The organism is Pseudomonas sp. GD04058 (assembly GCF_029836855.1).
GTDB classification, from domain to species: domain Bacteria; phylum Pseudomonadota; class Gammaproteobacteria; order Pseudomonadales; family Pseudomonadaceae; genus Aquipseudomonas; species Aquipseudomonas bharatica.
In genome coordinates, this window is sequence record NZ_JAOECN010000003.1 from 226212 (window position 1) to 283882 (window position 57671).

The 57671-nt window shown below is 63.9% G+C and carries 49 protein-coding genes and 1 pseudogene (2 of these 50 cut by a window edge); 27 read left to right on the forward strand and 23 right to left on the reverse strand.

What is annotated here, in order from left to right; genetic code table 11:
- From arcC to arcD (N7650_RS04525), 4 genes are all read right to left on the reverse strand, one after another.
- Nucleotides 1-44, reverse strand: the start of a protein-coding gene (arcC, locus tag N7650_RS04510; RefSeq protein ID WP_009398276.1) for a carbamate kinase. 886 nt of this gene lie to the left of the window's left edge; 44 of the gene's 930 nt are visible here — the first part of the coding sequence; the start codon lies at nt 42-44; its stop codon lies off the left edge, out of view.
- 176 nt (nt 45-220) lie between these two features.
- The gene (locus N7650_RS04515) at nt 221-1231 is read right to left on the reverse strand and encodes an ornithine carbamoyltransferase (protein WP_009398277.1); all 1011 of its coding nucleotides are present in this window, start codon (nt 1229-1231) and stop codon (nt 221-223) included.
- 67 nt (nt 1232-1298) lie between these two features.
- A complete protein-coding gene (gene arcA / locus N7650_RS04520) occupies nt 1299-2555 on the reverse strand; it encodes an arginine deiminase (protein ID WP_009398279.1) in 1257 nt (418 codons plus the stop codon).
- Between the two features lie 33 nt (nt 2556-2588).
- Nucleotides 2589-4016 (reverse strand): arginine-ornithine antiporter, encoded by a 1428-nt coding sequence (arcD, locus tag N7650_RS04525; RefSeq protein ID WP_009398281.1) that lies wholly within the window; start codon nt 4014-4016, stop codon nt 2589-2591.
- A gap of 414 nt (nt 4017-4430) precedes the next feature.
- Between arcD (N7650_RS04525) and arcD (N7650_RS04530) the strand changes: the two genes are divergently transcribed.
- Complete coding sequence (arcD, locus tag N7650_RS04530; protein WP_009398283.1) at nt 4431-5858, forward strand: arginine-ornithine antiporter; 1428 nt, start codon at nt 4431-4433, stop codon at nt 5856-5858.
- A gap of 106 nt (nt 5859-5964) precedes the next feature.
- Here arcD (N7650_RS04530) and N7650_RS04535 read toward each other — a convergent pair whose 3' ends face one another.
- From N7650_RS04535 to gap, 4 genes are all read right to left on the reverse strand, one after another.
- The gene (locus tag N7650_RS04535) at nt 5965-8460 is read right to left on the reverse strand and encodes a TonB-dependent receptor (RefSeq protein WP_279897241.1); all 2496 of its coding nucleotides are present in this window, start codon (nt 8458-8460) and stop codon (nt 5965-5967) included.
- 204 nt (nt 8461-8664) lie between these two features.
- Nucleotides 8665-9567 carry a FecR domain-containing protein gene (locus tag N7650_RS04540; RefSeq protein WP_279897242.1) on the reverse strand — a complete coding sequence of 301 codons (903 nt, stop codon included), beginning with the start codon at nt 9565-9567 and terminating at the stop codon, nt 8665-8667.
- A 135-nt stretch (nt 9568-9702) separates the two neighbouring features.
- Entirely contained in the window at nt 9703-10221 is a 519-nt protein-coding gene (locus tag N7650_RS04545; protein ID WP_009398286.1) for a sigma-70 family RNA polymerase sigma factor, read from the reverse strand.
- Nucleotides 10222-10347: 126 nt separating this feature from the next.
- Nucleotides 10348-11349, reverse strand: a complete 1002-nt coding sequence (gene gap, locus N7650_RS04550; RefSeq protein WP_279897215.1) for a type I glyceraldehyde-3-phosphate dehydrogenase — start codon at nt 11347-11349, stop codon at nt 10348-10350.
- A 221-nt stretch (nt 11350-11570) separates the two neighbouring features.
- Between gap and edd the strand changes: the two genes are divergently transcribed.
- The 9 genes from edd (at nt 11571) to N7650_RS04595 (ending at nt 22366) form a co-directional block, all read left to right on the forward strand.
- Nucleotides 11571-13397: a phosphogluconate dehydratase gene (edd, locus tag N7650_RS04555; RefSeq protein WP_279897216.1), complete on the forward strand. Its 1827-nt coding sequence runs from the start codon at nt 11571-11573 to the stop codon at nt 13395-13397.
- Entirely contained in the window at nt 13394-14365 is a 972-nt protein-coding gene (locus tag N7650_RS04560; RefSeq protein ID WP_009398289.1) for a glucokinase, read from the forward strand. Before edd ends, N7650_RS04560 begins: the two co-directional genes overlap by 4 nt.
- Nucleotides 14366-14393: 28 nt before the next feature.
- Nucleotides 14394-15104 carry a response regulator gene (locus N7650_RS04565; protein ID WP_009398290.1) on the forward strand — a complete coding sequence of 237 codons (711 nt, stop codon included), beginning with the start codon at nt 14394-14396 and terminating at the stop codon, nt 15102-15104.
- A 19-nt stretch (nt 15105-15123) separates the two neighbouring features.
- On the forward strand, nt 15124-16539 hold the full coding sequence (locus N7650_RS04570; protein ID WP_279897243.1) for an ATP-binding protein: 1416 nt from the start codon (nt 15124-15126) through the stop codon (nt 16537-16539).
- Between the two features lie 203 nt (nt 16540-16742).
- Complete coding sequence (locus tag N7650_RS04575; protein WP_009398295.1) at nt 16743-18008, forward strand: ABC transporter substrate-binding protein; 1266 nt, start codon at nt 16743-16745, stop codon at nt 18006-18008.
- Nucleotides 18009-18102: 94 nt separating this feature from the next.
- Entirely contained in the window at nt 18103-19011 is a 909-nt protein-coding gene (locus N7650_RS04580; RefSeq protein WP_064301665.1) for a sugar ABC transporter permease, read from the forward strand.
- Complete coding sequence (locus N7650_RS04585) at nt 19004-19837, forward strand: carbohydrate ABC transporter permease (protein WP_009398300.1); 834 nt, start codon at nt 19004-19006, stop codon at nt 19835-19837. The genes N7650_RS04580 and N7650_RS04585 overlap by 8 nt, the downstream gene beginning before the upstream one ends.
- A 3-nt stretch (nt 19838-19840) precedes the next feature.
- Entirely contained in the window at nt 19841-20995 is a 1155-nt protein-coding gene (locus tag N7650_RS04590; protein ID WP_279897217.1) for an ABC transporter ATP-binding protein, read from the forward strand.
- Nucleotides 20996-21058: 63 nt separating this feature from the next.
- Entirely contained in the window at nt 21059-22366 is a 1308-nt protein-coding gene (locus N7650_RS04595) for a carbohydrate porin (protein ID WP_009398303.1), read from the forward strand.
- A gap of 136 nt (nt 22367-22502) precedes the next feature.
- Here N7650_RS04595 and N7650_RS04600 read toward each other — a convergent pair whose 3' ends face one another.
- Nucleotides 22503-23363 carry a MurR/RpiR family transcriptional regulator gene (locus N7650_RS04600; protein ID WP_205884576.1) on the reverse strand — a complete coding sequence of 287 codons (861 nt, stop codon included), beginning with the start codon at nt 23361-23363 and terminating at the stop codon, nt 22503-22505.
- A gap of 211 nt (nt 23364-23574) precedes the next feature.
- On the opposite strand from N7650_RS04600, the gene zwf reads away from it, so the two are divergent.
- From zwf to N7650_RS04615, 3 genes are read left to right on the forward strand one after another with little or no spacing between them, the layout of a single operon-like run.
- On the forward strand, nt 23575-25047 hold the full coding sequence (gene zwf, locus N7650_RS04605; RefSeq protein ID WP_064301667.1) for a glucose-6-phosphate dehydrogenase: 1473 nt from the start codon (nt 23575-23577) through the stop codon (nt 25045-25047).
- A complete protein-coding gene (pgl, locus tag N7650_RS04610) occupies nt 25034-25747 on the forward strand; it encodes a 6-phosphogluconolactonase (protein WP_279897218.1) in 714 nt (237 codons plus the stop codon). Before zwf ends, pgl begins: the two co-directional genes overlap by 14 nt.
- Before the next feature lie 16 nt (nt 25748-25763).
- Nucleotides 25764-26441, forward strand: a complete 678-nt coding sequence (locus tag N7650_RS04615) for a bifunctional 4-hydroxy-2-oxoglutarate aldolase/2-dehydro-3-deoxy-phosphogluconate aldolase (protein WP_064301669.1) — start codon at nt 25764-25766, stop codon at nt 26439-26441.
- A 110-nt stretch (nt 26442-26551) separates the two neighbouring features.
- Here the strand turns inward: N7650_RS04615 and leuA are convergent, their stop codons facing one another.
- The 6 genes and pseudogenes from leuA to N7650_RS04645 all read right to left on the reverse strand — a co-directional run bounded on the left by leuA (nt 26552) and on the right by N7650_RS04645 (nt 33026).
- A complete protein-coding gene (gene leuA, locus N7650_RS04620) occupies nt 26552-28228 on the reverse strand; it encodes a 2-isopropylmalate synthase (RefSeq protein WP_064301672.1) in 1677 nt (558 codons plus the stop codon).
- Nucleotides 28229-28552: 324 nt separating this feature from the next.
- Nucleotides 28553-29377, reverse strand: a complete 825-nt coding sequence (locus N7650_RS04625; RefSeq protein ID WP_279897219.1) for a M23 family metallopeptidase — start codon at nt 29375-29377, stop codon at nt 28553-28555.
- A 4-nt stretch (nt 29378-29381) separates the two neighbouring features.
- The gene (gene xseA, locus N7650_RS04630; RefSeq protein ID WP_279897220.1) at nt 29382-30761 is read right to left on the reverse strand and encodes an exodeoxyribonuclease VII large subunit; all 1380 of its coding nucleotides are present in this window, start codon (nt 30759-30761) and stop codon (nt 29382-29384) included.
- Between the two features lie 295 nt (nt 30762-31056).
- Nucleotides 31057-31188: pseudogene (locus N7650_RS04635) on the reverse strand (flagellar hook-length control protein FliK); the annotation flags it as partial.
- A 149-nt stretch (nt 31189-31337) separates the two neighbouring features.
- Complete coding sequence (locus tag N7650_RS04640) at nt 31338-32084, reverse strand: transglutaminase-like domain-containing protein (protein ID WP_279897221.1); 747 nt, start codon at nt 32082-32084, stop codon at nt 31338-31340.
- 51 nt (nt 32085-32135) lie between these two features.
- The gene (locus N7650_RS04645) at nt 32136-33026 is read right to left on the reverse strand and encodes a LysR family transcriptional regulator (RefSeq protein ID WP_009398324.1); all 891 of its coding nucleotides are present in this window, start codon (nt 33024-33026) and stop codon (nt 32136-32138) included.
- Between the two features lie 115 nt (nt 33027-33141).
- On the opposite strand from N7650_RS04645, the gene N7650_RS04650 reads away from it, so the two are divergent.
- The 6 genes from N7650_RS04650 (at nt 33142) to guaA (ending at nt 39358) form a co-directional block, all read left to right on the forward strand.
- Nucleotides 33142-33906: a sulfite exporter TauE/SafE family protein gene (locus tag N7650_RS04650; RefSeq protein ID WP_279897244.1), complete on the forward strand. Its 765-nt coding sequence runs from the start codon at nt 33142-33144 to the stop codon at nt 33904-33906.
- Nucleotides 33907-34029: 123 nt separating this feature from the next.
- Nucleotides 34030-34617: a hypothetical protein gene (locus N7650_RS04655; RefSeq protein WP_009398326.1), complete on the forward strand. Its 588-nt coding sequence runs from the start codon at nt 34030-34032 to the stop codon at nt 34615-34617.
- A gap of 320 nt (nt 34618-34937) precedes the next feature.
- Nucleotides 34938-35534 carry a hypothetical protein gene (locus N7650_RS04660; RefSeq protein ID WP_009398327.1) on the forward strand — a complete coding sequence of 199 codons (597 nt, stop codon included), beginning with the start codon at nt 34938-34940 and terminating at the stop codon, nt 35532-35534.
- Nucleotides 35535-35587: 53 nt separating this feature from the next.
- A complete protein-coding gene (locus N7650_RS04665) occupies nt 35588-36145 on the forward strand; it encodes a sugar ABC transporter ATPase (protein ID WP_279897222.1) in 558 nt (185 codons plus the stop codon).
- Nucleotides 36146-36230: 85 nt separating this feature from the next.
- Nucleotides 36231-37700 carry an IMP dehydrogenase gene (gene guaB / locus N7650_RS04670; protein WP_009398329.1) on the forward strand — a complete coding sequence of 490 codons (1470 nt, stop codon included), beginning with the start codon at nt 36231-36233 and terminating at the stop codon, nt 37698-37700.
- A gap of 80 nt (nt 37701-37780) precedes the next feature.
- A complete protein-coding gene (gene guaA, locus N7650_RS04675) occupies nt 37781-39358 on the forward strand; it encodes a glutamine-hydrolyzing GMP synthase (protein WP_009398330.1) in 1578 nt (525 codons plus the stop codon).
- Between the two features lie 89 nt (nt 39359-39447).
- On the opposite strand, the gene N7650_RS04680 is transcribed toward guaA, so the two are convergent.
- Nucleotides 39448-40482 carry a hypothetical protein gene (locus N7650_RS04680; RefSeq protein WP_279897223.1) on the reverse strand — a complete coding sequence of 345 codons (1035 nt, stop codon included), beginning with the start codon at nt 40480-40482 and terminating at the stop codon, nt 39448-39450.
- 164 nt (nt 40483-40646) lie between these two features.
- On the opposite strand from N7650_RS04680, the gene N7650_RS04685 reads away from it, so the two are divergent.
- A complete protein-coding gene (locus N7650_RS04685) occupies nt 40647-42557 on the forward strand; it encodes an amidohydrolase (RefSeq protein WP_279897224.1) in 1911 nt (636 codons plus the stop codon).
- 220 nt (nt 42558-42777) lie between these two features.
- On the opposite strand, the gene N7650_RS04690 is transcribed toward N7650_RS04685, so the two are convergent.
- Together N7650_RS04690 and N7650_RS04695 are read right to left on the reverse strand one after the other, a co-directional pair.
- Nucleotides 42778-43563 carry an SDR family oxidoreductase gene (locus N7650_RS04690; RefSeq protein WP_279897225.1) on the reverse strand — a complete coding sequence of 262 codons (786 nt, stop codon included), beginning with the start codon at nt 43561-43563 and terminating at the stop codon, nt 42778-42780.
- A complete protein-coding gene (locus tag N7650_RS04695; protein ID WP_279897226.1) occupies nt 43554-43889 on the reverse strand; it encodes a nuclear transport factor 2 family protein in 336 nt (111 codons plus the stop codon). Before N7650_RS04695 ends, N7650_RS04690 begins: the two co-directional genes overlap by 10 nt.
- A gap of 96 nt (nt 43890-43985) precedes the next feature.
- On the opposite strand from N7650_RS04695, the gene N7650_RS04700 reads away from it, so the two are divergent.
- Nucleotides 43986-44897 carry a LysR family transcriptional regulator gene (locus N7650_RS04700; RefSeq protein ID WP_279897227.1) on the forward strand — a complete coding sequence of 304 codons (912 nt, stop codon included), beginning with the start codon at nt 43986-43988 and terminating at the stop codon, nt 44895-44897.
- 47 nt (nt 44898-44944) lie between these two features.
- Here N7650_RS04700 and N7650_RS04705 read toward each other — a convergent pair whose 3' ends face one another.
- From N7650_RS04705 to N7650_RS04720, 4 genes are all read right to left on the reverse strand, one after another.
- Nucleotides 44945-45835, reverse strand: a complete 891-nt coding sequence (locus N7650_RS04705; protein WP_009403546.1) for a LysR family transcriptional regulator — start codon at nt 45833-45835, stop codon at nt 44945-44947.
- 110 nt (nt 45836-45945) lie between these two features.
- Complete coding sequence (locus tag N7650_RS04710; protein ID WP_009403547.1) at nt 45946-46410, reverse strand: DUF1348 family protein; 465 nt, start codon at nt 46408-46410, stop codon at nt 45946-45948.
- Nucleotides 46411-46444: 34 nt separating this feature from the next.
- Nucleotides 46445-48478 carry a pyridoxamine 5'-phosphate oxidase family protein gene (locus N7650_RS04715; protein ID WP_279897228.1) on the reverse strand — a complete coding sequence of 678 codons (2034 nt, stop codon included), beginning with the start codon at nt 48476-48478 and terminating at the stop codon, nt 46445-46447.
- 30 nt (nt 48479-48508) lie between these two features.
- A complete protein-coding gene (locus tag N7650_RS04720) occupies nt 48509-49120 on the reverse strand; it encodes a glutathione S-transferase (protein ID WP_279897229.1) in 612 nt (203 codons plus the stop codon).
- A 221-nt stretch (nt 49121-49341) separates the two neighbouring features.
- On the opposite strand from N7650_RS04720, the gene N7650_RS04725 reads away from it, so the two are divergent.
- The 6 genes from N7650_RS04725 to tadA all read left to right on the forward strand — a co-directional run bounded on the left by N7650_RS04725 (nt 49342) and on the right by tadA (nt 56655).
- Nucleotides 49342-50025 (forward strand): response regulator transcription factor, encoded by a 684-nt coding sequence (locus N7650_RS04725; RefSeq protein WP_279897230.1) that lies wholly within the window; start codon nt 49342-49344, stop codon nt 50023-50025.
- Nucleotides 50025-51368, forward strand: coding sequence for a sensor histidine kinase (locus N7650_RS04730; RefSeq protein ID WP_279897231.1), 1344 nt, complete (start codon nt 50025-50027; stop codon nt 51366-51368). The genes N7650_RS04725 and N7650_RS04730 overlap by 1 nt, the downstream gene beginning before the upstream one ends.
- Before the next feature lie 74 nt (nt 51369-51442).
- A complete protein-coding gene (locus N7650_RS04735) occupies nt 51443-53671 on the forward strand; it encodes a TonB-dependent siderophore receptor (protein ID WP_279897232.1) in 2229 nt (742 codons plus the stop codon).
- Nucleotides 53671-54555 carry an alpha/beta hydrolase gene (locus tag N7650_RS04740; protein WP_279897233.1) on the forward strand — a complete coding sequence of 295 codons (885 nt, stop codon included), beginning with the start codon at nt 53671-53673 and terminating at the stop codon, nt 54553-54555. The genes N7650_RS04735 and N7650_RS04740 overlap by 1 nt, the downstream gene beginning before the upstream one ends.
- A 238-nt stretch (nt 54556-54793) precedes the next feature.
- Complete coding sequence (locus tag N7650_RS04745; RefSeq protein WP_279897234.1) at nt 54794-56176, forward strand: multicopper oxidase family protein; 1383 nt, start codon at nt 54794-54796, stop codon at nt 56174-56176.
- Nucleotides 56176-56655, forward strand: coding sequence for a tRNA adenosine(34) deaminase TadA (tadA, locus tag N7650_RS04750; protein ID WP_279897235.1), 480 nt, complete (start codon nt 56176-56178; stop codon nt 56653-56655). Before N7650_RS04745 ends, tadA begins: the two co-directional genes overlap by 1 nt.
- Nucleotides 56656-57023: 368 nt before the next feature.
- Here tadA and mltF read toward each other — a convergent pair whose 3' ends face one another.
- On the reverse strand, nt 57024-57671 hold the final stretch of the coding sequence (gene mltF, locus N7650_RS04755; RefSeq protein WP_064301700.1) for a membrane-bound lytic murein transglycosylase MltF. It continues 810 nt past the right edge of the window; 648 of the gene's 1458 nt are visible here — the last part of the coding sequence; its start codon lies off the right edge, out of view; its stop codon occupies nt 57024-57026.

Consider the following 57671-nt stretch of genomic DNA (forward strand, 5'->3'; position numbering starts at 1 on the left):
CGGCGCAGCAGCGCGTTACCGCCTAGTGCAACAACGATACGCATGGGAATGTCCTTTGAATCTCGTTGAACGGGAGGCCGCCATCGCTGGCAAGCCAGCTCCCACAGGGGACGGCGTAAACTGGACCTGTGGGAGCTGGCTTACAGCATCAGGCTGGAGGATTGCCTACTCAGTTACGGCGTACACCGGACCTGTGGGAGCTGGCTTGCCAGCGATTGGGTTACAGATCAGCCAAGGTCGAAACCAGGATCGCCTTGATCGTGTGCATGCGGTTTTCCGCTTGCTCGAAGGCGATGCACGCGGGCGATTCAAAGACGTCGTCGGTGACCTCGATGCCATTGGCCAGGTGCGGATACTGTTCGGCGATCTGCTTGCCGACCTTGGTTTCCGAGTTGTGGAACGCCGGCAGGCAGTGCATGAACTTGGTGCGCGGGTTGCCGGTAGCCTTCAGCAGCTCGGCGTTGACCTGGTAGGGCAGCAGTTGCTGGATACGTTCGCCCCAGGCTTCCACCGGCTCGCCCATGGACACCCAGACGTCGGTGTGGACGAAGTCCACGCCCTTGACCGCAGCCTTCGGATCCTCGGTAAGGGTGATGCGCGCACCGCTGTCTTCCGCGTATTTCTTGCAGCGCGCAACCAGGTCGTCATGCGGCCACAGGGCCTTCGGTGCGGCGATGCGCACATCCATGCCGAGCTTGGCGCCGATCAGCAGCAGCGAGTTGCCCATGTTGTTGCGCGCATCGCCCAGGTAGGCGTAGCTGATCTCGTGCAGCGGCTTGTCGGCGTGCTCGCGCATGGTCAGCACGTCGGCGATCATCTGGGTCGGGTGGTATTCGTCGGTCAGGCCGTTGAACACCGGCACCCCGGCGAACTTCGCCAGTTCTTCCACCACTTCCTGCTTGAAGCCGCGGTACTCGATGGCGTCGTACATGCGCCCGAGCACCCGGGCGGTGTCCTTCATGCTCTCCTTGTGGCCGATCTGCGAGGAGTTCGGGTCGATGTAGGTGACGTTGGCGCCCTGGTCGTAGGCCGCCACCTCGAAGGCGCAGCGGGTGCGGGTCGAGGTCTTTTCGAAGATCAGGGCGATGTTGTTGCCCTTGAGGTGCTGCTGCTCGGTGCCGGTGTACTTGGCGCGCTTGAGGTCGCGGGACAGGTCGAGCAGGTAGCGCAGCTCGCGCTCGGTGTGATGTTCGAGGCTGAGCAGGTTGCGGTTATGAATGTTGAACGCCATTTCGGGACTCCTTGGATTCGGTGATCTGCCCGGCCTCGCCGGGTGGGCGCGGCCGGGGTAGTGGGCGTTAGTAGTCGATTGGGTCGCGCACGATCGGGCAGGTCATGCAGTGGCCGCCGCCACGTCCGCGGCCCAGTTCGCCGGCGCTGATGGTGATGACCTCCACGCCCGCCTTGCGCAGCAGGGTGTTGGTGTAGGTGTTGCGGTCGTAGCCGATGACCACGCCGGGTTCCAGGGCCACCACGTTGTTGCCGTCATCCCATTGCTCGCGTTCGGCGGCGAAGCTGTTGCCGCCGGTTTCCACCACGCGCAGGGCCTTGAGGCCGAGGGCCTCGGCAACCACGTCGAGGAACGACTTGTTCTCGCGGCGCACGTCCATGCCGTAGGGCTTGCTGCTGTCCGGACGGATCACGAACGGCACGATCTCCTTCACCACTTCCGGGAAGACCGTGACCAGGTCGCGGTCGCAGAAGCTGAACACGGTGTCCAGGTGCATCGCCGCGCGGGATTTCGGCAGGCCGGCGACCACCACCTTTTCCACAGCGCCCTTGGCGAACAGCGATTGCGCCAGTTGGCCGATGGCCTGGCGCGAGGAGCGCTCGCCCATGCCGATCAGCACCACGCCCTTGCCGATCGGCATGACGTCGCCGCCTTCAAGTGTGGCCTGGCCGTGGTCCTTGTCCGGATCGCCGTACCAAACTTCGAAGTCGGCGTTGGTGAACTCGGGGTGGAATTTGTAGATGGCGCTGGCCAGCAGGGTTTCCTGGCGTCGCGCCGGCCAGTACATCGGGTTCAGGGTCACGCCGCCGTAGATCCAGCAGGTGGTGTCGCGGGTGAACTGGGTGTTCGGCAGGGGTGGCAGCAGGAAGCTGGAGTGGCCCAGGTAGTCGCGATACATCTTGATCACGCTGGCGCCTTCGCTGTCCGGCAGGTCCTCGCCGGCCACGCCGCCGATCAGGAACTCGGCCAGACGGCGCGGCTCCAGGCCTTCGAGCCAGCTGCGCACTTCGTTGGTGAGGCCGACGCCGACGGTGTCGGGGGTGATCTTGCGGTCGAGGATCCACTTCAGAGCTTCGGGATTCTGGATGGTTTCGGTCAGCAGGTTATGCATTTCCAGGACTTCGACACCACGCTCGCGCATCTTGGTGACGAAGTCGAAGTGGTCGCGCTTGGCCTGGTTGACCCAGATGACGTCATCGAACAGCAGCTCGTCGCAGTTGCTCGGGGTCAGGCGCTGGTGCGCCAGGCCAGGGGAGCACACCATCACTTTGCGCAGTTTGCCTGCCTCGGAATGAACACCGTACTTGACTTTATCCGTGGACATGATCATTTCCTCCAAAGGTGTGAAATACGGGGGTTACAGCGTAAGGAAGCCGTCATACAGGCCGTAGGCTGCCACCAGGGCACCAACGACCACGGCGGCGAATATCAACTTCTCCACGTGGGTGAAAACCGGTTGGCCGACCTCGCGCTTGGCCTTGGCGAACAGGATCGCGCCAGGGGCATAGAGCAGGGCGGAGAGCAGCAGGTACTTGACCCCGCCGGCGTACAGCAGCCAGATCGCATAGAGCAGGGCGATACCGCCGATGATCAGGTCCTTCTTGCGCTCGGCCAGGGCCTGCTCGTAGGTCTCGCTGCGCCAGGCAAGCAGCACGGCGTAGGCCGCCGACCACAGGTAGGGCACCAGGATCATCGAGGTGGCGAGGTAGATCAGCGACAGGTAGGTACTGGCCGAGAACAGGGTGATGATCAGGAAGATCTGCACCATGGCGTTGGTCAGCCACAGGGCATTGGCCGGCACATGGTTGGCGTTCTCGCGGCGCAGGAACTCCGGCATGGTGTGGTCCTTGGCGGCGGCGAACATGATCTCCGCGCACAGCAGCACCCACGACAGCAGGGCCCCCAGCAGCGAGATGATCAGGCCGACGCTGATCAGCACCGCGCCCCAGTGGCCGACCACGTGCTCGAGCACGGCCGCCATCGACGGATTCTGCAGCTTGGCCAGTTCAGGCTGGGTCATGATGCCCAGCGACAGCACGTTGACCAGGACCAGGAACAGCAGCACGGTGATGAAGCCGATGACCGTGGCCTTGCCCACGTCCGAGCGTTTTTCCGCGCGGGCCGAGAAGATGCTCGCGCCCTCGATGCCGATGAACACCCAGACGGTGACCAGCATCATGTTGCGCACCTGGTTCATCACGCTGCCCAGGTCCGGGTTCATGGTTCCCCAGATGTCGGCGGTGAAGATATCCAGCTTGAAGGCGAACAGCGCGATCAGCACGAACAGGGCCAGCGGCACCACCTTGGCCACGGTGGTGACCAGGTTGATGAAGGCCGCTTCCTTGATCCCGCGCAGCACCAGGAAGTGCACGGCCCACAGCAGCACCGAGGCGCCGATGACCGCCGCCGGGGTGTTGCCCTCGCCGAAGATCGGGAAGAAATAGCCGAGGGTGCTGAACAGCAGGACGAAGTAGCCGACGTTGCCCAGCCAGGCACTGATCCAGTAGCCCCAGGCCGACGAGAAGCCCATATAATCGCCGAAACCGGCCTTGGCGTAGGCATACACCCCCCCATCCAGATCGGGTTTGCGGTTGGCCAGGGTCTGGAAGACGAAGGCCAGGGTGAGCATGCCGACGGCGGTGATCGCCCAGCCGATCAGTACCGCGCCGACATCGGCGCTGGCCGCCATGTTTTGCGGCAGGGAAAAGATCCCGCCACCAATCATCGAACCCACCACAAGTGCGACGAGCGCACCGAGTCGAAGTTTTCCGGAAGCCTCTGACATGCTTGAGCTCCATTTCAGAAAAGAGAGACTTTCAAGGTAATGCGGATGGAATTACAGGAAGCTGATACAGGTCAGTTCATTGCGACATTCCATTGTTGACAAATGACTGGAAGAGCCTTCGAAAGATCAGCAGTTTGCTGCGCAGGCCTTGTGATACGGCGCTTTCAGAGAAGGGGTGGGTTCTCGAAAGTGCCTGAGAACTTTGAAGCTAGTCCGTTTCCCGGCTTTCGCAAATTTTTCACGAAAAAAAGGCGGTTAGACTTGTCGAAGCGGAATTAGTGCACAAAACTCTGACCGAAGCGTGTCGTTATTAGAGTCCTTTGTTATTAAATATAAAGGCTTATAACCTGCGATTTTTACAAGATGATGATCAGGTTCATTGACTGAAAAACAGGGAATAAAAAGGGGAATTTCATGTCCGAGCCTGGCCAGAAACTGCGCCTTGGAGCGTTGATCGCGTTGGTGGTGGGTTCGATGATCGGCGGTGGCATCTTTTCCCTGCCGCAGAACATGGCTGCCCGTGCCGACGTAGGTGCAGTACTGATTGGTTGGGGTATCACTGCGATCGGCATGCTGGCCCTGGCCTTCGTTTTCCAGAGCCTGGCCAATCGCAAGCCACAGCTGGATTCCGGGGTCTATGCCTACGCCAAGGCCGGCTTCGGCGAGTACATGGGCTTTTCCTCCGCCTGGGGCTACTGGATCAGCGCCTGGCTGGGCAACGTCGGTTACTTCGTCCTGTTGTTCAGTACCCTGGGCCTGTACTTCCCGGCGTTCGGCGAAGGCAACACGCCGTTGGCCATCGGCTGTGCCTCGCTGCTGCTGTGGGCGGTGCATTTCCTGGTGCTGCGCGGGATCAAGGAGGCCGCGTTCATCAACCAGATCACCACGGTGGCCAAGGTGGTGCCGCTGATCCTGTTCATCGTGATTGCCGCGGCGGCGTTTCGCATGGACATCTTCACCCGGGATATCTGGGGCCTGGCCAACCCGAGTTTTGGCAACGTGCTCGACCAGGTGCGCAACATGATGCTGGTGACAGTGTTCGTGTTCATCGGTATCGAAGGGGCAAGCATCTATTCCGGGCGGGCGCAAAAGCGCTCGGATGTCGGCAAGGCCACGGTGATCGGTTTTCTCGGTGTGCTGGCCCTGCTGGTGCTGGTCAACGTGCTGTCGCTGGGGGTGATGACCCAGCCGGAACTGGCGGCGCTGCACAATCCGTCGCTGGCGTCGGTTCTGGAGCACATCGTCGGGCCCTGGGGCGCCTTGCTGATCAGCATCGGGCTGGCGGTTTCGCTGCTCGGCGCCTTGCTCTCCTGGGCCTTGCTCTGCGCCGAGATTCTCTATGCCACGGCGCGGGACAAGACCATGCCGCGGTTTCTTGCGTTCGAAAATGCCAACCATGTGCCGTCCAACGCGCTGTGGCTGACCAACAGCATGATCCAGGTTTTCCTGCTGATCACGCTGGTCTCGGCGGGGACCTACACCAGCCTGATCTACCTGGCGTCGTCGATGATCCTGGTGCCCTACCTGTGGTCGGCGGCCTATGCGGTGCTGCTGGCGTTGCGCGGGGAGACCTATGAAGGCTTTGCAGGAACGCGGCGCAAGGACCTGTGCGTCGGGCTGGTGGCGTTGCTGTATGCGGTGTGGTTGTTGTACGCGGGCGGGTTGAAATACCTGCTGCTCTCGGCGCTGCTCTATGCGCCGGGGGTGATCCTGTTCGCAAGGGCGAAGCGTGAGCAGGGGAAACCGTTGTTTACCGGCTGGGAGAAGCTGATTTTTGCGGCGGTGGTGGCGGGTGCCGGCCTGGCGGCCTTCAGTCTCTACACTGGCGTCCTGACCCTGTAGATCCCTGTGGGAGCTGGCTTGCCAGCGATAGCGATGGTGAACTCACTACCGCAATCGCTGGCAAGCCAGCTCCCACAGGGGATGTAGATGGGCCTTCAGATCGTGATCAGATATCCCAGACCACATTCACCGAGAAGTTGCGCCCCGGCATGGTCAGGCGATCCAGGTTGGCCGGGGCGGTCGCAGCGGCTTCGCCGATCCCGTCATAGCCGCGCACGTCATCCCACTGCCAGTACTTCTTGTCGGTCAGGTTGTACAGGCCGGCATTGACCGTCACGTCGTCGCTCACCTTGTAGAACCCGCTCAGGTCCAGCACGCCGTAACCCGGAGTGCGGAACTGCTTGCTGGTGCCGTCCGGGGCGTAGAAGCTGGTGTCGTCGACGCGGTTCTTGCGCTTGACCAGGGTCAAGCTGAGCAATCCACCGTACTGCTCCTGCTCGTATCCAAGGCCCATCACCGCAGTCAGCGGGTTGACGCTGTTGATCGGCTTGCCGGTGTCTTCGTTCTTGCCCCAGGCATAGGCCAGCGAGCCCTGGGTGTAGAGGCCGTTCGGCGCGCCGAAGGCATCCAGGTTCAGGCGGCCCTTGAATTCGGCGCCCTTGATGGTGGCGTGCTTGATGTTGTTGGCCTCGAAGCTTTGGCCGACGTTGGAACCCTGCACGGCGTCTTCGTTGATGAAGTCGCGGTACTTGTTATAGAACACCGCCACATCGAAATTGCCGGCCTCGAAGTTGCCGCGCAGACCGGTTTCGTAGCTTTTGCTCTTCTCCGGTTCCAGGTTCGGGTTGCCCTGCACGCTGTAGCCCAGGCCCGGGTTCTCGAAGCGGCCGTACATGGCCTTGGCGGTCGGGGTGCGGAAACCTTCGGCGTATTGTCCGTACCAGGTGTAGTTGTCGTTGAAGGCATAGGTCACGCCGAACTTGGGCGAGACGCGGTGCCACTTCTTGTCCTCGGTGTTGACCGGTTCGTTGTTCGAGCTGATGCCGCGCAGGAACTCGTCGGTGACGTGTGGCTTCATGCGCGTCTGGTCGTAGCGCAGGCCCGGCAGGAAGGTCCACTGGTTCCAGCGGATTTCATCCTGGGCGAAGATGCTGTAGGTATTGACCGTCGGATCGGGGAAGTCGCTGACTTCAACCAGTGCGCTGGACGCCAGCGGCCGTCCGGTGACACAGCCGAAGCCGGTGGTCAGGCAGGTGGCGGTGCCGCTGCGCGAGCCGGTGACCTTGTTCTGCTTGAAGGTCGCGCCGTAGGTCAGCAGGTGCTCGGTGTCGCCGATACCGAAGGCCTTGGCGGCCTGGGCATCGAGGATCCACTGACGGTCCTTGTAGGTGGTCTTGCGGTCGCGGTAGAGGGTGTAGACCATCGGCCGGTAGATTTCCGCGGTGCGCTGGTCGGTCTTGCCGATCTGGTAGTTCAGGCTCCACTTCAGGTTGTCGGCCAGCAGGCTGTCGACGGCGAAGTCATGGGCGATGCCGAAGCGCTCGCGGGTGACCACGTCGCTGCCGGTGCGGTCCTGGTAGAAGTTCAGCGGGTTCGGCGTGAAGGGGCCGCCGACCGCGCTTTTCTGGTCGAGGTCGCGGTCGTCCTTGTAGTGCTCGTAGGTCAGGGCGATACGCCCGTCGTCGGCGTAGTTCCAGCCCAGCTTGGCCAGCACGTTGGTGGTCTGTACGTCTTCCGGGTTGGCCTCCGTGCGGCTCAGGCCGGTACCGCCGTGCTCGCCGTAGGATTCGGTCTCGCGACCGTCACGCCGGCTCAGGTGCAGCAAGCCGTCGAACTCGCCTTCGCGGCCGGCGACGGTGGCGGATTTCAGCCAGCTGTTGTCGGCCGAGCTATAGCCGGCCTTCAGGCGCGCGCCGACGTCCTGGCCCGGCTTGATGATGTCGTCCGGATCGAGGGTGAAGTAGCTCACCGCGCCGCCGATGGCGTTGCTGCCGTACAGCACCGAGGCCGGGCCGCGGAGGATTTCCACGCGCTTGACGATCTCCGGATCGACGTAGTTGCGCTGGGTCTGGGCGTAGGGGCCGAAGAAGTAGCTGTCGGGGATCGCCACGCCGTCGATCTGGGTCAGTACCCGCTCGCCGTCGATGCCGCGGATGTTGTAGCCGTTCAGGCCGCTGCGCTGGCCGGTGCCGCTGACCGAGACACCCGGTTCGTAGCGCACCAGTTGCTTGATGTCGTTGACGTTGTTGCGGTCCAGTTGTTCGCGGGTCTGCACGCTGACGGTGCTCGGCACCTGGCTGACGTCCTGGGCATTGCGGGTGGCGCTGATGGTCACCTGTTGCAGGGCGATGGCCTGGGACTGGCTGCGCTCGATGGCGACGTTGTTGCTGCCCAGTTTGCGGTAGGTCAGGCCGGTACCCAGCAGCAGTCGTTGCAGGGCCTGCTCCGGCGGTAGTGAACCGCGCACGCCCGCCGACACCACATTCTGTCCCAGTTCGGCGGACAAGCCGACCTGCCAGCCGGTCACCGAACTGAAGGCGTTCAACGCTGACACCAACGGTTGCTGGGCGATGTTGAAGCGGTAGTCACCCATGCGCTGGGCAGGCACCTGCGCCGGCTCGGCGGCCAGCGCCGGCAGGCTGGCGGCGCTGCTGGCGAGCATGGCCAGGGTCAGCAGGGAGAGCGTGCAACGTGGCAGGCCCGGCTTGCGGGCGTGGCTGGGGATTCGGTGGGTGGATCCGGTGGGCATCGAAAGGCGCTCCCTGTCGCGCGTCGTTATAGGTGGCTACTGTTTCAAACAAGAATCAGTTGCATTGGCTATAACGAGACGTACGACCTCAGAGGATCGCGTAAAAAAACTTTCGACTCAGTTGATGATCACCACGGCTGGCAATTCCCGCACCTGCGCCGAGGTGATGTGGGCCAGGGCACGCACGGCTTCCAGCGGCTGGTCGAGGCGGTAGTTGCCGGTCACCGCGACCTGCTCCAGCCTGTGGTTGGTATTGATGATCCAGCCGGGGTAGTAGCGGCGCAGCTCGGCCAGCACCTCGCTGAACGGGCAGTTTTCGAAGATCAGCCGACCCTGGACCCAGGCAAGGTCCTTCTGCAGGTCGGCGCGCTGCCGTTCGCCGAAGCCATCGGGGCCGACGCGGATACTCTCACCGCTGCTAAGGCGGATGCGCTGGTCCTGGCTGGCGAGCACATCGATATCGCCGCGCTGTACCCGCACCAGCGCTTCGCCATCGAGGTAGCGCACCGCGAAATCGCTGTCGCGCACCCTGGCGCGCAGCGGCCCGGCTTGCAGTTCGAAGGGCTGGTCAAGCCCGCCGGGGATTTCGAAATAGGCCTCGCCCTGGTACAGCCGGGCGACCCGCTGGCGCGCATCGACAGCGCTGGAAAAGGCCGAATCGGTGTTGAGCAGTACCCTTGAGCCGTCGTTCAGTTCGACCCGCTGGCGCTCGCCGACCACGGTCAGGTGATCGGCTTGCAGGCGCACGGGCAGATTCCCGGCGGTCAGAACGCCCACCAGCAGTACCGCTGCAACGGAGAGCGGCTTCCAGTGCGGGCGCAGGCGTGCCAAGGGCGAGGCCTTGCGTTTTCGCTGCAGCTCGCCGGCCGCCTGGCGCACGGCACCGCCGTTCCACAGCGCTTCGGCATCGACATAGGCCTGGGCGTTGTCCGGGCTGGCTTGCAGCCAGGCTTCGAAGGCGCGGGTGTCGTCATCGCTCGGGCATTGCAGGCGGATCAGCCAGTCCAGGGCCTCGTCCATGGCCTGGTCGCGGGCAGTCGCATGCGGCGCGGGGCGCTGATGGGCGGGTTCGGTCACGGAAGGTCCTTGGGATGTGGCGGCTGTCTTGTCGTGGGCGTCATGATCGCGGCAAACGCAAGGGCAGGCAAGGAACCTTCAGTTGCCGTCGAGCCGATCGGCGACGCCCATGCAGATCGCCATGATCAGTTTCAGTTCCTTCTGCACCGTGCTGGCGGAGACCTTCAGTTGCTCGGCGATCTCCAGGTAGCTGGCGCCATGCAGCCGGCTGAGGATGAAGATGCGCTGCTGGCGCGGGGTCAGTTGCGCCAGCGAGCCGCTCAGGCGCTTGAGCAGCTTTTGCGCGTGGGCGGCGTCCTCGGCGCTGCTGACCGGCGCCGCGACATTGTGCAGGATCTGCTCCGGCACATCGTCCACCAGCGTACGGGCCTGGACCCGGCGCGCACGCAGATGGTCCAGCGCCAGGTTGCGCGCAGTCTGGAAGACGAACGGCTCTAGATGCTCGATGGGACGCTCGCCCAGTGCCCGGGTGACCCGCAGGTAGGTTTCCTGCAGCAGGTCCTCGGCGGTGCTCGGGTTGTCCACCATGCGCTGCAGCGTACGCAATAGGGTCACCCGTTGGGCGAGAAAAACGGTGTTGAAGTGAGAGTGGCTCACGGGAATACCCGACCGGAATTTGCTAATGATATTGATTGTCATTAACGGTTTCGGTCAAGCGTTAAGTAGGGCAGCGCCGTAGGGCATTAGCCGAAACGTCCTACAGCAAACCGCCACAAGCCCCGTCTAGCGAGCGTTCCACAGTGCCAGGCAGTTATCCAGCATGCGGTTGCAGAAGCCCCATTCGTTGTCGTACCAGGCCATCACCTTCAGCAATTTCCCGCTGGCTTTGGTGTGATTGGCATCGAAGATCGACGACAACGGGTTGTGGTTGAAGTCGCAGGACACCAGCGGCAGATCGTTGTAACCGAGGATTTTCGACCCGCGACTGGCTTCCTTGAACAGCGCATTGACGTCCTCGGCCGTGGTCGGCCGGGCGAGGGTGACGGTCAGGTCCACCAGCGACACATTGATCACCGGCACCCGTACCGCCATGCCGGTGAGCTTGCCGGCCAGTTCCGGCAGGACCAGGCCCACCGCCTCGGCGGCCCCGGTCTTGCTCGGGATCATCGATTGGGTCGCGGCGCGGGCGCGGTAGGGATCGCTGTGGTAACCATCGGTCAGGCTCTGGTCGTTGGTATAGGCGTGTATGGTGGTCATCAGGCCCTGTTCGATGCCCAGCTCGCGGTGCAGCACCTGGGCCACGGGAGCCAGGCAGTTGGTGGTGCAGGAGGCGTTGGAAATGATCTGGTGCGAGGCGCGCAGGATGTCGTGGTTGACGCCATGGACTACAGTGGCATCCGCGCCCTTGGCCGGCGCCGAGATGATCACCTTGCGCGCTCCGGCGCTAATATGCGCCGCTGCCTTGGTGCGATCGGTAAACAGCCCGGTGCATTCGAACACCACATCGACACCCTCGGCCCGCCACGGCAGTTCCGCCGGGTTGCGGATGGCACTGACGGCAATGCGGTCGCCGTTGACCGTCAGGCTCTCCTGGTCGAAGGACACCTCGGCGGCAAAATGGCCGTGGACGCTGTCGTAGCGGAGCAGGTGGGCATTGATGGCGCTGTCGCCCAGATCGTTGATGGCGACGACCTGCAGGTCGCGGCGGTAGCCTTGGGTATAGAGTGCGCGCAGCAGGTTGCGGCCGATGCGGCCGAAGCCGTTGATTGCAATCCGGATAGTCATGGCACCACCTCGCGTACTGTACGGAATTTTGTTGTTGTAATTACAAGATTAATCGGAAACAGATAGAAAACAAGCGTAGCTGCTGGCAATATTTTGTTCGAATTACCACGTCGAGCGATCCAGTCCTTTTCTACCGACACTTGGCCTGAGCGTAGGCGCAATCGTTTGGAAGGGAAAATCGCCAGAGCGTCGCCACCACCGTTTAGCCTGGAGTCGAGTTCATGCATCCGCGTATTGTCGAGGTCACCGAGCGGTTGATCGCCCGCAGCCGTCCCACCCGTGAACGCTACCTGCAACTGATCCGCGGCGCCGCCAGCGACGGCCCGATGCGTGCCCGCCTGCAATGCGCCAACTTCGCCCATGCCGTGGCCGGCTGTGGTGCCGACGACAAGCAGACCCTGCGCCTGAGCGATTCGGCCAACGTCGCCATCGTCTCCGCCTACAACGACCTGCTCTCCGCCCACCAGCCCTACGAGCACTACCCCGAGCAGATCAAGCAGGCCCTGCGCGATATAGGTTCGGTCGGCCAGTTCGCCGGTGGGGTGCCGGCCATGTGCGACGGTGTCACCCAGGGTGAGCCGGGCATGGAGATCGGCATCGCCAGCCGCGAGGTGATCGCCATGTCCACCGCCGTGGCGCTGTCGCACAACCTGTTCGATGCGGCGCTGATGCTTGGCATCTGCGACAAGATCGTCCCCGGCCTGATGATGGGCGCACTGCGCTTCGGTCATCTGCCGATGCTGTTCGTCCCCGGTGGACCGATGCCCTCGGGCATTTCCAACAAGGAAAAGGCCGAGGTGCGCCAGCTCTACGCCGAAGGCAAGGCCAGCCGCGAACAGTTGCTGGAGTCGGAGATGAAGTCCTACCACAGCCCCGGCACCTGCACCTTCTACGGCACCGCCAATACCAACCAGTTGCTCATGGAAGTGATGGGCCTGCACCTGCCTGGTGCGTCCTTCGTCAACCCCTATACGCCGCTGCGCGATGCCCTGACCGTGGCGGCCGCGCAGCAGGTCACCCGGCTGACCAAGGCCAGCGGCAACTTCATGCCGATCGGCGAAATCGTCGACGAAAAGGTGATCGTCAACTCGGTGGTGGCCCTGCACGCCACCGGCGGCTCCACCAACCACACCCTGCATATTCCGGCCATCGCCCAGGCCGCCGGAATCCAGTTGACTTGGCAGGACATGGCCGATCTTTCCGAAGTGGTTCCGACCCTTTGCCACGTCTATCCGAACGGCAAGGCCGATATCAACCACTTCCAGGCGGCCGGAGGCATGGCCTTCCTGATCCGCGAGCTGCTCGATGCCGGCCTGCTGCACGAGGACGTCAACACCGTGGCCGGTCGAGGCCTGCGCCGCTATGTCGAGGAACCCTTCCTCGATGGCGACGCGTTGGTGTGGCGCGAGGGGCCGCGGCAAAGTCTCGACGAGTCGATCCTGCGCCCGGTGGCCCGGCCGTTCTCCGCCGAAGGCGGATTGCGGGTGATGGAGGGCAACCTGGGCCGGGGCGTAATGAAGGTCTCGGCCGTGGCTCCGGAGCACCAGGTGGTCGAGGCGCCGGCGCGGGTCTTCCACGACCAGCAGGCGTTGGCCGATGCCTTCAAGGCCGGCGAACTGGAGCGCGACTTCGTCGCCGTGATGCGCTTCCAAGGCCCGCGCTGCAACGGCATGCCCGAGCTGCACAAGATGACGCCGTTCCTTGGTGTGCTGCAGGACCGCGGCTTCAAGGTCGCGCTGGTCACCGACGGGCGCATGTCCGGTGCCTCGGGCAAGATCCCGGCGGCCATCCATGTCTGCCCCGAAGCCTATGACGGCGGGCCGCTGGCCCGGGTGCGCGACGGCGATATCGTGCGCGTCGATGGCGCCACCGGCAGCCTGCTGGTGCGGGTACCGGACGATGAACTGGCGGCCCGCGAGCTTGCCGCCGCGCCACTGGGCAATGACCTTGGCTGTGGCCGTGAGCTGTTCGGCTTCATGCGCCAGGCCTTCAGCCCGGCGGAGAAGGGCGCAAGTGCCTTCACCCAGGCGCTGGAGGGGTGCAAATGAGCGTTTCGCTGGTAGGCGATATCGGCGGGACCAACGCCCGTTTCGCCCTGTGGCGCGACGATGCCCTGCATGCCGTGCAGGTGTTCCAGGTGGCGGACTACAGCAGCCCGGAACAGGCCATCGGCGTTTACCTGGACGGCCAGGGCATTGCCCGTGGCGAGCTGCAGGCGGTGTGCCTGGCGGTGGCCGGACCGGTGTCCGGCGAGGAGTTCCGCTTTACCAACAGTCACTGGCGGATCAACCGCAGCATTTGCTGCGCTGCCTTGCAGGTCGAGCACCTGCTGCTGATCAACGATTTCTTCGCCATGGCCCTGGGCATGACCCACCTGCAACCGCACGAGCGGGTCAATGTTTGCGCCGGCGAGGCCGACCTGAGTCGCCCGGCGCTGATCATCGGCCCCGGCACCGGCCTTGGTGTGGCCAGCCTGTTGCGTCTGGAAGAGGGGCGCTGGCTGGCCGTGCCGGGTGAAGGCGGGCATGTCGATCTGCCGGTCAATGACGCCCGCGAGGCAGCAATTCGCCAGGCCATCGCCGAACATACCGGGCACGTCAGTGCCGACACCGTATTGAGCGGTGGCGGACTTTTGCGCTTGTACCACGCCATCTGCAGCCTCGACGGCCACGCGCCGACCCTGGCGACGCCCGCCGCCATCACCGAAGCCGCGCTGTCGGGCGAGCCGGTGGCGCTGGCGGTGATCGAGCAGTTCTGCCGCTTTCTCGGCCGGGTCGCCGGCAACGGTGTGCTGACCCTCGGCGGACGCGGCGGGGTGTATATCGTCGGCGGCGTGGTGCCGCGTTTCAGCCGCCTGTTCCTGCGCAGCGGCTTTGCCGAAAGCTTTGCTGACAAAGGCTGCATGAGCGGCTATTTCCAGGGCATCCCGGTGTGGCTGGTGACCGCCGAATTCTCCGGGCTGCTGGGTGCCGGCGTGGCATTGCAGCAAGCGCTGGCGGGAACCTCCGGGGCTTGATTCCCGGGCAAGGACAAGGACCTCTTTTGTGAGCAAGTCGATTCTGCTGGTGGATGACGACCAGGACATCCGTGAACTGCTGGACGCCTACCTGAGCCGTTGCGGTTTCCAGGTGCGCGCCGTGGCCGACGGCCAGGCGTTTCGCCAGGCGCTGGATGCCGAGGGCAGCGACCTGGTGATCCTCGATGTGATGCTGCCCGACGAGGACGGTTTCAGCCTGTGCCGCTGGGTGCGCGAACATCCACGCCAGGCGCGGGTGCCGATCATCATGCTGACCGCCAGCTCCGACGAGGCTGATCGGGTGATCGGCCTGGAGCTGGGTGCCGACGACTACCTCGGCAAACCCTTCAGCCCGCGCGAACTGCAGGCGCGGATCAAGGCGCTGTTGCGCCGGGCCGGGTTCCAGGCCCCAGGCGGCGAGGTGCTGGCCTTCGATGAGTGGCGCCTGGATACCGTCAGCCATCGCCTGTTCCATCGCGACGGCGAGGAAGTGATTCTGTCGGGCGCCGACTTCGCCCTGCTCAAGCTTTTCCTCGATCATCCGCAACAGATCCTCGACCGCGACACCATCGGCAATGCCACGCGTGGACGCGAGCCGATGCCACTGGATCGCATCGTCGATATGGCGGTCAGCCGTCTGCGCCAGCGCCTGCGCGACACCGGCAAGCCGCCGCGGCTGATCCGGACCGTGCGGGGCAGCGGTTACCTGCTGGCGGCCAGTGTTGCTGCGTCGCACTGAGCGCCGCCGGCGCCTGCCGCTGCCGCGTTCGCTGCTGGGGCGGATGCTGCTGCTGACCTTGCTGGTGGTGTTGCTGGCCCAGGGCCTGTCGAGCCTGATCTGGCTGTCGCAACTGCGTGCCAGCCAGCGCGAGGGGCTGGTCGCCAGTGCGCGCAGCCTGGCGCATTCGATGAGCGCCAGCGTCAGCTACTTCCGCTCGCTGCCCTTGGCCTATCGGCCGCTGGTGCTGGACCAGTTGCGCAGCATGGGCGGCACGCGCTTCTTCGTCTCCCTCAACGATCGCCCGCTGGACATGCAGGTACTGCCCAGCACGCCGCGCAAGGAGGCGGTCATCGCCGCGGTGGACGAAGTGCTGCGCCAGCGCCTGGGCGAGATGCGCATTTCGGTGGAGTTCGTCAGCCCGCAGGACCTGCGGATTTTCAACAGTGGCCTGAAGCTCGACGAACTGCCGCGTTCCTGGGCGCATTACGCGCTCACGCTGGAACCGGTGGAACCGCCGGTGCTGGTTACCCAGATCCGCCTGGCCGAGGGCGAGTGGCTGTATATCGCCTCGCTGCTGCCCGAGCCCTACACCACCCTCGAAGATGAAGGGCTGCCGCGTCAGCAGGTATTGTTCATCGGTTTCACCAGTTTCTTCCTGCTGCTGTTCATCGGCCTGCTGGTCCATTGGCAGAGCAGGCCGCTCAAGCGCCTGGCCCTGGCGGCGCGGGAAATGTCCCTCGGCGCGGATGTGGCGCCGGTGGTGGAGGGCGGCGGCAGCGAGGTGGAGGAAGTGGCGCGCGCCTTCAATGCCATGCGCGAGCGCATCAGCCGCTATCTCACCGAGCGCAGCCAATTGTTCAGCGCGATCTCCCACGACCTGCGTACGCCGATCACGCGCTTGCGCTTGCGCGTCGAACTGCTGGAGGACGAGCAGGTGCAGGCGAAGTTCGGACGGGATCTGGACGAACTGGAGATGCTGGTGAAAGGCGCACTGCAATGCGTGAAGGACACGGATATCCACGAGAACATCGAAGCCATCGATCTGAACCAGGTGCTGGAATGCCTGGTCGAGCCTTACCTTGCCAGTGGCCGGGTGACCATCCGAGGGCATGCCGAGGCCGCCTACCCGGGCAAGCCGCTGGCCTTGCGCCGCTGTATCGGCAACCTGATCGACAACGCGTTGAAATATGGCGAGCGCGCGCATCTGCGGATCATCGATGGCGAGGACAGCTTCGTCCTGCATGTGGACGACGAAGGGCCCGGGGTGCCGGCGCAACAGCTGGAACAGGTGTTCGAACCGCATTTCCGCCTGGCCGGGAAGCAGCAGGGGTATGGCCTGGGCCTGGGGATTGCCAGGAATATTGCCCATAGCCATGGCGGGGAGGTGAGTTTGAGGAATCTGCGCGAGGGTGGGTTGAGAGTGACCCTGAGCCTGCCCCGGTATCTTGATTGATTTCCCGGGCCCTATCGCTGGCAAGCCAGCTCCCACAGGTTCTGTGTGCGCCGCGAAACCTGTGGGAGCTGGCTTGCCAGCGATGAGGCCTGAAGGATCACCGCTAATGTCACTGTTTGGTGACATTCCCGCATCCCTTCGTTACCTCCACCATCAGATCCCCTGTTTAGACTCCAGGCAAAACAACAAAAAGGCTTCTCCCGATGAATGCGATCACCCGTCTCGCCGCCGTCGTTTCCCTCGCCTCGCTGTTCCCCCTTTCTGCCTTGGCCGCCGACAATCCTGGCACCGTGGACGTTCTCCACTGGTGGACCTCCGGCGGCGAAGCCAAGGCCGTCGAGACCCTCAAGCAGCAGATCCAGAAAGATGGTTTCATCTGGAAGGACAACGCCGTCGCCGGTGGCGGTGGTGCTGCCGCCATGACCGTGCTGAAAACTCGCGCCATTTCCGGCAACCCGCCTTCCGCCGCGCAGATCAAGGGCCCGGATATCCAGGAATGGGGCGCCCTCGGCCTGCTCACCGAACTGGATGACGTGGCCGCCGCCAACAAGTGGGACGACCTGCTGCCCAGGCAGGTCGCCGATATCATGAAATACGACGGCCACTATGTAGCAGTGCCGGTGAACATCCACCGGGTCAACTGGCTGTGGATCAACCCGCAGGTGTTCGACAAGGCCGGGGCTAAGGTCCCTACCACCCTCGATGAGCTCTTCGCTGCCGCCGACAAGCTCAAGGCCGCCGGTTTCATTCCCCTGGCCCACGGCGGCCAGCCCTGGCAGGACAGCACGGTGTTCGAAGACCTGGTGCTGAGCATCCTCGGGCCCAAGGGCTACCACGCTGCCTTCGTCGACCTCGACGAGAAGACCCTGACCGGACCGCAGATGACCGAGGCCTTCGCCACCCTCAAGCGCCTCGGCACCTACATGGACCCCAACCGCGCCGGGCGCGACTGGAACATCGCCGCCGCCGAGGTCATCAATGGCAAGGCCGGCATGCAGATCATGGGCGACTGGGCCAAGAGCGAGTGGAGCGCCGCCGGCAAGGTGGCTGGCAAGGACTACCAGTGCGTGGCCTTCCCCGGGACCCAGGGCAGCTTCGCCTACAACATCGACTCGCTGGCGATGTTCAAGCTCAAGGACGCCAACGACATCAAGGCGCAGAACGACCTGGCCAAGGTCGCCCTGGAGCCGGAGTTCCAGACCGTGTTCAACCAGAACAAGGGCTCGCTGCCGGTGCGCCAGGACATGGACATGAGCAAGTTCGACGCCTGCACGCAGAAATCGGCGGCGGACTTCAAGGAAGCGGCCAAGGGCGACGGCCTGCAACCGAGCATGGCGCACAACATGGCCACGACCCTGGCGGTGCAGGGCGCCATCTTCGATGTGGTGACCAACTTCCTCAATGATCCCCAGGCCGAGCCGGCGACGGCGGTGAAGCAGCTCAACGCGGCGATCAAGGCGGCCAGGTAGCCCCCAGTCGCTGGCAAGCCAGCTCATACCGCTGAACCTGTGGGAGCTGGCTTGCCAGCGATGAGGCCCTCCCAAACACCGGAGATCCCCGATCATGACCACTGCAATCGCCCAGCGGCGAGCCTCCCCCCTGGACGCCCTCCAGCGCTGGCTGCCCAAGCTGGTCCTGGCCCCGAGCATGCTCATCGTGCTGGTGGGCTTCTATGGCTACATCCTCTGGACCTTCATCCTGTCCTTCACCAACTCCAGCTTCATGCCCAGCTACAAATGGGTCGGGCTGGCCCAGTATGCGCGGTTGATGGACAACGACCGCTGGTGGGTGGCAAGCAAGAACCTGCTGGTGTTCGGCGGGCTGTTCATCGCCATCAGCCTGGCCGTCGGAGTGCTGCTGGCCGTGCTGCTGGATCAGCGCATCCGTCGCGAGGGCTTTATCCGCACCATCTACTTGTACCCCATGGCGCTGTCGATGATCGTCACCGGCACCGCCTGGAAATGGCTGCTCAATCCCGGCCTGGGCCTGGACAAGCTGCTGCGCGACTGGGGCTGGGAGGGCTTTCGCTTCGACTGGCTGGTAGACCCGGACCGTGTCGTCTACTGCCTGGTGATCGCTGCCGTGTGGCAGGCCTCGGGCTTTGTCATGGCGCTGTTCCTGGCCGGTCTGCGCGGCGTCGATTCGTCCATCGTGCGTGCCGCCCAGGTCGATGGCGCGAGCCTGCCGGTCATCTACCTGCGCATCGTCCTGCCGAGCCTGCGTCCGGTGTTCTTCAGTGCGCTGATGATCCTTGCCCACATCGCGATCAAGAGCTTCGACCTGGTGGCGGCCATGACCGCCGGCGGCCCGGGCTACGCCTCCGACCTGCCGGCGATGTTCATGTACTCCTTCACCTTCAGCCGCGGCCAGATGGGCATGGGCTCGGCCAGCGCGATCCTGATGCTGGGCGCGATCTTGGCGATCCTGGTGCCGTACCTGTATTCGGAACTGCGAGGCAAGCGCCATGACTAGCCCATCGCTGCGCCTGAGCCGCATCGCCATCTACACCACCCTGCTGGCCGCCTGCGCCCTGTACCTGGTGCCGCTGCTGGTCATGCTGCTGACCAGTTTCAAGACCCCCGAGGACATCCGCGCCGGCAACCTGCTGAGCTGGCCGCAGGTGATCACCGGAATCGGCTGGATCAAGGCCTGGGACACGGTGGGCGGCTATTTCTGGAACTCGGTGAAGATCACCGTGCCGGCGGTATTGATCTCGACCCTGCTCGGCGCGCTCAACGGCTACGTCCTGTCGATGTGGCGCTTCCGCGGTTCGCAGCTGTTCTTCGGCTTGCTCCTGTTCGGCTGCTTCCTGCCGTTCCAGACCGTGCTGCTGCCGGCCTCCTTCACCCTGGGCAAGCTCGGCCTGGCCAGCACCACCACCGGCCTGGTGCTGGTGCATATCGTCTACGGCCTGGCCTTCACCACGCTGTTCTTCCGCAACTACTACTGCAGCGTGCCCCAGGCCCTGGTGCAGGCGGCGCGGCTGGACGGCGCGGGGTTCTTCACCATCTTCGGGCGGATCCTCCTGCCCATGTCGGTGCCGATCATCATGGTCTGCCTGATCTGGCAGTTCACCCAGATCTGGAACGACTTCCTCTTCGGCGTGGTGTTCGCCAGCGGCGACGCCCAACCGATCACCGTGGCCCTGAACAACCTGGTCAACACCAGCACCGGGGTCAAGGAATACAACGTCGACATGGCCGCCGCGATGATCGCCGGCCTGCCGACCCTGCTGGTCTATGTCCTTGCGGGCAAATACTTCCTGCGCGGGCTGACGGCCGGCGCGGTCAAGGGGTGAAGCATGGCAACGCTGGAACTGCGCAACGTCAACAAAAGCTACGGCAGCGGTCTGCCGGATACCTTGAAGAACATCGAACTGAAGATCGATTCCGGGGAGTTCCTGATCCTCGTCGGGCCCTCCGGCTGCGGCAAATCCACGCTGATGAACTGCATTGCCGGTCTTGAGCAGATCAGCGGCGGGGCGATCCTGGTGGATGAGGCCGATATCAGCGGCATGAGCCCCAAGGATCGGGATATCGCCATGGTCTTCCAGTCCTACGCGTTGTACCCGACCATGAACGTGCGCGACAACATCGCCTTCGGCCTGAAGATCCGCAAGATGCCGGCGGCGGCCATCGACGAGGAAGTGGCGCGGGTCGCGCGGCTGTTGCAGATCGAGCACCTGTTGGCGCGCAAGCCCGGCCAGCTGTCCGGCGGCCAGCAGCAGCGCGTGGCCATGGGCCGGGCACTGGCGCGGCGGCCGAAGATCTACCTGTTCGACGAACCCTTGTCGAACCTCGATGCCAAGCTGCGGGTGGAGATGCGCACCGAGATCAAGCTGATGCACCAGCGCCTGAAGACCACCACGGTGTACGTCACCCACGACCAGATCGAGGCCATGACCCTGGGTGACAAGGTGGCGGTGATGAAGGATGGCCTGATCCAGCAGTTCGGTACGCCGCAGCAGATCTACAACGACCCGGCCAACCTGTTCGTCGCCAGCTTCATCGGCTCGCCGCCGATGAACTTCATTCCACTGCGCCTGCAGCGGCGCGAAGGGCGCCTGCAGGCGCTGCTCGACAGCGGCCAGGCACGCTGCGAGCTGCCGTTGGGCTTGAGCGAGGCCGGGCTGGAGGATCGCGACGTGATCCTTGGCATTCGCCCGGAACAGATCAGCCTGGCGCCCGGCGAAGGCAACGGCATGCCGAGCATCCGCGCCGAGGTGCAGATCACCGAGCCCACCGGGCCGGACCTGCTGGTGTTCGTCACCCTCAACCAGGCCAAGGTCTGCTGCCGCCTGGCGCCGGATGTTCCGGCGCGGGTCGGTGACAGCCTGACCCTGCAATTCGATCCTGCCCGGGTGCTGCTGTTCGACGCTGCCAGCGGCGAACGCCTGGGTGCGATCGGCAGCCCGCCCGCGAGCAAGGGCAACGTGGCGCAGTTCAAAGGGCGTTGAGCCTTGAACTTCGCCTGCCGTGCATGAATCACCATCGATAACAAGAAAACGAGGAAACAACGGATGGAGTACTTCAAGCGCATTTCAGGATTGACCCCACTGGCCGTGCTGGTGGCGGTGGCGAGCAACCCGGCGCTGGCCGCCGGGGCCTTCGAGTCGTCGTCGAAATGGATGACCGGCGACTGGGGCGGGGCCCGTACCGAGCTGCTGGACAAGGGCTACGACTTCACCCTCGACTATGTCGGCGAGGCGGCGACCAACCTGCACGGCGGCTACAACGACGACCGCACCGCGCGCTACAGCGACCAGTTCGCCCTGGGCATGAAGCTGGATCTGCAAAAGATCCTTGGCTGGCATGATGCCGAGTTCAAGCTGGCAATCACCGAGCGCAGCGGGCGCAACCTGTCCAACGACCGGATCAGCGATCCGCGCGCCGGGCAGTTCAGCTCGGTGCAGGAGGTCTGGGGCCGTGGCCAGACCTGGCGGCTGACGCAGATGTGGATCAAGCAGAAATACTTCGATGGCGCCCTCGACGTGAAGGTCGGGCGCTTCGGTGAAGGCGAGGACTTCAACAGCTTCCCCTGCGATTTCCAGAACCTGGCGTTCTGTGGTTCGCAGGTGGGCAACTGGGTGGGCGGCATCTGGTACAACTGGCCGGTCAGCCAGTGGGCGATGCGGGTCAAGTACAACATCACGCCGGAGTTCTTCGCCCAGGTCGGGGTGTTCGAACAGAACCCGTCGAACCTGGAAACCGGCAACGGCTTCAAGCTCAGTGGCAGCGGTACCAAGGGCATGATCCTGCCTGTCGAGCTGGTCTGGTCGCCGCAGGTCAGCGGGCTGCCGGGCGAGTACCGCCTGGGGTACTACTACAGCACCGCCAAGGCCGACGACATCAGCGACCCTGACCGTACCCATTCGAGCAAGCATGGCTGGTGGGTGGTGGCGCAGCAGCAGGTCACCGCGCACAAGGGCGATGCCAATCGCGGGCTGAGTCTGTTCGCCAACTTCACCGTGCACGACAAGGACACCAACGTGGTCGACAACTACCAGCAGGTGGGGCTGGTCTACAAGGGCGCGTTCGACGGGCGGCCCAAGGATGACATCGGCTTTGGCGTCGCGCGGATCCACGTCAACGACGACGTGAAGAAACGGGCCGAGCTGATCAACGCCGGCAACGGTATCGATGACTACGACAACCCGGCCTTTGTGCCGATCCAGCGCAGCGAGTACAACGCCGAGCTGTATTACGGTTTCCACGTCACCGACTGGCTGACCGTGCGGCCGAACCTGCAATACATCAAGAGCCCGGGTGGGGTGGACGAGGTCGACAACGCGCTGGTGGCGGGGATCAAGGTGCAGAGCTCGTTCTGAGGCAACCTTGTAGTAAGTTTACAAACCTTCAGGGCCTCATCGCTGGCAAGCCAGCTCCCACAAACCCTGTGGGAGCTGCGGTTCGGCGCTCCGACTTGCCAGCGATGAGGCCCTGAAGAGCCCAGCAGATTCCGGATCAGCCCAGCTCATCATCCAGCGGATACCGGCTGGCATTCAGGCTTTCCTTGATCTTGCGCAGGTGCGGCTGGAAGTCCGCGCCGCGGCGCAGGGTCATGCCGGTGGCCAGCACGTCCAGTACGGTCAACTGGATGATCCGCGAAGTCATCGGCATGTAGATGTCGGTGTCTTCCGGCAGCGGGATGTTCAGGCTCAGGCTGCTGGCCCGGGCCAGGGGCGAGTTGGCGGCGGTCAGGGCCAGTACCGAGGCGCCGTTGTCGCGCGCCAGTTGTGCTACTTCCACCAGCTCCCGGGTGCGCCCGGTATAGGAAATGATCACGAACAGCTCACCGGTATGCGCCACCGAAGCCAGCATGCGCTGCATCAGGACATCGGCATGGGCGGAAACCGCGAGGTTGAAGCGGAAGAACTTGTGCTGGGCATCCAGCGCCACCGGCGCCGAGGCGCCGAGGCCGAAGAAATGGATCTGCCGGGCCTGGATCAGCATGTCCACGGCGCGGCTGATCAGCGCCGGGTCGAGTTGCTGCCAGGCGCTGTCGAGGGAGGCGATGGTGCTGCCGAAGATTTTCTGGGTAAAGGCCGCCGGATCGTCGTCAGGCTCCACCGCGCGGCTGACATAGGCTGCACCGCTGGCCAGGCTTTGCGCCAGTTGCAACTTGAGTTCCGGGTAGCCGCTGACGCCAAAGGAGCGGCAGAAGCGATTGACCGTCGGCTCGCTGACCTTGGCCGCCTGGGCCAGTGCGGCAATGCTGAAGCGGGTGGCCTGCTGCGGGGCGGCAAGGATAACTTCGGCGACTTTGCGTTCGGCCTTGTTCAGCTCGTCGAGACGGCCCTGGATCTGCTCCAGAAGATTGCGCACGCGGTCCATTGGGGTTCCTTCGGTCGGGGGTGCGGCCCGTTCGCGCAAGCAGGGGCCGGGTTTACAGGGTCTGTATCCTACTGATGGCAGGGTAGACCTACCACTTGTATCTGTCTTGCAGGTCAGATGTTGTTGTTATTACTACATTCGCTCTTGATATCCCTGCTGGAACGCGATATTTCTACACGCACTCGGTAAAAGAACCTACATCATGTCTTCGATCAGTGTTGAGCCTTGCACCTTTGCCCTGTTCGGCGCCCTTGGCGACCTGGCCTTGCGCAAGCTGTTCCCGGCCCTCTACCAGCTCGATCGGGCCGGGCTGCTGCATGAGCGCACCCGCCTGCTGGCCCTGGCCCGCGAGCCCGGCAACGTGCAGGAGCACCTGGCCTCGATCGAAGCGCACCTGCACGAGTTCGTCGCGTCCGACACCCTGGACACCACGGTGTTGCAGCGTTTCCTTGGCCGCCTGAACTATCTGCATATGGACTTCCTCGACGCCCAGGCCTATCCGGCACTGGCCGCGCAGGTCACCCCCGAAGCGCCGCTGATCGCCTATTTCGCTACTCCGGCGGCGGTCTACGGAGGTATCTGCGAGAACCTGGCGAAGGTCGGCCTGGCCGAGCGTACCCGGGTGGTGCTGGAGAAGCCCATTGGCCATGACCTTGAGTCGTCGCGGCGGGTCAACGACGCGGTGGCGCAGTTCTTCCCGGAAAACCGCATCTATCGCATCGACCATTACCTGGGCAAGGAAACGGTGCAGAACCTGATCGCCCTGCGCTTTGCCAACAGCCTGTTCGAAACCCAGTGGAACCAGACCTCGATTTCCCATGTGGAAATCAGCGTCGCCGAGAAGGTCGGCATCGAGGGACGCTGGGGCTATTTCGACAAGGCCGGGCAACTGCGCGACATGATCCAGAACCACTTGCTGCAGTTGCTCTGCCTGATCGCCATGGACCCGCCCAGCGACCTGTCCGCCGACAGCATCCGCGACGAGAAGGTCAAGGTGCTCAAGGCCCTGGCGCCGATCACCGGCGAAGGCCTGGGCACCCGCGTGGTGCGCGGCCAGTACATCGCCGGGCACAGCGACGGGCGGGCGCTGCCGGGTTATCTCGACGAAGAGAACGCCAATACCCACAGCGACACCGAAACCTTCGTCGCCCTGCGCGCCGATATCCGCAACTGGCGCTGGGCCGGTGTGCCGTTCTACCTGCGCACGGGCAAGCGCATGCCGCAGAAACTGTCGCAGATCGTCATTCACTTCAAGGAACCGCAGCACTATATCTTCGCGGCGGAACAGCGTTTGCAGATCGGCAACAAGCTGATCATCCGCCTGCAGCCGGACGAGGGCATTTCCCTGCGGGTGATGACCAAGGAACAGGGCCTGGACAAAGGCATGCAACTGCGCAGCAGCCCGCTGCAATTGAATTTTTCCGACGGCAGCTTCCGCAGCGCACGGATTCCCGATGCCTACGAGCGGCTGCTGCTGGAGGTGATGCGCGGCAATCAGAACCTGTTCGTGCGCAAGGATGAAATCGAGTACGCGTGGAAATGGTGCGACCAGTTGATCGCCGGCTGGAAGCAATCCGGCGAAGCGCCCCGGCCCTATGCCGCGGGAACCTGGGGGCCGGTGGCGGCGGTGGCATTGATTACCCGCGATGGGAGGTCCTGGTATGGCGACATCTGAAGTGCAGTGGCCGGCGACGGTCACGATCCATGAATTGAAAACCGCTGAGCAGCTTGCCCGGCAGTTGGCTACGGACGTCGCCGCGCGCCTGCGCGCAGCGATTGCCGGGCAGGGCGGGGGGACCTTGGTGGTATCCGGTGGGCGCAGCCCTGTTGCGTTCTTCCAGGTCTTGGCGCAAGAGTCGCTGGACTGGTCGAAGGTGACCGTCAGCCTCGCCGACGAGCGCTGGGTGCCGGTGGAGCATGCCGACAGCAACGAAGGCCTGTTGCGTCGCCATCTGCTTCAGGGCGAGGCGGCGAAGGCGCGCCTAGTTGGCCTCTATCGCCACGCCGCCAGCCTGGAGGCGGCTGCGCTGGCGGCCGACCAGGCGCTGGCCGAGCTGCCGCCGATCGATGTGCTGGTGCTGGGCATGGGCGATGACGGGCACACCGCTTCGCTGTTCCCGGACAGCCCCAATCTTGCCGAAGGCCTGCGCCGCGATGGCGAGCGCCGCTGCCTGCCGATGCTGGCCCCGAGCGTGCCGCACCAGCGCCTGAGCCTGACCCGGCGGCTGTTGGCCACGGCCGGCTTTACCGCCTTGTCCGTGCAAGGTTCCGGCAAACTCGCTACCCTGCGCGCCGCGCTGGCGGGCAACGAGCCGGCGCAGATGCCGATTCGCGCCTTTCTTCACGACCCTTTGAGCATCTACTGGTGCCCATGAGCCAAGGACCCCTGTCATGACCACGCTCGAACGCCCCACGCCATTGCCGACGATGGCCGACAAGATCGCCCGGATCGATGCGATCTGCGACCAGGCGCGCATCCTGCCGGTAATCACCATCGCCCGCGAGGCCGATATCCTGCCCCTGGCCGATGCCTTGGCCGCCGGTGGCATCCGCACCCTGGAAGTGACCCTGCGCTCCGAGCATGGCCTGAAGGCCATCAAGGTGTTGCGTGAGCAGCGTCCGCAGCTGTGCATCGGCGCCGGTACCGTGCTGGACCGCGCCCAGTTCGAGGCGGTGGAGGCGGCGGGCGCGCAGTTCGTGGTCACCCCCGGCGTGACCCGGGAAATCCTCCAGGCCGGCGTCGAAAGCGATATCCCGCTGCTGCCGGGGATCAGCACGCCGTCGGAAATCATGATGGGCTACGCCCTCGGCTACCGGCGCTTCAAGCTGTTCCCGGCGGAAATCAGCGGCGGCATCGCGGCGATCAAGGCCTATGCCGGGCCCTTTGCCGATGTGCGTTTCTGCCCGACTGGCGGGGTTCGTCCGGATAACCTGCTCAGCTACATGGGCCTGCCCAACGTAATGTGCGTGGGGGGGACCTGGATGCTGGATAGCAGTTGGATCAAGAACGGCGACTGGGCCGCCGTGGAGAAGTGCAGCGCCGAGGCGATGGCGCTGCTCGAAGGATAAGTGGTTACGGCTGTTCGGGGCGCTTGGTCGGCGCCCCTTTTTTTTGCACACGAAAAAAAGCCCGCCTTCGGGAGGCGGGCCTTGGTCGAGCAGCGAGCGTGCCTGGCGGCTTACGCTGCCTTGCTCGCCGCCTGTTGCGTCAGGGAGCGGTTCAGCGCACTGAACAGGGCCTTGAAGCTGGCAGTGGTGATATTTTCATCGATGCCCACCCCGTGCACCGGACGACCACCGGCCACGCGCAGTTCGATGTACGCCGCAGCCTTGGCATTGGTGCCGGCGCCGATGGCGTGTTCGTTGTAGTCCATGATCTCCACGGCAACCGGCAGGCCGGCGACCAGGGCTTCCAGGGCACCGTTGCCCTTGCCGCGCCAGTGCAGGGTGGTTTCGCCTTCGCCGGCGACTTCCACTTCCACGGCGCTGTGGCCGTTTTCTTCCTGCAGGCGGTGGCTGACCAGTGCATACGGCGCGTTGGCCTGGAGGTATTCGCGGTGCAGCAGGTTGTAGATCTGCTGGGCGGTCATTTCCAGGCCGAGACGGTCGGTTTCACCCTGGACCACCTGGCTGAACTCGATCTGCATGCGACGCGGCAGGCTGATGCCGTATTCCTGTTCCAGCAGGTAGGTGATACCGCCCTTGCCGGACTGGCTGTTGACGCGGATCACCGCCTCGTAGCTGCGGCCGATGTCGGCCGGGTCGATCGGCAGGTACGGCACTTCCCACAGGGCGTCTTCCTTCTGCTGGGCGAAGCCCTTGCGGATGGCGTCCTGGTGCGAGCCGGAGAATGCGGTGTGGACCAGGTCGCCGACATACGGGTGACGTGGGTGTACCGGCAACTGGTTGCATTCCTCGACCACCTTGCGCACGCCGTCGATGTCGGAGAAGTCCAGCTCGGGGTCGATGCCCTGGGTGTAGAGGTTCAGGGCCAGGGTCACCAGGTCGACGTTGCCGGTACGCTCGCCGTTGCCGAACAGGCAGCCTTCGGCACGGTCGGCGCCGGCCATCAGGCCCAGCTCGGTGGCGGCGATGCCGGTGCCGCGGTCGTTGTGGCAGTGCAGGCTGATGATCACGCTGTCACGGCGGTTGACGTTGCGGCAGAACCACTCGATCTGGTCGGCGTAGACGTTCGGCGTCGAGACTTCGACGGTAGCCGGCAGGTTGAGGATGATCTTGTGTTCCGGAGTCGGGTTCCACACCTCGATCACCGCGTCGCAGACTTCCTTGGCGAATTCCATTTCAGTCGCGCTGAAGGTCTCCGGCGAGTACTGGAAGGTCCACTGGGTTTCCGGCTGCTGGGCGGCGTACTTGACGAACAGCTTGGCCGCGTTCACCGCGATGTCCTTCACGCCTTGTTTGTCCTGGTTGAAGACGATGCGGCGGAACGACGGGCTGGTGGCGTTGTACAGGTGGACGATGGCCTTCTTCGCCCCCCGCAGGGATTCGAAGGTGCGCGAGATCAGGTCTTCGCGGGCCTGGGTCAGAACCTGGATGGTGGTGTCGTCAGGGATGTGGCCGTCTTCGATCAGGGTGCGGACGAAGTCGAAATCGGTCTGCGAGGCGGACGGGAAGGCCGCTTCGATTTCCTTCACGCCCACGCTGACCAGGGTCTTCCAGAAGCGCAGTTTCTTTTCCGAATCCATCGGCTCGATCAGCGACTGGTTGCCGTCGCGCAGGTCGGAGCTGCACCAGATCGGCGCCTGGGTGATGGTCTTCGACGGCCAGGTACGGTCGGGCAGGTCGATGGTCGGGAAGGCGCGGTATTTCTTCGAAGGGTCTTTGAGCATGGACATGGGAGCAATCCTTTTGATGCGGCCTGGAACGGGCCTGCCGGAAACATGGAATCTTGGAATGGGCGAGGCGACGCGATTCAGCTTGGTAGTCGTGCACTGACCAGGCAAAGGCTGCGGTGTTGGCGGAGGCGGATAAGGGTTTCAAAGGTTTTCATGCCCTCAACCCTAACCAGTGAGGTGAAAGATGGCAAGCACCTCGAAAAAATTGATAGAAATGTGCGGAATCTGCTTTTTACCGACATTTAATCGCGCATTCCAATCAAAAAGACCGCGTCGGTTGCGCGGTCTTTTTGATTGGCGCAACAGCGCCGCCTGGCGGATAGTTCAGGGTTGGAACGCACCGATGAAGATCGCCGGATCGACCCGCGCATCGTTCAGGCTGACGTTCCAGTGCATGTGCGGCCCGGTGGCCCGGCCGGTGGAGCCGACCTTGCCGATCACCGCCCCGCGGGTCAGCACCTGTCCGGTTTTCACATCGATCTTCGACAGGTGGCAGAACATGCTGATGAAACCCTGGCCATGATCGACGAACACCGTGTTGCCGTTGAAGAAATAGCTGCCGGTGAGGATCACCTTGCCGTTGGCCGGGGTCTTCACCGGCGTGCCGGCGGGCACGGCGAAGTCCAGGCCGGAATGCGGATTGCGTTCTTCGCCATTGAAGAAACGGCGCACGCCGAAGCGGCTGGACAGCGGGCCGCTGACCGGCTTGTCGAGGATCAGGTTGCTCGGCGTACCGGGGCTGAAGCTGCGGTAGGCCTTGATCTGCTCGGCCAGCTCGGCGTCGATGCGCTTGAGGTCGGCCGGGTTCGGGTTGACCTGGCGCTGGTTCTTCAAGGTGATGTGCTGTTCCTGGTACTTCTTGCTGCCGACCCTGAACTCCAGGGTGCGGCTGCCCTGGGTGATGCGGGCAACGCCGGGCTTCTGGGTCAGGGGAATGCCGACGATGGCCAGCCAGTTGTCCTGCTCCTTCACCACCAGTACCGGCTTGCCGTCGAAGCGCGCACTCGGCGCTTGGGCCGAGGGCCCGAGGTCGATCACCGCCACACCGCCGGGTACCGGTTTGTTCAACTGGCGAGTGATGTAGCTGGCATGGGCGCTGCCGGCGAAGGTCAGGCACAGCAGGAGAAAGGCGCAAAGCAGTCGTGGCATGGGTTCAGTCCAGAAGGGAAAGCGTGACCGGGGTCTGGTGGTTGTCCTCGACCCGCACCAGCAACTCGCCTTCGCCGAGGCGGGCTTTGAGACGCTGGCCATTGTTCGTTTGCGCGGCGCTGCGAATCGCCTGGCCGCGTTCGTCGAGCAGGATGCTGTAGCCGCGACCGAGGGTGGCCAGGGGGCTGACCACTTCGAGCATCTGCACCTGGGCCTGGAGCTGCTGGCGGCGATCCTTCAGGGTGTCGCGCATGGCTCGGGGCAGGCGCGCGGACAGGTTGTCCAGGCGCTGCTTGAGCAGCGCCAGGGTACGTCCCGGATGCTGCGCGGCAAGGCGCGTATCGAGACGGGCCAGGCGTTCGCGGCGCTGGTTCAGGCGCTGCTCGAAGGCGCGGCGCAGGCGCATGTCCAGGTCATCGAGGCGCTGGGCCTGCTGGCGCAGGCGTTCGCCCGGATGACGCAGGCGCCGGCTGAGTCCGTCGAGGCGCAGGCGATCGTGCATCAGGCGGTTCTGCATGCGCAGCAACAGGCGCCGTTGCAGGCTTTCCAGGCGGCGTTGCAGGTCGCTGCTGTCGGGCGCCAGCAGCTCGGCGGCGGCCGACGGCGTCGGCGCGCGGACATCGGCGACGAAGTCGCTGATCGAGACATCGGTTTCATGTCCCACCGCGCTGACGATCGGCGTCACGCAGGCGGCGATGGCGCGGGCCACGGCTTCTTCGTTGAAGCACCAGAGGTCTTCCAGCGAACCGCCGCCTCGGGCCAGGATCAGCGCGTCGAAGCCCTGGGCATCGGCCTTCCGCAGGGCGCGGACGATCTGCCCGATGGCTTCGCGGCCTTGCACGGCGGTGGGCACCAGGTTCAGTTCGACCTGCGGGGCACGACGGCGGAACACGCTGATGATGTCGCGGATCACCGCGCCGGTGGGCGAGCTGATGATGCCGATGCGCTGCGGATGCGCCGGCAGCGCGCGCTTGCGCTCGGCAGCGAACAGGCCCTCGGCGCCGAGCTTTTCCTTGAGTGCCTCGAAGGCCAGGCGCAAGGCGCCGTCGCCGGCCGGCTCGACCGTGTCGAGGATCAACTGGTAGTCGCCGCGGCCCTCGAACAGCGAGACCTTGCCGCGCACCTTCACCGCCAGCCCGTCACGCAAGGCCTGGCGGACCCGCGCCGCGTTATTGCGGAACAGCGCGCAGCGCACCTGGGCACCGCTGTCCTTCAGGGTGAAATACACATGGCCGGAGGCGGGGCGGGCGAGGTTGGATATCTCGCCCTCGACCCAGATGCTGCTGAAGACATCTTCCAGCAGCACGCGGGCGCGGCCGTTGAGTTGGCTGACGGTGAGTACTTCACGGTCGAGGCCGAGGCGTTCGAAAGGGTCTCTGATCATGGGCGGCACTATAAAGGATCGCGGGGCGAGGTGTCCTGCCTTGTCGGGCATGGGTATCTACACATCGTTCGCCGAGGGCTCGGATGGTGGATCAACTTAGGATCCGTAGGAGCGTGGCTTGCCCGCGAAGGGCCGCAAGGCGGCCCCAAAACCATCCAGCACGAGCTAGGTGGAGAAAGCTCTTCTGGATTCAGCGCCTGCTTGGCCTCAGTGTCCCAGATGTTCGGCGTGGCAGGATTTGGGGCCGCTTTGCGGCCCTTCGCGGGCAAGCCACGCTCCCACAGGGGGCCGCGCCAGCCTTTAGGTACATGACCCGGTTGACCAGACCATCGGTCCGGCCGCCCTGGTTCATGGCCAGGGACTGGTTCAGCGGCGCGGGCGCCACGGCATTGGCGGTCTTCGGCGTCACGGCGTGGGTCAGGCTGGCCCCGGACCCTGTGGGAGCTGGCTTGCCAGCGATGACGGCAGTGAATTCACCATCGCAATCGCTGCGGTTCGGCGGTCCGACAAGCCAGCTCCCACAGAACAGTGGTAAATGAGCTGGTTCCGCTCCCACAGGGGACGCGTCGTTGTTTTTCAACCTGATTGATGATTGCAGGCCTGGCTACCCGGTGCGCCTTCGCGAATCCTGCGCACATTGTCGTTGAGCAACTTGTAGAAGAAGTTGTGGTACAGCCAGCCCTTCACCCCGTTCAGGTTGGTCTTGTGCTCGCGGTAGAAATCATCCGGCGAGACATATAGCCCCAGCTCGCGGGCAATGCCCTCGCGCTGGATGTAGGTGTCGCGGCCGGTCCATTGCACGGCCGGTTCGGCCAGCGACGGGGTGGCCACGGCATAGCCGAGGAAGGCGTGCTGGCAGTTGCTGAACCTGTCCTGTACCGCGCGCAGGTAGTGCTGGTCGAGAATCACCCCTTCCAGCACTACCCATTGCCCGTGCAGTTCGACCTCGACCCAGGTGTGGAGGATTTCCCGCGGCGCCATGAAGTACACGAACGCGGTCATCGCCCCTTTCTGCAGGCGCTTGTCGATGGTGAAGGCCCGCAGCCGGCAGGCAATGCCGAGGGCGCGGAGCAGGGCCATCAGCAGGTTGGACTTGGTGTTGCAGTGCCCCAGGCCCTCGGCAAGGATCGCCGAGGCGGGCAGGCTGTCGGCACCGGCGTTGTAACCGAACAGGATCTCGTCGCGGCAGAACTCGTAGACGGCACGGGCCGCCTGTTCCGCTGGCAATTGCCGCCAGCCGCGCGAGTCGATGAGGCGGGTGATCGGCGGTGCGTCGAAGTCGAGTATTTCAGTGCGTTGTAGATAGTCCTGTTGCGTGCGCATGGCAAAGCCTCCGTGTTTTCACCAAGGTTGGACCCTTTAGTTACTTCAGGGTCAAGCACGCTGTGCCTGCATATGCCCGAGGAACTGCCTGACCAGCGGCCCGGCGTCGCGGCGGTGGGCTATGGCCACCGTACTGACGCAGCCGGGATCGACCAATGGGATGAACCGCAGCGAAACCGGGGCGATGTCCCGCATGCAGCGAGGCAGCAACGCCACCCCGAACCCGGCCTGGATCAATTGCAATTGAGTGGTTTTGCGCGACACCACCCGCGCCGGCCGCGGAAAGAACCCGGCGGCCATGCACAGTTCCGCCGACAGGTAGCTCAGGCCGCCACGCTGGCGATGCGGGATGGAAATGAAAGGCTGGTCCGACAGATCCGCCAGCCGGATGCTGTTGTGATGCGCCAAGGGATGGGTATCGGCGACCGCCAGCAACAGCGGTTCCTGGAACAAGGGCTCGACGCACAGGCCTTCATGCTGGCGCAGCACTGGCAAGCGCAACAGGCCGATGTCCAGGCGTCCGTCGACCAGTTCTTCAAGCTGGCCCTCCGAGGAAAGCTGGGCTATCTCCATCGATACGCCAGGGTTGTCATGCAAATAGCTGCTGACCTGATGCAACAAGGCCCCGGTCAATGGCACCGTGCTGGAATGACTCAGGCGCAGGCTGCCGCGCCGCCCCTGGCCGACGGCGCGGGCCAGGTCGCTGGCCTTGTCCAGGTCCTGCAGCAGGTTGCGCGCCTTGGGCAGGAACGCCGTACCGGCAGCGGTCAGGCGTGGCAGCCGCGCGGTGCGTTCGAACAGCGCAGTATCCAGCTGCTGCTCCAGTTCGCGAATCTGCCGGCTCAGGGCCGACTGGGCGATATATAGACGTTCTGCAGCGGCGCTGAAGCTGCCGCTTTCGGCGATTTCAACGAAGTAGCGCAGTTGGCGGGTAGAAATCATGAGCTATGCCGTTTCAAGATGGCTAATGGCGATATTGCATATTAGTCGGCATGGCTCAGCGCCGGTTAAGGTGCGCTGAAAACAAATCGAAGGTATTACCCGGATGCTCGCCGACCTGTTCGCCCAATTGCCGTTCTCCTTGCTCGACTGGCTGCCGATCCTGCTGGGTGTGGCCGCTGCCTACGTGGTCTTCGGCATTGCCGGATTCGGTACCGCGCTGGTGGCTGGCCCGATCCTGATCAACTTCATGCCGTTGTCGCGGATCATCCCGCTGCTGGTGCTGCTGGACTTCGTCGCGGCCTTTGGCAACTGGCTGCCGGCACGCAAGGCGGTGAGCAGGGGCGAGCTGCTGCGCCTGCTGCCGTTCATGGCCTTGGGCTGCACCCTGGGCGTGGTGTTCCTGCTCAACCTGCATGCCGATGTGCTGATGTTGCTCATGGGCCTGTTCATCAGCGCCTACGCGCTGTACAGCCTGGCGGTGAAGGTCAGGCCGGCGAACCTGGCGGCGGGCTGGTCGGTGCCGGCGGGAACCATGGGCGGACTGTTCGGCGCGCTGTTCGGCAGTGGCGGCTTCCTTTATGCGCTGTACCTCAATGCCCGGCTGGACTCGACGGAGCAGGTGCGGGCGACCCAAAGCGCACTGATCAGTTGCAGCACGGTGGTGCGCCTGAGCCTGTTCCTGATCGCCGGGGTCTATGCCGACCTGCCGTTGCTGCTGTTGGCGGCGTGCCTGCTGCCGATGATGGTCCTCGGGCTGCGGGTAGGGCGGCGCTTGACCTTGAACATGTCGCGCGAGGCATTCGTGCGCCTGGTCACCTGGCTGGTGCTGGCCAGCGGGGTGGCGCTGATCGGTCGCTGGTTGACCCATGTGGCCGTGTGAGGCTTGGGATAGAGCCATTGCCGCGTCAAGCCCGTAGATCCGTGAGTTGTTGCGACGAATGCAGGTCATGAAACTCCGATCGTGCTCTCCGCCACTGAGAGAGCGTTATCAGGAGTTATTGCGATGAACGATCTTCAAGCAGCCATGCGCTGCGGCAGTGTTTTTCAACGTCCTTTTTCCGATGCAGAAGACAACCGGATCTGGCTGTCCGATTCTCGTCTGGTGTCCGCGCCGGCAAGCGCCAACCCACGCAACGGCCAGCTTTCGGCGTTGTTCGAGATGGTTGAAGGGGGAGCGCGCAGGGAGTTTGTGGCAGAACAAACGGAATTCATCAAACACTCCAATATCAATCACGTGTCGGGCCGCCACTTTACAGCTCCGCCGCACCAAGCCTATGCAGAGGCCGTGGGTGTTGCCTTCCTGGAGGATTTGCCCAACGGCTACTACTCGGTAACCAGTGGGGTGGCCGCTATCAACTACCAGCTGTATTTCCGGGCGCCGCCATGCTGTCCAGATGGCGACGTAGCGGTATCCTTCAAAGTCATCAGCGGAATGATCCTGCTGCAGAACGACTGGATGCAAGGCGTGGTAGCGGGAAGCTTCCGTGACGTATTGGTCAGGATCCACAAGGTTGATCAAGACATCGGCGTCGGCCCGGGCCAGGATTATGAAATGAAGATGCTGAACGGGCGATTCAGCGTACGCCTGTGAGATGCACGCTGATTGCTCGGGCAGGCTGATCGTTTTCAACCGACCCGATTGCCATCATGCTCGCCCTGGGCGTCAGCGTTGCGCGGACGTCGTCCGTCCCCCATGCACGAATCCGTGCATGGGCTTTGGCCTGGCTGGTGCTGGCCAGAGGAACGGCGCTGATTGGCCGTTGCTTGCCTCAGGTCGGTTGGTAATGCGCGGTAGAGCCGTCGCGGGATTTACCTGTTATTTCTGTCAGTTGTTGCTATCAGTCGATCTTTTCAGACTCCGAAACGTGCCCTTCTCCCCGAAAGGGACTTGCCCACTTTTGGAGTATTGCGATGAAAGATTCAACCGAAGTCATGCGCCGCATCTACGGTGCACTACGTCCTCTGTCCGAGACCAAGGACACGGGGATCTGGGTACTCGATTCCGACCGACAGAGGACCAATGGCAGCGCCGGTGCCAATGGCAATGAGATGCAGGCGATGTTCGAGAAACTGGAAGGAGGACAGCGCCGTTCGTTCAAACCCGATATCACGGAGTTCCACAGGCCTCCGCTGTTTGCCGGCGGGATGGTCATCGGACTGAATTTCGCTGCGCCGCCACATGACGCAGACAAGGAGGAGGTGAACTTCGGATTGTTGTACGACGTATATGATGGTTCCTACCCCATCGGCCCCAATTCCCCTATCTTGTTCATGTACGCTATGACCTTTGTAGACCCGCCTCTGGTCGAGCCCGGAACCTATCTGGTGTCAGCCGATATCGTCAGCGGAAAAGTCCGTATTCGGAAAAATACCGAAGATGGCTTGCTGGAAGGCCATTTCAGTCACATCGTGGCCAGGATCCCTGAGGTCCATGACTACCTCGGCGTGGGCCCGGACCATCCCTACGAGATGAAGATCGAGGACGGGAGATTCCGCGTCCACCTGTGAGAAGCGCCAGGGTCGGGTTAAACTTGCCGCCTCGACCCGACCCGACCGCTGTCATGATCACCCAGAGCATCATCGTTCCCCGAATGTCCTCCATCCCCGTGCACGAAGCCCGTGCACGGGCCATCCTGCGCTGGCTGGTGCGCGAGAAGATCGTCGAGGAGGGCCTGAGCACCTGCGGCGGCACCGGCAACCGCATGGCCCATGCCATTGCCGAGGGCGCGCGCAAGGTGGTCGAGCGCCCCGAACTGCTGCCGTTCGGCAAGCGGGTCAACGGCCTGGAGATCATCACCAAGCGCTGCATCTATACACCGTCGGTGGATTTCCTCGAGGAAGCGGGCTGCCCCGAGTGCCGCCGGGAGATCGGCGAGGCGCTGTTCGAAAGCCTCGAAGAGTGGATGCCAGCGCAGACCGACAACTTCACTTGCCCCGAATGCGGCCATGAAGACGATATAAACGGCTTTCTCTTTCTCCAGCCGTGTGCCTTTTCCAACCTGGGCTTCATCTTCAATGGGTGGGCCGATGCCGGTTTCAAACCGGCCTTCCTCGATGCCTTCGCCGATTGGCTCGACCAGCCGGTAGCCGTGGTGCGTGGAACGCTGTCGGGCAACTGACCGAAGGCCCATCTTTACATTGAGCGAAACGGCGCGCATGAGTATAATGGCGCGCTTCCATTTTTCCCGCCCGGGAGCCCCCGCGATGCTGCGTATCAGCCAAGAAGCCCTGACCTTCGACGACATTCTCCTTGTACCTGGCTATTCCGAGGTACTGCCCAACGAAGTCAGCCTCAAGACCCGTTTGACCCGTGGCATCGAGCTGAACATTCCGTTGGTCTCCGCCGCCATGGATACCGTGACCGAAGCCCGCCTGGCCATTGCCATGGCGCAGGAAGGCGGCATCGGCATCATCCACAAGAACATGACCATCGAGCAGCAGGCCGGCGAAGTCCGCAAGGTCAAGAAGTTCGAGGCCGGCGTGGTCAAGGATCCGATCACCATCGATGCCGAAGCCACCGTGCGTGACCTCTTCGAGCTGACCCGCCTGAACAACATCTCCGGCGTACCGGTGCTGCACAACGGCGACCTGGTCGGCATCGTCACTTCCCGCGACGTGCGTTTCGAAACCCGCCTCGATGCGGCCGTGCGCGACGTGATGACGCCGAAAGAGCGTCTGGTCACCGTGCGCGAGGGCGCCGACAAGAACGAAGTCCGCGAGCTGCTGCACAAGCACCGCCTGGAGAAAGTCCTGATCGTCGATGCCGACTTCAACCTGAAGGGCATGATGACCGTCAAGGACATCGAGAAGGCCAAGGCCTACCCGCTGGCGAGCAAGGACGACCAGGGCCGCCTGCGCGTCGGCGCCGCGGTCGGTACCGGCAAGGACACCGGCGAGCGCGTTGCCGCCCTGGTTGCCGCCGGCGTCGACGTGGTGGTGGTGGACACCGCCCACGGTCACTCCAAGGGCGTCATCGACCGCGTTCGCTGGGTCAAGGAGAACTTCCCGCAAGTGCAGGTGATCGGCGGCAACATTGCCACCGGCGCTGCCGCCAAGGCCCTGGCCGAAGCCGGCGCCGATGCGGTCAAGGTCGGTATCGGCCCGGGCTCCATCTGCACCACCCGTATCGTTGCCGGCGTCGGCGTGCCGCAGATCAGTGCCATCGCCAACGTTGCCGAAGCCCTCGAAGGTACTGGCGTTCCGCTGATCGCCGACGGTGGCATCCGCTTCTCCGGTGACCTGTCCAAGGCCATCGTCGCCGGCGCTTCGTGCGTGATGATGGGCTCGATGTTCGCCGGTACCGAAGAAGCCCCGGGCGAAGTCGAACTGTTCCAGGGCCGCTCCTACAAGGCCTACCGCGGCATGGGTTCGCTGGGCGCGATGGCCCAGGCGCAAGGCTCTTCGGACCGCTACTTCCAGGACTCCTCGGCCGGCGCCGAGAAACTGGTACCGGAAGGCATCGAAGGCCGCGTTCCCTACAAGGGCGCACTGGCCGCGATCATCCACCAGTTGATGGGCGGCCTGCGTTCGTCGATGGGCTACACCGGCAGCGCCACCATCGAAGAGATGCGCACCAAGCCCGAGTTCGTGCGCATCACCGGTGCCGGCATGGCCGAGTCCCATGTGCATGACGTACAGATCACCAAGGAAGCGCCAAACTACCGCGTAGGTTGATGCTCCTGGCAACACCGTTCAGCGGGGCTGTTATCGAACAGCCCCGCGTCGTTTCCGATTACCACTGACGAGATTGAGTCATGGCCCTCGACATTCACGCTCACCGCATCCTGATTCTCGACTTCGGTTCCCAGTACACCCAGCTGATCGCCCGCCGCGTGCGCGAAATCGGCGTGTACTGCGAACTGCACCCGTTCGACATGGACGATGAAGCGATTCGTGCTTTCAACCCGCGCGGCATCATCCTGGCCGGCGGCCCTGAGTCGGTCCACGAAGCCAACAGCCCACGCGCGCCGCAGGCCGTGTTCGACCTGAACGTGCCGGTGCTGGGCATCTGCTACGGCATGCAGACCATGGCCGAGCAGATGGGCGGCAAGGTCGAGGGTTCGGACCTGCGCGAGTTCGGCTACGCCCGTGTCGACGTGGTCGGCAAGAGCCGCCTGCTGGACGGCATCGAGGACCACGTCGATGACGACGGCGTGCTCGGCCTGGACGTATGGATGAGCCACGGTGACAAGGTCACCCGCATGCCGCAGGACTTCCACGTCCTGGCCAGCACCCCGAGCTGCCCGATCGCCGGCATGTTCGACGATACCCGCGGTTACTACGGCGTGCAGTTCCACCCGGAAGTGACCCACACCAAGCAGGGCGGCCGCATCCTCTCGCGCTTCATCCTCGATATCTGCGGTTGCGAAGCCCTGTGGACCGCCTCGAACATCGTCGAGGACGCCATCGCCCAGGTTCGCGAGCAGGTGGGTTCGGCCAACGTCCTGCTGGGCCTGTCCGGCGGCGTCGACTCCTCGGTGGTCGCCGCGCTGCTGCACCGCGCCATCGGCGACCAGCTGACCTGCGTCTTCGTCGACAACGGCCTGCTGCGCCTGCACGAAGGTGACCAGGTCATGGCCATGTTCAAGGAGAACATGGGCGTCAAGGTCATCCGTGCCGATGCCGAAGCGCAGTTCCTCGACAACCTGGCCGGCGAGTCCGACCCGGAGAAGAAGCGCAAGATCATCGGCCGCACCTTCATCGACGTGTTCGATGCCGAGGCCAGCAAGCTGGAGAACATCCAGTTCCTCGCCCAGGGCACCATCTACCCGGACGTCATCGAATCGGCTGGCGCCAAGAGCGGCAAGGCCCACGTGATCAAGTCGCACCACAACGTCGGTGGCCTGCCGGAGGAAATGAATCTCAAGCTGGTCGAGCCGCTGCGCGAACTGTTCAAGGACGAAGTGCGCAAGATCGGCCTGGAACTGGGCCTGCCGTACGACATGGTCTACCGCCACCCGTTCCCGGGCCCGGGCCTGGGGGTGCGCATCCTCGGCGAAGTGAAGAAGGAATACGCCGACCTGCTGCGTCGTGCCGACCACATCTTCATCGAAGAACTGCGCAAGGCCGACTGGTACCACAAGACCAGCCAGGCTTTCGTGGTGTTCCAGCCGGTCAAATCGGTGGGCGTGGTCGGTGACGGCCGTCGCTACGCCTGGGTCGTCGCCCTGCGCGCCGTCGAGACCGTGGACTTCATGACCGCGCGCTGGGCGCACCTGCCGTACGAGCTGCTGGAGACTGTCAGTGGGCGGATCATCAACGAGATCGAGGGGATCTCGCGGGTGACCTACGATGTGTCGAGCAAGCCGCCGGCGACGATCGAGTGGGAATGATCCCCCGTCCGGCATAAGCCGGCATCGAGTGGCAATGAACACACCGGAAGCCCGCGTAATTGCGGGCTTTCGGCGTTTTTGGCTGCCGTTCAGGCGTGTTTCTTCAGTAACCAGAGGTCTTCGTCATCGGCCATTGTGTTCAGGTGATGCAGATCGGTCGCACCGGCGGAAGTGAACAACAGTTTGGGCGCACCCCTGAGGGTCGCGAGCGCGGGACGACTCGGCCGTTGGCTGGTCTCCGCTGCGTTGGCTTCGCCACGCGTGTCACCGCCGTCGTTCTCGGTGGTCCTGACCTTGACCTTGTAGGTGTTCAGCATCCAGCGCTTGTACAGGGCAATCCATGCCGCGCAATGTGCGCAGGCTTTCTTCGCCCCGCCCAGGTGAACCACCTTGTTCTCGAACATGTGCGGGTTGGTCGTCACTTCCTCCGCCAGGAAGGTCAGCAGCACGATCTCGGCATGTACGTTCTCGATGCTGTCGAGCACATTGACCGCAACGGCCTTGGAATACTCATACAGTACCGCGAGCGGCGCCCCGGTGCCCTTGACCGCATTGGTAGTGACGGGACATGCAATCAATTTACGCAGGAACCAGCTGAGTTTCCTTCCTGCCGGATCGGTGCCCCCGTCATTGATGACATTGAACATGTCCTGGTACAGCTTCAGGTAATTGCCGGCGAGAAAGGATGGTTTCCTAAAACTGTCGATGACCAGCTTTTCCTGGCCGCTGTACTTGCGCTTGGTGTCGTTGTTCAGCCTGACGGTCACGGCATCGTTGAACAGTTGATGGCGCATGCTCAGCAGCTCATGGCTCATGAACAGGCAGCGCTCGAAGTCCAGGGCATTGTTGACGCCGAAACCGCTCAGGTAATGCCGCACTGCATCCTGTTCGCCGGGATTGGTGGCGATGAAGATCTTGTCTTCACCGACAATCTGCATGCACTGGACCTCCGAGATCTTTTTCGTCCCGCTGCTGTTGAGATCCGTATCCCAATCCCGGATGGCGGCCGTTCGCTTGATGATGGTTGACAGGTAAGCCAACTCTTTCGGGCTGTATTGCATCGTGCCTCCTTGGATACGGAACAGGATGAGGGCGGGCCGGAACGCGTGTGGATTGCGCGCCATGAACTTCGCCTTGGCACTGTACCGCCGGGCAGCAGACAAGTGGCGGCCAATTGCTATGTGTGCTGACCAAATCCTGAGTACACCTACAATCCGTAGTGATACGTTAGCGAGGCGATCGGACAGGGAACAGGACGGCCTCTCGAACCCGCCGTGCTGCGGGACGCGTGGATAACCGGACTGCAATCGTGCCATGCGATGTTCAGCGTCATTCCCTGGACCACCACCTATTGAAAGGAATCATCATGTCCCAACGTCCTCAATTCGGCTGTGCCTGCTGCACGCCTGGCATGCTGCCGCTCTATGAGCATGATCCTGACGCCTGGCAGGCCCTGCTTGCGCAAACCCATCAAGCAACGCCGCTCGGTCCGCAGAGTTCGGTGATCTTCGTGGGAGGAACCATCTACCCGGATCCTCAGCACCTGGATCTGACGGTAGATGCCATCGGCATCGCCAACGGCATGGTGATCGCCAGCGGCAAGATCGAGGATGTACGCGAGGCAATGAAGCCCTATCCGTATGTCGTGCGGGAACTGGTGGGCGAAGAAACGTTGCTGCCGGGGTTGATCGACCCCCACGCTCACCTCATGTCCAGTGCGCTCATCCACGACTGGACCGACCTGTCGCCGATCAGCAACCAATACCTGGACAAGGGATATGACATCGAGCAGATCAAGGCCAAGATCTGCGCGGCTGCCAGGAAAGTGCAAGACAAGGATCCCAAGGAGCAATGGGTCACGGGCTTCGGTGTCGATCCCTCACTGATGAAGGAGTGGACGGACATCGTGGCCAAGACACTCGATGAGCTCCATGAAATCGGTCCCCACGTCAAGATCTTCCTCCTCAACGCCTCCGGCCATATCAGCTACGCCAACACGCTCGCACTGCAGGCGGCAGGTCTCGCCGAGCAATTCCCGACAGGTGTGCTGACCGAGCAGCAATCTGCGCAGATGCTGAAGGCGCTGCCACAGCTGGGCCAGGAGCAGTTGCTGGCGAACCTGCAGAAGGTGTTCCGTGAAGCCAACCAGCGCGGCATCACTACCTTGTTCGACGCAAGCATCGGATTGTTCAAGGGGCCGCAGGAAGTGGACATGATGAGGCAGCTCGCGCAGACCTCGTCGATGACCCTGCGCGTCGGTTGTGCACTGTATGGCAACGACAACAATCTCATGACTTGGGTCGACTGCTACAAGCCCGAGCTTACTAGCGACGCCAACAGTCTTTTCACCCTGCGTGCGATCAAGCTGATCGCCGATGGCTCGAATCAGGGGCTGACCGGGTTGCAAAGCGAGCCGTACCACTGCTGCAACGAACATCAGGTTCCGGGTGTCGGTGCCTATGGTTTGTTCAACTACAGCCCGGTCCGGCAACTGGCGCACGTGATGCAGATCGTGACCTCCGCAGGCTGGCCAATCCTGACCCACGCCAACGGCGACGAAGCCATCAGCAATGTGCTCTCTGCCTATCAATTGGCGCTCTGTACCATCCCTTCCGCAAACGATCCGTTGCCGAAACCTCCGTTCCCTACCGAACCGGCCTGGGCCTGGCAGCGCCATCGCATCGAGCACTGCTCGCTGCTACATGACGAGGCGATCGGCCTGATGAAGCGCATGGCGATTTCGCCAAGCTTCCTGATCGGGCATGTTGGTTACTGGGGCCAGGCATTCCAGAGCACCATCCTTGGCGAGGAACGCGCGAACCTGCTGGACCGCTGTGCCTCGGCATTGAAGGGTGGCCTACGTATCAGCCTGCACAGCGACCGCTTCGTCACGCCATTCGGTCCGCTGCGTTACATGGAGCAGGCGATCACCCGGGTGATGGAGGCGAGTGGCGAGGTGCTCAACAAAAACGAGTGTCTCGACGTGGAGCAGGCGCTGCGCGCCGTGACCATCGACGCGGCATGGCAATGCCACCTCGATCACCAGATCGGCTCACTGCTGGACGGCAAGCAAGCCGATCTGGTGGTACTGGCCAAGAACCCTCTGAAATGGAAGCCGGAGGACCGCGTCAACATGCGTGACATCCTGGTCGAGGAAACCTGGGTAAGTGGTCGCAAGGTGTATTGTGGGGTGAGCTGATCGGTAACCAGAAATCCTCTGGATGCCAAAGCAAGGACCCTGTAGGAGCAGGCAAGCCAGCTCCTACAGGGTTTCGGGCTTGTCGCGGACGAGGTGCTCAACCAAACACCGGATCCCCGCGTCGGCACGATCTAGCAAAAAACCAGAAGCCCGCAATTGCGGGCTTCTGGTTTTTTGCCGCTGGCAGGTCAGGGTCGCTTTCTACACCCTGATCGAGGCGCTATACCGTCCTGATCGTCCCGCCATCGATGACAAACTCGGCGCCGTGGATCGCAGCAGCACGGTCGGCGGCGAGGTAGGCGATAAGGTCGGCCACCTCTTCAGGTTCGGCTCCGCGCCCGATCGGGATCCCGCCCAGGGCATCGAGCACGGACTGACGCGCTTCCTCGATAGTGCCGCCGGATTTACTGAGCATTTTCAGAAAGTCTTCAGTGGCCTCGGTCATGATCCAGCCGGGCGAGACGGCGTTGACCCGCACCCCCTTGGGGCCGAGCTCTTTCGAGATCGACTTGCTGTAGGTTCTCAGCGCGGCCTTGGCTGCGGCGTATCCCGTGGTGGACTCGGGCAACGGTAGAACGGACTGGATCGAGGTGACATGCACCACGGTGCCCTTGCCTCGCTCCAGCATCTGCGGAATCAACAGGCGATCGAGGCGCACGGTTGCCAGCAGGTTGAGGTTCAGTTCGGCGAGCCAATGCTCGTCTGTCAGTGCGGCAAAGCCACCCGCCGGCGAAGTGGACCCACCGATGACATGGACAAGGATGTCGATACCGCCCAGCCGCTCAAGTGCCGCCCTGGCAAAGTCTTCTCCATCCTTCGCAGTCGTCAGGTCCCCTTGCACGTATTCAACGCCCTCGATGGGATCCTTGATCGTACGGGCAGCCGTGATGACCCGGGCTCCGCCGGCCAGGAAGCGCTCGACCGTGGCGCGACCCAGCCCCTTGGTGCCGCCGCTGACGAGCACGCGCTTGCCGGCAAACTCGCAAGGATCTGCCTTCATTTCCATACCCTGGTCTCCAAGGTCTTGATGGCCTCATCCAGGAGCGTGAAGCGATAGGTGAAACGCAGCGGGCTGCCGGGGAAGTCGCCATGAGCGGGCCCCTCGAGCACCACAGCGCCATCTTCTTCGCGAGCGGTATCGGGCTCGAAAATCGCCTTCACCGCGATCGCTTCTTCCACGAGCAGTCGGCGGATTTCGGCCAGCCCTACGTAGCGTTTGCCGTTGTCCACGAAAACGGCATCCTTCAGGAAGGGTTCCATCATGCCGTCGATATCGAGTCTGGCGTTTGCCTCGACAAAGTCGGTGATCGGTTTGGGTAGCTTGATTGACATGTTCATCTCCTCGGCAGTGATGGCGTCAATCTAGCGGTGGACTTTTCGCCTGATAAGCCAGATAAAGTCGCATGGAGTATCACGGAAATCAGGACAATGACTCGCCATTCGCTGATCGAACTCGAGGCCGTTCTGGCCATCGTGCGTTGTGGTTCGTTTCGAGCTGCGGCGCTGGAACTCGGCATGTCGAGTACGGCCATCAGCAGCGCGGTAGGCAAGCTCGAGCGGGACCTTGCCGTGCGTTTGTTCAACCGCACCACGCGCAGCGTCTCGCTTACCGATGCGGGGCGCATCTTCGTCGAACAGATCAAACCGGCGCTCGATGGCATCCAGAACGCGATGAATACGGCGCGCTCCCATCAGGAAACGCCGTCCGGCACGTTGCGCATCAATGCCTTTGCAACAGCCGCGCGCGAGATCATGGCGCCATTGGTCCTGGAGTATCTGCAGCGCTATCCGCAGGTTCATATCGACATCGTCACCGAGGGGCGCTTGGTTGACGTCGTGGCGGCGGGCTTCGATCTGGCAGTGCGCAGCGCTGACCTGGTGCCCAGCGACGCGATCGCCATACCGTTGGGGCAGCGCAGACGCATGGCGGTTGCCGCATCAGCCGCCTTCTTCGAAAACAGGGCTATTCCTAAAGTGCCGCAGGACCTGCTCGCTTACCCCTGTGTTCGCGTGCGGCTTCCCGATGGCACGTTGTTCCGGTGGCGTTTCGAGAAGGGCGGTGAGGAACTGCAACTGGATGTCGAGGGGCCGATCACGCTTGACGAAGCATCCCTGGCCAGGATCGCGGTAGCCAATGGCGTGGGGATCGGCTACTTCATGGAAGCCGATGTCCGTGAAGACATCGCCGCGGGCCGGCTCGTGCGTATCCTCGAAGACTGGACACCGCCACTCGTGCCGCTGTGCCTCTATTACTACAACCGCCGCAATTCTTCCGCAGCCTTCCAGGCGTTTATCGCGCTCGCGCGCGACTACACGGCCGGACGACTGGCGCAGCCCTGAGCGGGCTGCGGCGTTCGCGGGCAGGTGAGTTCACGTTTCGAGGCCTCTCAGCCAAAAATCGGATTCCCCCGCAACCGTTCCACTGCCATATCCACGAATGCCCGCACCTTCGCTGGCGCCTGCCGCCCCTGCGGGTACACCAGGTGGATCGGCAGCGGCGGTTCCTCGAATTCTTCCAGCACCACCTGCAATTCGCCCGCCTGCAATGCCGGCCCGACCTGGTAATGCAGCACCCGGGTCAGGCCCCATCCCGAGCGTGCGGCGTCGATTACCGCCTGGTTGGTGTTGCACATCAGCACCGGGTCGATGGTGATCCTTTGCCCTGCGGCGAAACGCCAATCCGGCAGGGCCCAGGAGCTGTCGGAGGCGACGATGCGGTGGTCCTTCAGCTCGGCTGGGGTGCGCGGTGTTCCGTGTTTCTCCAGATAGGCCGGGGCGCCACAGATCAGGTGCCGCACCGCACCGACCCGTATCGCCGTCAGTCCTGAATCGGCCAGATGGCCGATGCGCACGGCGAGATCAAGGCCCTCCTCGACGATATTCACCTGCCGATCGATGAACAGCGTACGGGCACGCATGCCCGGATAGCTGTCGAGGTACTCGGTGATGATGGGCAGGACATGCATTTGCCCGAAGAGAATCGGCGCGGTGATCGCCAGGGTCCCGGACGGCTCGCTGTAATGCCCGGCCGCCGCGGCCTCGGCTTCGGCGATGTCACCGAGGATGCGCCGGCAATCGGTGAGATAACGCGCCCCGGCCTCGGTGGTCTTGACCGAGCGGGTGGTGCGCACCAGCAGCCGGGCACCGACCAGGTCTTCCAGCGCGGCAATGATCCGCGTGACCGCCGGGGCGCTCATATGCACCGCCCGGGCGGTCTTGGCGAAGCTCTCGGTTTCCGCCACCTTGACGAACACCCGCATTGCCAGCCAACGATCCATTGCGCTGTGTTTCCTTCGGTACGGTCGCGTGTCTTGAGTGTCTCCGGCCAGACCCGGGACACGGTCGGGGTGCCCGGGATTATGTGCCATTTCCTGGTCCGGTGTCCGCTTCAGAAACCAAAGTGGCTCAGGCCCGGATGATCGTCCGGCCGCCGGCCCAGCGGCCAGTGGAACCGGCGATCTTCCTCACGGATCGGCTGTTCGTTGATGCTGGCATGCCTGGCACGCATCAGCCCGTCCTCGGCGAACTCCCAGTTCTCGTTGCCGTAGGCGCGGAACCACTGGCCGCTGTCGTCGCGGTATTCGTAGGCGTAGCGCACGGCGATGCGGTTGCCGGTAAAGGCCCAGAGCTCCTTGATCAGGCGGTACTCCAGTTCGCGGTTCCATTTGCGGGTGAGGAAGGCCTCGGCGTCGGCGCGGTTGTTGACGAACTCGGCGCGGTTTCTCCAACGGGTATCCAGGGTGTAGGCCAGGGCGACCTTGGCCGCGTCGCGGCTGTTCCAGCCATCCTCGGCAAGGCGGACTTTTTCGATGGCGCTCTGTTCGGTGAACGGGGGCAGTGGGGGACGAGACATGGCAAGGCTCCTGAAACTGAGTGAATGAGACAAATCAAAGTGCAAGCTGGATCGGGTCCTCGCCGGCAGGTACCGCGCAGCAGACCAGGACTTCATCCTCGCCAACCTTGGCGGCGGGTTCCTTGATGTAGCTGACCGCGCCCTTGAGCAGGCGGGTCTTGCAGGTGCCGCAGTGACCTTCGCGGCAACTGAATTCCGGGGCGAGGCCGCGGGCTTCGGCCAGTTCCAGCAAGGTGCCGGAACCGGGTTCCCAGCGCGCTTCCTTCAATGAATCGATGAAGGTCACCGGTATCGATGTGCTGGCCGGCGCCGGGCCGTGCAGGGCGGTCGGCTGTGGTTTGGCGGAACGCTTGAGCGAGGCCGGTCCGAAGGCTTCGGCATGAATGCGCTCGTCCGCCACGCCGTATCCGTGCAGCCCGTCGTACAGCGACTGGCTGAAGGACGGTGATCCGCACAGGTAGAACGCGTAGTCGTCGAACGCCAGGTGACGCGTCAGCAGTGGCATGTCGATCCGGCCGGCGGCGTCGTAATCGATCCCTTCCTCGGCATCGCGGGTATCGCTGAGCACCCGTACCAGCGTGATGCCAAGCTCGCCCAGTTCCTGGTCGAACGCCCGCTCGTGCTTCGAACGTGCCGCGTAAAACAGCGTGACCGGGCGCATGCGCTGGGTACGCCGGCCTTCGAATGCCAGATGGCGTGCCATCGCCAGCATCGGTGTGATACCGACGCCACCGGCCAGCAGCACCACAGGGCGATCGCCACTGCCGTCGAGGGTGAAGTCGCCAGCCGGAGCCCGGGTTTCCAAGGTATCGCCTTGGTGCAGATGCTCATGCAGCCAGGACGAGACCAGCCCGTCGCGTTTCACGCTGATACGGTAGTGACCGTCGGACGGCGCGGTCGAAAGGGTGTAGGTGCGGATCAATGGCTTGTCCGCGCCGGGGATCGACACCCGTATCGGCAGATGCTGGCCTGCCAGATATGGCAGCAGGCCAGCGCCGTCCTGCGGTTCCAGGTAATAGGAATTGATCGACGCACTTTCCCGCACCACCTGCGCCACCTTGAAACGTCGCCACTGGCTGGAGAGCGAGGCAACCCGCAGGCGTTCCTCCGTCCGCTGCCAGTCATCGGTCAACAGCGAGCTTTCGGCTTCGCCCTGGGCCCGGAACGTCCAGCGCAGGGCCAGGCCTGCCGGGCGCCGCACGATGCGCCGGGGCCTGAAGCTCCACAGGCGCTCCGCGCCCTGGAAAGCGGCGATTTCCGGTGACTCGAAGATCACCTCGGCATCGCCGGTCATCTGCAGGACATCGCCGTTTTCGTAGTCAACGAACAACAGCCCGGCTTTGCCGTTCAGATGGATATTGCCGAGGGTGGAAAAGAACAGGTTGCCGTTGAAGTCCGGGATGGTGAGCAGGCCGTCCTCGCCCACACGGACGAAACCGGGCTTGCCGCCGCGATGGGACACATCGACCTGGCGGCGCGCCTCGCGGTCGGCGTAGGTGGCGACGTAGAACGCATCGGCAGCCTCGATCAACTGGCGCGCGGCGGCATCGAGTTGCGCAAGCTCCTCTAGCTGCCCCGAGAACGCAACCTGCGGATCCCGGGCAAAGGAAAAGTCGCGCAACTGGATGTAGCGCGGGCAGTTGCCGAAGCTCTGGTCCACTTCGACCCGAAAGCCGGCGTCGAGACGCGACAACACCCCGTTCATGCGATTGCGCCGCCGGGTATGCAACTCGATGCCCAGCAGGCCTACCGCTGCGCCGTCGTGCATTCCATCCCCGGCCGGATCCAGAGGGTCCGGTCGGGCTGCAATATCCAGGGTCGTGGGCGAGGGCGAGCTCATGAAGCCGGGCCGGCCTTCGAGTACGCTCGCCCAGGCATCGCCTTCGGTATCCACGCTGCCCAGCACCATGAAGGGCAGCCCGGCATAGAATGCGCGATGCTGGTCGGGCATGAAATCCCGTACCACGCGTTGGCCGACACCTTCCATGCGCTCGGCAACGCCGACTTTCTCCTGGATGAATTTCTCGCCTTCATGCCAGGTGGAGAGCTTTTTCAGGTGCATGGCCATGTCGGTTACTCCCGTGGATTGGGCAGGGGATCAGGCTCTCAGACCGGCCCGGCTCTGGGTGAAGGGCACGAAGCCGGGCAGCGCTTCGAAGCGGTTCAGGAAGGCATTGACGGCGGGGTAGCCGGACAGGTCGACATTGCCCTCCGGTGCCTGGGCCACATAGCTGTAGATCGCTACGTCGGCGATGGTCGGGTGGTCGGCGGCCAGCCAGTCGCGATCGCTGAGGTGCTGCTCCAGGCGTTCGAGCAGCACATGGGCACGGGCAATGACTTCCTCGGCGTTGAAGCTGGCGTTGAACACAGTGACCAGGCGCGCGGCACAGGCACCGTAGGCCAGTTCGCCAGCGGCTACCGACAGCCAGCGCTGCACACGCGCAGCGCCCGGCGCGTCTTCCGGCAGCCAGTCGGTGCGCCCGGCTTTCTTCGCCAGGTAGACCAGGATCGCGTTGGAATCGGCGACCACGATCTCGCCATCTTCCAGCACCGGGATCTGCCCGAACGGGTTCAGGGCGAGGAACGCGGGTGACTTGTGCGCCCCAGCGGCCAGATCCACTTCGACCAGCTCGTGGGGCACGCCCAGCAGCGAAGCGAACAGTACGGCGCGATGGGCATGGCCCGAGAGGGGATGGTGATGAATCTTCATGGTCCGGCTCCTGACTGTAGTTATGCGGGGCGGGGTGATTCCCGATCCGTGATGACAGTGTGGAAGCGGATGCTTTTTGGCGGAACACGCTTTGTTAGCAGTTCTTTATTGCTTCAGGTGGAATAATCTCTCGCAGTGTCTGACCGATGTCATTGCCCTGTCCCGAGCCAAAGTGGGATGATTCGCAATTGCAATCACTTTCCGTGCAGAGTTCGCCACCCGTGTCCCCTCGACTTCTCCTCGCCGAAGACGACCTCAACCTGCGCCAGGACCTGCGGCGCCATTTCCTGCGTCGAGGCTTCGCGGTCCACGCCTGCGAAAACGGCAGCCAGGCGCAGGCTGCCCTAGAGCAGGGCGCGTTCGACCTGATCCTCCTGGACATCATGCTGCCGGGCATCGACGGCCTGAGCCTGCTCGATCAGCTACGCCGCGAGCAGGCGGTGCCGGTGATGCTGATGTCTGCCCTCGGCGCCGAGCAGGACCGCATCAGCGGCTTTACCCGCGGCGCCGACGACTACCTGCCCAAGCCCTTCAGCCTGGCCGAGCTGGATGCCCGGGTCGATGCCCTGCTGCGCCGGGTGGCGCTGGACCGGCGCACGACGACAAGGGAAGCCGTCCGGCTGGACGAGAGTGGCCAGGACGTGGTGCATCGAGGTCGCCATGCCGGCCTGACCGCTTCCGAGTACCGTCTGCTGGCGACCCTGCGCGCCCATCCCGGCGAGGCGCTGAGCAAGGCCTTCCTCTACCAGACCGTGCTGCATCGCGCCTATACCCGGCTGGACCGCGGCCTCGATGTGCACGTGTGCAACCTGCGACGCAAGCTGGCAGCCATCGGTGCCGTGCACGTGCAGATCCAGTCGGTGCGCAGCCAGGGCTACATCCTGGTGGAGACGGAGCCGTCCTGATGCGCCGACATCCGCTGCTGTGGAAGCTCGCCCTGCTGCTGGTCGCCTTCTGCCTGCTGCTGACCTGGCTGATCTGGACCTGGGGCCTGTCGGTGGAGCGCAGCAGCTACTTTCTCGGTTCGGCAGACCAGGAATACCTGGCGCGTTATGCCGCCGAGGCCGAGCAGGCCTGGCGCGAGGGCGGTGCGCAGGGCGCCGAGGCATACCGCCGCACCCTGGCGAGCAGGGAAAATACCTGGGTCGCGCTGGTCGGGGCGGATCTGCAAAGCCTCGGCACCACAGCGTTCAGCGCCGAGGAAGCCAGCCACCTGACCTTCATGCGCAAGCTCGACTGGCCCATGAGCAGGCGCCTGCAGGACGAGTTGCCCTATGTCAGCATCGCCTTTCCCGAGCATCCCGAGACCGGGCGCCTGGTCATCCAGTTGCCGGAGCGCCTGCTGCCCACCGGCCTGACGCCCTGGACGCATCTGGTCACCCATGGCGTGGCACCCGCGATGCTGGCCGTGCTTCTGGGGCTGTTGCTCTATCGCCTTCTGGTGGCGCCGCTCAATCGCCTACGCGACCGCGCCGACGCCCTGCGTGCGGACGACCTGGACAGCCCCGGCCTGCCATTGCAGAACCGCCGCGATGAACTCGGCGAACTGGCCCAGGCCTTCGATCACATGGCCGGGCGCCTGCGCCGCAGCCTGGAGCAGCAGCGCCTGTTGCTGCGCACCCTGTCCCATGAACTGCGCACACCGCTGGCGCGCCTGCGCATCGCCCACGACAGCGGCCTGCCGCCGGAGCAGTTGCGCCAGCGCCTGGTACGGGAAGTGGACGATATGCAGCGGCTGCTGGAAGACACCCTCGACCTGGCCTGGATGGACACGGAAAAACCGCAATTGCCCAGCGAACCGGTACAGATGCTCTCGGTGTGGGAAGCCCTGTGCGAAGACTGCTGCTTCGAAAGCGGCTGGGAGCGCGCGCGATTGCCCTGCGACCTGCCAGCCGACTGCTGGATCGAAGCCCATCTGGACAGCGTGGCCCAGGCCCTGGAAAACCTGCTGCGCAATGCAATCCGCCATTCACCGCCCGGTGGCACGGTGAGCTTCAGCGGGCAGCGCGAGGGCGATGCGTGGCATTTCCGCTTGCGCGACCACGGGCCTGGCGTGCCGGAGGCTGACCTGCAACGCATCTTCGAGCCTTACCAGCGCCTGGCCGGCAGCGGCGCCGGTTTTGGCCTTGGCCTGGCCATCGCCCGCCGCGCCATCGAATTGCAGGGCGGCCAGCTCTGGGCGAGCAACGCCAACCCGGGGTTGGTCCTGCATCTGCGAATGCCGGCGGCGGAATGTTTAGAAAGTTAATGCGCTTTACTCTCAATTAGCACTCATTATCATTCGTGATCTCTCGCATTCAGCGCCCGTCCCGGAGATCGATGATGTCGCCTCGCGCTTTCCCTCGCATTCCCTTCCTGATGTTGTCCGGTTGCCTGTTGTCCACCGCCGTGCAGGCGGCCAACGAGGCCGATGTGGTCGAGCTGCAGCCGCAGAACGTGGTCGCCACCGCACTGGAGGAAACCAAGCAGGCGCCGGGTGTCTCGGTGATCACCGCCGAGGACATCAAGAAGCGCCCGCCGGCCACCGACCTGTCGCAGATCATCCGCACCATGCCGGGGGTCAACCTGACCGGCAACTCCACCAGCGGCCAGCGCGGCAACAACCGGCAGATCGATATCCGTGGCATGGGGCCGGAAAACACCTTGATCCTGGTCGATGGCAAGCCGGTCGGCAGCCGCAGTTCGGTGCGCTACGGTTGGCGCGGCGAACGCGATTCCCGGGGCGATACCAACTGGGTGCCGGCCGACCAGGTCGAGCGCATCGAGGTCATACGCGGCCCGGCAGCTGCGCGCTATGGGTCCGGGGCCATGGGCGGGGTGGTGAACATCATCACCAAGCAGGCCGGGGCCGAGACCCACGGCGACGTGACGGTGTACCAGAACTTCCCCAGCCACAGCGACGAAGGCGCCAGCAAGCGCATGACCTTCGGCCTCAACGGGCCGCTCACCGACACCCTCAGCTACCGGGTCTACGGCAATGTGGCCAAGACCGACGCCGACGACTGGGACATCAATGCCGGGCATGAGTCCGCCCGCACCGGCAACCAGGCCGGTACCCTGCCGGCGGGTCGCGAAGGCGTGCGCAACAAGGACGTCAACGGCCAGTTGAGCTGGCACCTGACGCCGGAGCAGACCCTGGAACTGGAAGCGGGCTTCAGCCGCCAGGGCAACCTCTATACCGGCGATACCCAGAACACCAACTCCAACGCCAACGTGAAGAGCATGCTCGGTCACGAGACCAACATTCTCTACCGGGAAAACTACGCCGTGACCCATCGCGGCGACTGGGACTTCGGCAGCACCATGGCCTACCTGCAATACGAAAAGACCCGCAACCAGCGGATCAATGAAGGCCTGGCCGGCGGGACCGAAGGCATCTTCAGCAACACCGACTTCTACACCTCGACCCTGCGCGACCTGACCGCCCACGGTGAAGTGAACCTGCCGCTGCACGCCCTGCGCGACCAGACCCTGACCCTGGGCGCCGAGTGGAGCCAGCAGAAACTCGACGACCCGAGTGCCAACACCCAGACCACCAGCGAAGGCGGCGCGGTCGGCGGGCTGAGCGGTACGGGGCGGGATACCGGCTCCCAGGCGCAGATCTTCTCGCTGTTCGCCGAGGACAATATCGAGCTGATGCCCGGCACCATGCTCACTCCGGCGCTGCGTTTCGACCACCACAGCGTGGTCGGCGACAACTGGAGCCCGTCGCTCAACCTGTCCCACGCGCTGACCGATACCCTCACCCTGAAAGCCGGTATCGCCCGGGCCTACAAGGCGCCGAACCTGTACCAGCTGAACCCGGACTACCTGCTCTACAGCCGCGGCCAGGGCTGCTATGGGCAGAGCACCAGCTGCTACCTGCAAGGCAACGCCGACCTGAAGGCCGAGACCAGCGTCAACAAGGAACTGGGCATCGAATTCCAGCAGGACGGCTGGGTCGCCGGCCTGACCTACTTCCGCAACGACTACAGGAACAAGATCGAGTCCGGCCTGAGCCCGGTCGGGCAGGCCAGTGGTGGCACCGGCAGCTATGCCAACGCGGCGATCTACCAGTGGGACAACGTGCCCAAGGCACTGGTCGAAGGCCTGGAAGGCACCCTGACCATCCCTCTGACCGAGCAACTGAAGTGGAGCAACAACTTCACCTGGATGCTGCAATCGAAGAACAAGGAAACCGGCGAGACCCTCTCGGTGACGCCGAAGTACACCCTCAACTCGATGCTCGACTGGCAGGCCACCGACGACCTGTCGCTGCAGGCCAGCGTTGCCTGGTACGGCAAGCAGACGCCCAAGAAGTATGACTACCACGGCGACCGGGTCACCGGTAACGCCAACAACCAACTGTCGCCGTATGCACTGGTCGGGCTGAGCGGGACTTACGCCTTCAGCAAGAACCTGAGCCTGACCACCGGCGTCGACAACCTGTTCGACAAGCGCCTGTTCCGCGAGGGCAATGCCCAGGGCGTGAACAATATCGACGGGGCCGGCGCGGCGACCTACAACGAGCCGGGCCGGACCTTCTACACCAGCCTGACGGCATCGTTCTGATGAAGCTTTCGCCATTGTTTCTTGGCCTGCTGTTGGTAGCCGGCAGCGCTGTGGCACGGCCGGAGCCGGAGCAGAAGATGCAGGCTGCGGTGTTGCAGACGCAGGGCGCGGCCTATCGCTTCAGCACCCTTGATCTTGATTCCGCCGATGGCCAGCGGCATTACCGGTTGTGGGTCGGCAAGCCGGCCCGGCCGGCGCCTGCGGCCGGCTACCCGGTGCTGTGGATGCTCGACGGCAACGCCGCGCTCAGTGCACTGGAGCCGGCAGAACTGGAAAGGCTGGCAGGCGGGCAGGCGCCGCTGCTGGTGGCGGTGGGGTACCGGACCGAGCAGCGCATCGAGCGTACTGCCCGGACCCGGGACTATACGCCATGGGTAGCGGGGCTGGAGGCGCAGGTCGATCCGCTGACCGGGCAGCCCAGTGGCGGGGTGGATGCGTTTCTCGATCTGCTGGTCGGGCGCATGCGGCCGCTGGTGGCCAGGGTGGCGCCGATCGATCCTCGGCGGCAGACGTTATGGGGCCATTCCTACGGCGGGCTGGCGGTGTTGCATGCGCTGTTTACCCGGCCGGGGGCGTTCAGCGACTATGCGGCGGCGAGTCCGTCGTTGTGGTGGCGGGACGGTGCAATCGTGGCCGAGGCCGAGGGTTTGGCCGGGCGCCTGGGCGACGCGCGGCCTAGGTTGCTGCTGATGCGCGGCACCGCCGAGCCGGCCCGGCCGCGTGCTCCGGGCGGCGCGGATAACGAGGGGCCGGCGCGGGCGCTGGTGGCGCAATTGCAGCAAGTGCCGGGGCTGGAGGTGAGTTACCAGCGCTTCGAAGGGCTGAACCATGGGCCGATGCTGCCGGCCTCTTTGCATCGGGTGATCGAGGGGATGTCTCACTGAGAGCCTTGTGGTGGTGCTGATGGCCTCATCGCTGGCAAGCCAGCTCCCACAGTGTCCTGTGGCTAGCACGAAACCCTGTGGGAGCTGGCTTGCCAGCGATGAGGTCCTCAAGAACGACACAGTTCCCTGCGACAAGTCTTCACTTAATATTTCGCAAATGCGGGTGTATCGTATTCGCCCTTCACGCTGGCCCCCGCTGGCCAGTTGCTGTTTCCGCGAAGCCGAGGTGCCTGTCCCGATGTCCTTTACCCGTCGACAAATGCTCAAGGGCCTAACCGGCCTGGTGGTGGTTGGTCTTGGTGCCGGTGGTGCGGCCCGCTACTGGCTGGGCAAGGTCGAGGACGAGAATGCCGGGCATGACTACGAGCTGATCGCTGCGCCGCTGGACGTGGAGCTGGTCCCCGGCTTCAAGACCGAGGCCTGGGCCTTCGGGCCGTCCGCGCCCGGTACCGAACTGCGGGTGCGCCAGGGCACCTGGCTGCGGGTGCGCTTCATCAATCACCTGCCGGTTGAAACCACCATCCACTGGCACGGCATCCGCCTACCCCTGGAAATGGACGGCGTGCCCTATGTCTCGCAGTTGCCGGTCAAGCCCGGCGAGTTCTTCGACTACAAGTTCCGCGTTCCGGACGCCGGCAGCTACTGGTACCACCCCCACGTCAGCAGCAGCGAGGAACTGGGCCGCGGCCTGGTCGGCCCGCTGATCGTCGAGGAACGCGAGCCCACCGGCTTCAAGCATGAACGCACCCTGAGCCTGAAAACCTGGCACGTGGACGAGCAGGGCGCCTTCCTGCCCTTCAGCATCCCCCGCGAGGCCGCGCGCAACGGCACCGCCGGGCGCTTGATCACCATCAATGGCAAGGCCGACGCCGTGACCGAACTGCCGGCCGGCCAGGTGGTGCGGGTGCGCCTGCTCAACCTGGACAACACCTGGACCTATCGCCTGAACCTGAAGGGCAATTGCGAGGCGATGGTCTATGCGCTGGACGGCAACCCCGTCACCCCGCGGCCGCTGGAAGACGAGTACTGGCTCGGCCCGGGCATGCGCATCTGCCTGGCGATCCGCATTCCCGAGCCCGGCGAGGAAATTTCCCTGCGCGATGGTTTCGTCCGTCTCGGCACCCTGCGCTCGGTGGCCAGCGCCGACAAGCCCGGTGACTGGCCGCCCGCGTTGCCGGCCAACCCCATCGCCGAGCCGGACCTGGAGAATGCCGAAAAGCTCAACTTCAATTTCGAATGGGCGGGCAAGGTCTCGGTGAACACCGACAACGGACGCCCGCCGAGCCTCTGGCAGATCAACGGCCAGGCCTGGGACATCACCGACAAAACCTGCGCCGACCGCCCCATCGCCACCTTGCAGAAGGGCAAGAGCTACATCTTCGAGCTGAAGAACATGACCCAGTACCAGCATCCGATCCATCTGCACGGCATGAGCTTCAAGGTGATCGCCTCGAACCGCCGGCAGATCGTCGAGCCCTGGTTCACCGACACCTACCTGCTGGGCAGGAACGAACGTGCCCAGGTGGCGCTGGTGGCGGATAACCCGGGGACCTGGATGTTCCACTGCCATGTCATCGACCACATGGAAACCGGCCTGATGGCCGCGATCGCGGTGGCCTGATGCGACCACGGATCATCGATCGCAGCCGCGACCAGGAATTCATGCGCCTGGCCCTGGAGCTGGCGGCGCAAGGCGCGGCGCTCGGCGAGGTGCCGGTGGGCGCGGTGCTGGTGCAGCACGGGCAGGTACTGGGCCAGGGTTTCAACCGGCCGATCACCGACAGCGACCCCAGTGCCCATGCGGAAATGGTCGCTATTCGTGCCGCGGCCAGGGCGGCGAGCAACTACCGTCTGCCCGGCAGCACCCTGTATGTCACCCTCGAGCCCTGCAGCATGTGCGCCGGGCTCATCGTGCATTCGCGGGTCGAGCGGGTGGTCTACGGCGCGCTGGAGCCGAAGGCGGGGATCGTGCAGAGCCAGGGGCAGTTCTTCACCCAGGGCTTTCTCAATCATCGGGTGATCTACGAGGGTGGGGTGCTGGCGCAGGAGTGCGGGGCGATTCTCAGCGAGTTCTTCAAGGCGCGCCGCGCAAAGGCCTGATTCAGCGCGTACCCTGTGGGGGTTTACCCGCGACTGCGGTGGTGCGACCACTATTGCAATCGCTGGCAAGCCAGCTCCCACAGGTTTCTCGGCAGCCGCAGGCTTTGTGTTCGACGCGGTCACTGTGGGAGCTGGCTTGCCAGCGACTGCGGTGGCGCCGGCATGAGAGTAATCGCGGGTGAACCCGCTCCCACAGGTTTCTCGGCCAGCCGCAGGTTTCGTGTTCGACAGGGTCACTGTGGGGCTGGCTTGCCAGCGATTGCGGCGGTGCGGCCACGAGAGTAATCGCGGGTGAACCCGCTCCCACAGGTTTCTCGGCGAGCCGCAGGTTTTGTGTTCGATACGGTCACTGTGGGAGACCGTGTCGCTCAGAGCTGAGGGCTCTGCTCCGCCGGCTTGTCCTTGTTCACCCCCGGCACATGCAGGTTGCCCTCGGCGACCTGGCCTTCCAGTTGCGGCTGGGTCACCCAGGTGAGGATGTCGTAGTAGCGGCGGATGTTGGCGACGAAATGCACCGGCTCGCCGCCGCGGGCGTAGCCGTACTTGGTCTTGCTGTACCACTTCTTCTGCGCCAGGCGCGGCAGCATCTTTTTCACGTCCAGCCAGCGGTTCGGGTTCAGGCCCTCGCGCTCGGCCAGCTTGCGCGCGTCATCCAGGTGGCCGCTGCCGACGTTGTAGGCGGCGAGGGCGAACCAGGTGCGGTCCGGCTCCTTGATCGAGTCGTCGAGCTGGTCCTTCACGTAGGTGAAGTACTTGGCGCCGCCGCGGATGCTCTGCACCGGGTCGAGGCGGTTGGACACACCCATGGCCTGGGCCGTGCGCTGGGTCAGCATCATCAGGCCGCGCACGCCGGTCTTGGAGGTGACCTCCGGTTGCCACATCGATTCCTGGTAGCCGATGGCCGCGAGCAGGCGCCAGTCCACCTGTTCCTGCTTGGCCGAGTTGCGGAAATGCTTTTCGAAACGTGGCAGGCGCTCCTGCAGGTGCTGGGCGAAGGTGTAGGCGCCGACGTAGCC

Excerpts from the sequence above, each read along its gene's own strand:
- N7650_RS04515 (WP_009398277.1), bottom strand. The coding sequence starts at position 1,231 with ATGGCGTTCAACATTCATAACCGCAACCTGCTCAGCCTCGAACATCAC.
- arcA (WP_009398279.1), bottom strand. The coding sequence starts at position 2,555 with ATGTCCACGGATAAAGTCAAGTACGGTGTTCATTCCGAGGCAGGCAAA.
- arcD (WP_009398281.1), bottom strand. The coding sequence starts at position 4,016 with ATGTCAGAGGCTTCCGGAAAACTTCGACTCGGTGCGCTCGTCGCACTT.
- arcD (WP_009398283.1), top strand. The coding sequence starts at position 4,431 with ATGTCCGAGCCTGGCCAGAAACTGCGCCTTGGAGCGTTGATCGCGTTG.
- N7650_RS04535 (WP_279897241.1), bottom strand. The coding sequence starts at position 8,460 with ATGCTCGCCAGCAGCGCCGCCAGCCTGCCGGCGCTGGCCGCCGAGCCG.
- N7650_RS04540 (WP_279897242.1), bottom strand. The coding sequence starts at position 9,567 with ATGGACGAGGCCCTGGACTGGCTGATCCGCCTGCAATGCCCGAGCGAT.
- gap (WP_279897215.1), bottom strand. The coding sequence starts at position 11,349 with ATGACTATCCGGATTGCAATCAACGGCTTCGGCCGCATCGGCCGCAAC.
- edd (WP_279897216.1), top strand. The coding sequence starts at position 11,571 with ATGCATCCGCGTATTGTCGAGGTCACCGAGCGGTTGATCGCCCGCAGC.
- N7650_RS04560 (WP_009398289.1), top strand. The coding sequence starts at position 13,394 with ATGAGCGTTTCGCTGGTAGGCGATATCGGCGGGACCAACGCCCGTTTC.
- N7650_RS04575 (WP_009398295.1), top strand. The coding sequence starts at position 16,743 with ATGAATGCGATCACCCGTCTCGCCGCCGTCGTTTCCCTCGCCTCGCTG.
- N7650_RS04580 (WP_064301665.1), top strand. The coding sequence starts at position 18,103 with ATGACCACTGCAATCGCCCAGCGGCGAGCCTCCCCCCTGGACGCCCTC.
- N7650_RS04585 (WP_009398300.1), top strand. The coding sequence starts at position 19,004 with ATGACTAGCCCATCGCTGCGCCTGAGCCGCATCGCCATCTACACCACC.
- N7650_RS04590 (WP_279897217.1), top strand. The coding sequence starts at position 19,841 with ATGGCAACGCTGGAACTGCGCAACGTCAACAAAAGCTACGGCAGCGGT.
- N7650_RS04595 (WP_009398303.1), top strand. The coding sequence starts at position 21,059 with ATGGAGTACTTCAAGCGCATTTCAGGATTGACCCCACTGGCCGTGCTG.
- zwf (WP_064301667.1), top strand. The coding sequence starts at position 23,575 with ATGTCTTCGATCAGTGTTGAGCCTTGCACCTTTGCCCTGTTCGGCGCC.
- pgl (WP_279897218.1), top strand. The coding sequence starts at position 25,034 with ATGGCGACATCTGAAGTGCAGTGGCCGGCGACGGTCACGATCCATGAA.
- N7650_RS04615 (WP_064301669.1), top strand. The coding sequence starts at position 25,764 with ATGACCACGCTCGAACGCCCCACGCCATTGCCGACGATGGCCGACAAG.
- leuA (WP_064301672.1), bottom strand. The coding sequence starts at position 28,228 with ATGTCCATGCTCAAAGACCCTTCGAAGAAATACCGCGCCTTCCCGACC.
- N7650_RS04625 (WP_279897219.1), bottom strand. The coding sequence starts at position 29,377 with ATGCCACGACTGCTTTGCGCCTTTCTCCTGCTGTGCCTGACCTTCGCC.
- xseA (WP_279897220.1), bottom strand. The coding sequence starts at position 30,761 with ATGATCAGAGACCCTTTCGAACGCCTCGGCCTCGACCGTGAAGTACTC.
- N7650_RS04640 (WP_279897221.1), bottom strand. The coding sequence starts at position 32,084 with ATGCGCACGCAACAGGACTATCTACAACGCACTGAAATACTCGACTTC.
- N7650_RS04645 (WP_009398324.1), bottom strand. The coding sequence starts at position 33,026 with ATGATTTCTACCCGCCAACTGCGCTACTTCGTTGAAATCGCCGAAAGC.
- N7650_RS04655 (WP_009398326.1), top strand. The coding sequence starts at position 34,030 with ATGAACGATCTTCAAGCAGCCATGCGCTGCGGCAGTGTTTTTCAACGT.
- N7650_RS04660 (WP_009398327.1), top strand. The coding sequence starts at position 34,938 with ATGAAAGATTCAACCGAAGTCATGCGCCGCATCTACGGTGCACTACGT.
- N7650_RS04665 (WP_279897222.1), top strand. The coding sequence starts at position 35,588 with ATGATCACCCAGAGCATCATCGTTCCCCGAATGTCCTCCATCCCCGTG.
- guaB (WP_009398329.1), top strand. The coding sequence starts at position 36,231 with ATGCTGCGTATCAGCCAAGAAGCCCTGACCTTCGACGACATTCTCCTT.
- guaA (WP_009398330.1), top strand. The coding sequence starts at position 37,781 with ATGGCCCTCGACATTCACGCTCACCGCATCCTGATTCTCGACTTCGGT.
- N7650_RS04680 (WP_279897223.1), bottom strand. The coding sequence starts at position 40,482 with ATGGCGCGCAATCCACACGCGTTCCGGCCCGCCCTCATCCTGTTCCGT.
- N7650_RS04690 (WP_279897225.1), bottom strand. The coding sequence starts at position 43,563 with ATGGAAATGAAGGCAGATCCTTGCGAGTTTGCCGGCAAGCGCGTGCTC.
- N7650_RS04695 (WP_279897226.1), bottom strand. The coding sequence starts at position 43,889 with ATGTCAATCAAGCTACCCAAACCGATCACCGACTTTGTCGAGGCAAAC.
- N7650_RS04700 (WP_279897227.1), top strand. The coding sequence starts at position 43,986 with ATGACTCGCCATTCGCTGATCGAACTCGAGGCCGTTCTGGCCATCGTG.
- N7650_RS04705 (WP_009403546.1), bottom strand. The coding sequence starts at position 45,835 with ATGGATCGTTGGCTGGCAATGCGGGTGTTCGTCAAGGTGGCGGAAACC.
- N7650_RS04710 (WP_009403547.1), bottom strand. The coding sequence starts at position 46,410 with ATGTCTCGTCCCCCACTGCCCCCGTTCACCGAACAGAGCGCCATCGAA.
- N7650_RS04715 (WP_279897228.1), bottom strand. The coding sequence starts at position 48,478 with ATGGCCATGCACCTGAAAAAGCTCTCCACCTGGCATGAAGGCGAGAAA.
- N7650_RS04720 (WP_279897229.1), bottom strand. The coding sequence starts at position 49,120 with ATGAAGATTCATCACCATCCCCTCTCGGGCCATGCCCATCGCGCCGTA.
- N7650_RS04730 (WP_279897231.1), top strand. The coding sequence starts at position 50,025 with ATGCGCCGACATCCGCTGCTGTGGAAGCTCGCCCTGCTGCTGGTCGCC.
- N7650_RS04735 (WP_279897232.1), top strand. The coding sequence starts at position 51,443 with ATGTCGCCTCGCGCTTTCCCTCGCATTCCCTTCCTGATGTTGTCCGGT.
- N7650_RS04740 (WP_279897233.1), top strand. The coding sequence starts at position 53,671 with ATGAAGCTTTCGCCATTGTTTCTTGGCCTGCTGTTGGTAGCCGGCAGC.
- N7650_RS04745 (WP_279897234.1), top strand. The coding sequence starts at position 54,794 with ATGTCCTTTACCCGTCGACAAATGCTCAAGGGCCTAACCGGCCTGGTG.
- tadA (WP_279897235.1), top strand. The coding sequence starts at position 56,176 with ATGCGACCACGGATCATCGATCGCAGCCGCGACCAGGAATTCATGCGC.